Raw genomic sequence first — 56,537 nt, 5'->3', positions numbered from 1 at the left:
GCGTGGCTTCCGCGAGGACCCCGCGGTGCACCTGTCGCCGGGTGGCACCCACACAGCGCAGCAGAGCCAGGTTCCGGGTGCGCTGCGCCACCAGGACGGCGAACGTATTCGAGATGACCATCCCCGCGGCGAACAGCGCGACCGCGCCGAACCCGGCGAGCACGGCACTGAGCAGGTAGGTCCCCGACGTGAACTCCGCGGTCACCTCCCGGGCGTACTCGTCCGCGGTCAGCACCTCGGCGTTCACCTGGTCCAGCGCCGGACGCACCCTCTCGACCAGCTCCGCGTCGGACACGTTCGCGTCGCCGACCACCATCAGCTTTTCGTAGGTCATGCCGTCGTCGCCCGGCGTGGACCAGTCCCGCACGTCCGCGACGTCGGCCAGCACGCCCGGGATGTCCGAGTCGAACGCGGCTCCCGGGTCGACGGATATCCCGGAGACGGTGACCGTCGTGCTCTCCTCGGCCCAACCACCGTCCGGTGTCCACGAGTCGAACCCGACCTGGACTGACGATCCGACGTCGAGATCGAGTCGCTTCGCCGTCGGCTCGGACACCACGATCTCCCCGGGCTGGTCCGGGAACGCGCCGTCGGACAATTCAATCTGAAGCTCGGGCGTTCCGGGTATCGGCGCCGCGGCCTGGTAATCGGAACGCGCGCCGGTGCGCAGCGTCACCGGAGCCATCACCCGACCGTCGGCTCCGGCTACCTCCGGTATCGAGCGGACGTCGTCAAGAGCATCCGCCGGGATGTCCGGACCGTCGACGATGACGTCCGCGCCCCCGTACGCGGTCAGCACCGCATTGTGCACCGTCCGCTCGATCACGCCGGTGCTGAGCAATGTGGCCGTCACGAACGCGCTCGCGATGGTGATCGCCACCCCGGCCGCGATCAGCCGGCCCAGGTGCGCGCGCATCTGCCTTACCGTGGTGCGCAGCATTTACCGCTCCACCTCGCCGTCAGCCGACGTGCGCAATTGATCCAACGCGGTCATCACCCGCTCCGCGGTCGGGTCGATGATCTCGCCGGCCAGCCCCCCGTCGGCGAGCAGCACGACTCGCTGCGCATACGAGGCGGCCACCGGATCATGCGTGACCATCACGACGGTCTGCCCGAGCTCTCGGGCGCTGCGCCGCAGAAAGTCGAGCACTTGCGCGCCTGCGCGCGAGTCGAGGTTCCCGGTGGGCTCGTCGGCGAAGACGACATCCGGCCGGGTGATCAGTGCACGCGCGATCGCCACCCGCTGCTGCTGCCCCCCGGACATCTGCGACGGCAGATGGCCCAGCCGGTCGGCGATGCCCAACGTGTCGGCAAGTTCGTCGAGCCAGGCCCGATCCACCCGCGCCCCGGCCAGCTCCAGCGGCAGCTCGATGTTCTGCCGCGCGGTCAACATCGGCAGCAGGTTGAACGACTGAAAGACGAAGCCGACACGCTCCCGGCGCAGCAGGGTCAGGGCATGGTCACCGAGTTCGGTCAGCTCGGTGCTGCCCAGCCAGATCCGCCCCGACGTCACGGTATCCAGACCTGCGAGACAGTGCATCAGCGTCGACTTCCCCGAGCCTGACGGCCCCATGATGGCGCTGAAGCGGCCGGCCTCGAAGGCGATGTCGACCTCGTGCAGCGCACGGACCGCCGTGTCACCGTCGCCGTAGATTTTGGTCACGCTCATCGCGGTGATGGCGTGCCGCCGATCGCCGGTGGTGTCCTGGTGGACCCCTGTGCCGGACGTCGCCGATATGGACATGAGTTCCTCCTGTTTTCCAAGGTCAAGGAGACAGTAGGCAGGCAGCGGGCGCCCCGGCGTCGGCGTGCGGGCTCAGATCCGGATCAGTCCGTCGCCGTACGCGCGCGCCCTCATGTCACCCCACGGGATGACGCCGGAACGGCAGGGTCGCGCTGACCATTGGGTGGCATGGACGCCATTTCGCCACCTGAACGTGGCGCACCGCGTATGGTCGAACGCTGTGCGCCGACGTGACCGGATCTACCTGTGGCTGCGGGACCATCCGCTGGTCGTCGACTCCGCGTTCGCGCTGACTCTTTTCGTGCTCGTCGGCCTTACCGGCTGGCCGGTCCTCATCGATCCGCAATTCATGTCCGCCGGTTCGTCCGCCCTGTGGGCGGTCAGCACGGGCCTTGATCGCCTGCTTGCGACGGTCGGCGCGCCGGTGGTCACGGCCGGGCTGACACTGCCACTGGCGCTGCGGCGCGTGCGACCGGTGTGGTGCGGCGGCCTGGTCGCAGCCACCGCCATCGTGCAGTGGGCCCTCGCTCTGCCGATCCAGGGTGCCCAGATCGGGGTCCTGGTCGCGTTGCACGGCCTGGCCGCGTACGCGCCCCGCTGGGCCAGCCGCGGCGGGCTGGCGCTCGGGATGGCCGGCGCGCTCATGGTGGGCGTCCGGTACTTCACCTTCGTCGACGACGTCTTGATCGTGTTCGTCGGCATCACTGCTCTGGTGCTGGCCGCATGGGCGCTCGGTGACCTGCAGCGCGTCCGTCGGCAGCAGCTCGAGGCGCTACGCGATCGCGCGCGGCGCCTCGAGGTGGAACGGGAGCAGGAGGCTCGGCTGGCCGCTGCCGACGAGCGGGCGCGGATCGCCCGCGAGATGCACGATGTGGTGGCACATTCGCTGTCGATCGTGATCGCGCAGGCGGACGGTGGGCGGTACGCGAGCGACAGCGACCCGAAGGCCGCGGTCCGGGCCTGCGAAACCATCTCGCAGACCGGCCGCGCCGCCCTGACCGACATGCGCCAGCTGCTCGGTGTGTTGCGTACCGACGACGGCGCCTCCCGTGCGCCGACGCCGGGTCTGGCGGAGATGGAAGAACTCATCGCCGCGGTCCGGGACAGCGGACTGGACGTCGGGTTCACTACCATGGGCGAGCCCCGCGAGGTCTCCTCCGGAGTGGGGCTGACCGCCTACCGCATCGTCCAGGAGGCGCTGACCAACGTCATGAAGCACGCCGGTCCGGATGCGCGCGCCGACGTCCGGCTGGACTGGACGCCGGCCGGGTTGATGATCGCCGTCGTCGACGACGGGCGCGGTGCGGCCGCGGACAGCGCGCTCAAGGACGAGCCGCAGGGCGGATCCGGACACGGCATTCCCGGCATGACCGAGCGCGCCGCCCTGTACGGCGGCAAGCTGCAGGCCGGACCCGTCCCGGGCGGCGGATTCGCGGTTCGCGCCCACCTTCCCTACCCGAGTGGAGAGAGAATGCGACGGTGACGGAAGCCTCGATACCCCCAGCCGGCCACCCCGGCGGCGACGACGACGGCGACGGCTCGGCCGACGCGTCGCCACGCACCGGACCGATCCGGGTGGCCCTCGTCGATGACCAGCAACTCGTCCGCGCCGGTCTGGGCATGGTGATCAACTCGCAGCCCGACCTGGAGCTCGTCGCCGAAGCGGACAACGGTGCCGAGGCGCTGCAGAAGCTGAGCGTGACCGGTTGCGACGTGGTGCTGATGGATGTGCGGATGCCGCGGCTGGACGGCATCGACACCACGCGACATCTGCTGGGCGATGCCCGCTACGCGCCGGCACCCAAGGTGATCGTCCTGACCACGTTCGATCTGGACGAGTACGCGCTGGCCGCCATCAAGGCCGGCGCCAGCGGGTTTCTGCTCAAGGACGCGCCGCCGGAGGAACTGCTCGGCGCGGTCCGCACCGTGTACCGCGGTGATGCCGTCATCGCGCCGAGCACCACCCGGCGGCTGCTCAATCACGTCGCACCGATGCTGCGTGAAGAAGAACCCGAAGCGGGCGCCGAGGTGCTCGACACGCTGACCGAGCGCGAGCGTGAGGTCCTCGTCCAGATGGCGCACGGGCTCTCCAACTCAGAGATCGCCAGACTCTTCGTGGTCTCCGAGGCGACGGTGAAGACGCACGTCGGCCGCATCCTCGCCAAGCTCGGTTCACGGGATCGCGTGCAGGCCGTCGTCGTCGCCTATCAGACCGGCCTGGTGAAGCCGAACGGCTGACAATGGCCTGCGGTGCCGCCGCCAGATCGTCGCCCACCGACGGCGAACGCCACGCCGTTCCGCCCCAGAACCGGTGGGCAGGGAGAATTCCCCGGCCCCGCCCGCGGCCAGATCGTCGCGGAGCTCCTCACAGGCCGACGCCCGAGCCTACCCTGGCCGGGGAATTCTCCCTCCCCACCTCTTTTGGTCTGCGCGCTTCGTCTCGCGCTGCCTCGGTTCGCCTGAATCAGAGGCGGATGCGGTTCATGGCGCGGGTGCCGATTGCGAGGCCGATGGCGGCGACCGCGAGGGCGACGACGAAGCCGAGCACGATCGAGGGGTCGGCGAGGTCGCCGATGAACAGGTGGCGCTGTGCCTCGACGACGTGCGCGAGCGGGTTGATCCGGGATATCGCGAACAGCCAGTCCGGTGCCAGATCCATCGGCAGCAGCGCGCCGGAGGTGACGATGATCGGGGTGTAGAAGATCGCGATCACGCCCCAGAAGGCGTACGCGTTCTTCAACACCAGCCCGGTGACGAGCGAGGCGATGCCGAGCGCGGCGGCGAGCACTGCGAGCTGGACGATCGCCACCAGGATTCCGTCCGGGTGCAGCTTCAGTCCGAACGGCACGGTGGCCGCGATCACGACGACGGCCTGCACGGCGACGATGGTCACCACCCGGAGCACCCGCCCCAGTAGCAACGCTGCCCGGTTGACGGGGGTGACCAACATCCGTTCGAACGAGCCGGCCTGGCGTTCCTCCTGCAGGCCAGAGCCGATGAACGCGCTGGTGGTGAAGGTCATCAGCACCAACATGCCGGGCACGAACCATTGCACGGTATCCGTGCTCGGCAGACCCGGCACGTCGCCGAGCCCGGCCACCAGCGGCGCGAACAGGATGAGCAGGAGCAGGGGGTCGGCCAGGGCTTCGATGTACGGCCACGGCGTACGGAGCTTGGCACGTAGCTCCCGGTCGAGTACCGAGCTGGTCGAGTTGAGTAGTGTCATGGGATTCGTCCTTTCGAATGGATGCGAGTTTGTGGTGCTGGAGGGCCCCAAAGTCGTCTTGACGAAGGGGGGTGCGCGGCGCTAGTCCTCCTCGCGGAGGCTCCGGCCGGTCAGGTTCAGGAAGACGTCGTCGAGCGTGGGCCGCTGCACCTGAACACCGCTCATGGCGAGGCCGGCGCGGTCGAGCGCCCGGACCAGCTCCGGCATCGCGATGTCACCGTGTTCCACGCGGAAGGCCACGCCGTCTGATTGCGGCTGGATCTCGTGCGCGGTGGGGATCCGGTGCGCCACGTCGACCGCCGCCGACGCTTGGCCGGGATCCTGCAGGGTCACGGTGATGAGGTCGCCTGAGACCTTGGACTTGAGCTGGTCCGGTGTGCCGTCGGCGATGATCGTGCCGTGGTCGATGACGATCACCCGCTCCGCGACAGCATCCGCCTCGTCGAGGTAGTGGGTCGTGAGCACGATGGTCACGTCCTCGTCCCGGTGCAGCCGCCGGATGTGATCCAGCAGGTTGGCCCGGCTCTGCGGGTCCAGGCCGGACGACGGCTCGTCCAGGAAGACGAGCCCGGGCCGGTGGATAAGTCCCATCGCGATGTCCAGACGCCTCCGCTGCCCTCCCGAGAGGCGGGCGACGTCGCGCTCGGCCTGCTCGGACAGGTCGAGCTGATCCAGCAGCTCGGCCGCCCGCGCCCGGGCGGTGCCGCGGTCCAGGCCGTAGAACCGGCCCTGCGTGTACAGCTCCTCGCTGACGCGCAGGCCGTCGAAGGAACCGTTGCCCTGCCCGATGTGGCCGATGCGTCGGCGCACCTCGACCGGGTCACGGCGGACATCGAAACCGGCCACGGTGGCGGTGCCGTCGCTGGGCGGCAGCAACGTGGTGAGCATCCGCAACGTCGTACTCTTGCCGGCGCCGTTCGGTCCGAGGAACGCGACGATCTCGCCGGGGGCGATGTCGATATCGATGCCGCGCACCGCCTCGACCGTCTCGTTCTTCAGCTGGAATCGGCGGGTCAGGTTCTGCGCGTGGATCATTCTTTCCTCCAGGTGGTGAGTGAGTTGTGTGGGTGTCGGTGTGGCCGCCCGAGCCGGAACGTCAGGCGGCGTAGGCGTGGGCGGCGCGCGCGGCGCGCAACGCATGCGCCCACCACGCGAGCTGGTCGAGCATCCGGCGCGCGGCCATCTCGGCAGCCTCCGCATCCCGCGGCCGTCCGTCGACGACGCTCCCGTCGAACAGGTCGAAGCTGACCACGTCCGGCACGGTGACCATGTGCAGCGAGGTGAAGACCTGGCGGAGCTGCTCCACGGCGCGCAGACCGCGGCCGCTCATGCCGTATGCGACGAATCCGGCGGGCTTGGCGAACCACTCGTCGCAGCCGTAGTCGATCGCCTGCTTCAATGACGCCGGATAGCCGTGGTTGTACTCCGGGGTCACGACGACGAAGGCGTCGGCACGTTCCACCCGGGACGCGAACTCGGTCATGGCCGGCGCCGGCCGGCGGGGATAGCGGCTCGGGAAGGAGAAGTCGGCGAGATCGACGACATCCACGTCGAGGCGTTCGTCCTCCTCGGCGTGGCCGACGAGCCATCGCGCGATCGACTCGCCGGCCCGTCCCTCCCGGGTGCTTCCGACAATGACCGCCGTGCGTAGCGGCGGTTCGCCGATCCGCGCCGTCCTCCCACCGCCGGTGGTCTCACCGGTGACGATCGTGTCCATCAGTACCTCCGGTAACGTGTTCTCATCCGCATAGGCGCTAGTCCTCGTCTCGCGGCCGCGAGATTCGATCCAGCGCGCCGGATCGCGGGACCGCCGACGCCGGACACACAGGGGATGCGAACGTGACACCTGCGCTCATCGGGCGCGAGCGCCCGGCCCAGCTGCTCCGTGCCGAGGTGCAGCGCACGCTGGGCAGCCATGGCGGCTTCGTGCTGGTCGCGGGAGAGCCGGGCGTCGGAAAGACCACGCTGGTGGCCCAGGTGTTGCATGACGCCGACCGGCAGGGCGCCCTGGTGGTCGGCGGCACCTGCTGGGATCGCGAAGGCGCACCCGGCTACTGGCCCTGGGTTCAGGCGGTGCGCAGCCTGGAGCGCCAGGTCGACCCTGCCGAATGGGCGGCGGCGGTGCGCTCCGCCGGCGACGGACTGACCTTTCTGGTGGGCGACATCTCCGAGCCGCCGCCCATGGGCGATCTGGACGACGCGGCGTTCCGGCTGTGTGATTCGGTCACCACGCTGCTGTCCACCATCGCGCGGCGGCATCCGCTGATCGTGGCGCTGGACGACCTGCACTGGGCCGACTCGTCGTCGCTGCAGATGTTGGACTTCGTGGTCCGGCACACCTGGTTCGAGCGGGTGCTCGTCGTCGGGACCTATCGCGACGTCGAGGTGGAGACGCCGGACCATCCGCTGCGCGAGCTGCTGCGACCGCTGGAGATGAAGGCCACCACCATCACCCTGACCGGCCTGGACGAGCCCGGTGTCGCTGCCCTCGTCACGCAGGTGACGGGGGAGCAGCCGGACGACGAGCTGGCGGCACAGATACACCGCCGCACCGGCGGGAACCCGCTTTTCGTGGAGCAGATGGCGCGGCTGTGGCTGATCGGTGGGACGCTCGAGACCGCCCCGCCCAGCCTGCGTGACGCCGTCGATCGGCACCTCTCCTACCTGCCGAAGGCGGTGGTGGAGATGCTGGCCGATGCCGCGGTCATCGGACCGGAGTTCCACCGGCAAGTGTTGGCCTCCGTCTCCGGCATGCCGGCCGCCGAGGCACACCAGCTTCTGCAGCAGGCGGCGCTGACGCGGCTGGTCGTTCCGCTGGAGTCGGGACGGTTCCGGTTCGCGCACGATCTGGTGAGGGAGATCCTGTACGACGGGCTCGATCCCGAGCGACGCCGGCGGGGACACGCCGACGTGGTCCGCGCGCTGCAGGCGCGGGACGGCGGGAAGACCGAGCCGGCGCACTTGGCTTACCACGCCTACCATGCGGTGCCTGACGTGCCGGTGCGAGAAGCGATGCGGTACCTGCTCGCGGCCGGCCGGGAGGCCGCCTGCCGGCTGGCGTCGGAGGAGGCGAGCACGCACTACCAGCGCGCATTGGAGCTGGTCGCCGACGACGAGCCGCGCAGCCGGGCGTCGGTGTTGCTCGCCCTGGCCGACCAGTACCGCCGGATCGGTGACGCCGACGCGGCGCGGCAGCGGCTGGACGCCGTCGTCGAACTCGCCGACCATCTCGGCGACGAGGAGCTACGCGGGCGCGCCACCGCAACCCTCGGCGAACTGACGGCGGCCACGGAGCCGGTCGAGTCCGATGCCGAGCTCGATTCCAGCCACCCGGCGCAGGCTTCCGACGGTGCTGTGGACCGCCGGAGTGAGGCCATCCACCCCGCGCCCGATCGGGCCGCGGCCGGAGCCGCACCCGGGGACGCCGGCAGCAACGAGTTCCGGTTCGATGGGGCGGTCTGGACGCTGACGTTCGCCGGCCGGACTGTGCATCTGCCGGACGCGAAAGGGCTACGTGACCTGCACGTGCTGTTGAGCAACCCGGGTTCGGAGATCCTCGCCTCCGAGCTGCTGACCGCCGGCGGCGACGCCGAGGCGCTGGCCGGACGCCGGCTCGGCGGTGACCCGGTGCTGGACGACACCGCCAAGGAGCAGTACCGTCGCCGGCTCGCCCAGCTGAACGGCGAGATCGAGCGGGCGGTGGACCGCGGGGATGACGTACGCGCGGACGAGCTGGACCGAGAGCGTGACGCGCTGCTGGAGGAGCTGCGCACCGCGGCGGGGCTGGGCGGGCGCACCCGTCACCTCGGTGATCAGGCGGAGCGTTCGCGGAAGACGGTCACCGCCCGGATACGCGATACGCTGCGCCGATTGGACGATCGGCACCCAGAGCTCGCCGAACACCTGCGCTCCTCGGTGTCCACCGGGATCGCCTGCAGCTACCGGCCGGACACCCAGATCCACTGGTCCCGTTGAGCCGCCCGGCGCGCTGCCGGTGTGGTTCGACGGCACCCGAACCGCCGTGGTCCCGCGCCTGAGCCGATGCGGCCGGCCCGCGCCTGAGCCGATGCGCTGGTCGGCGTCCGAGCTGGTGTGATGATCGTCGCACGCAATTGACCTCAACTTTGGTTGAGTTTCTACGGTTCTTCTCGGGTCGTCGCACCGACGGCTCCCACGTACAGAGAGGACCCTCAGGATGACCACGACCGCGCCACCCCGGGCCGGGGTTCGAGAATGGATCGGGCTGGCCGTCCTCGCACTTCCGGCCATGCTCGTCATCATGGATCTCACGGTGTTGCATCTCGCCGTGCCGCACCTGAGCGCCGACCTGCAGCCCAGCAGCACACAGCTGCTCTGGATCACCGACATCTACGGGTTCCTCATCGCGGGCTTCCTGATCACCATGGGAAGCCTCGGTGACCGGATCGGGCGACGCCGGTTACTGTTCATCGGCTCCGCCGCGTTCGGCATCGCGTCCGTGCTGGCCGCCTATTCCACGAGTCCCGAGATGCTCATCGCGACCCGGGCGCTGCTGGGCGTGGCGGGCGCGACGCTGATGCCGTCGACGCTGTCACTGATCCGCAATATGTTCCTCGACCCGCAACAGCGCACGACGGCGATCTCGGTGTGGGCGATGAGCTTCATGGTCGGCGGGTCGATCGGACCGCTGGTCGGCGGCGCGCTGCTGGACAACTTCTGGTGGGGGTCGGTCTTCCTGCTGGGTGTGCCGGTCATGGTGCTACTGCTCGTGGTCGGCCCCTTCCTGCTGCCCGAGTACCGCAGCGCCGACGCAGGCCGCCTGGACCTGGTCAGCGCGTTGCTGTTGCTCGCGACGACGCTGCCGGTCATTTACGGGATCAAGGAGCTGGCCAAGGACGGCTGGGCGGTCGTGCCCGTCGTCACGATCGCGGCGGGGATCGTCGTCGGCGTCGGGTTCCTCCGTCGCCAGCGACGGCTGGACGACCCGCTGATCGACGTCGAACTGTTCCGCAACCCCTCGTTCAGCGTCTCGCTCGGCGCCATGACGGCGGCCGTGTTCGTGATGATGGGGCTCAACCTCTTCGTCATGCAGTACCTGCAGTTGGTGTACGGGCTCTCGCCGTGGCGGGCCGGGCTGTGGGTACTGCCGTCGACCGTGGCGGGCATGATCGGGATGATGCTGGCTCCCGTCCTGGTCCGGCACATCCGGCCGGCCTTCCTGATCGCGACCGGTCTGGCCCTGGGTGCCGTCGGAGTCGCGTCGTTCCTGCTGGTCGACGCCGAGGGCAGTATCGCTCCGCTCATCACCGGGGCGTCGCTGATGGCCGGCGGTTTCGCACCGGCCGCGGCGCTGGGCACCGATCTGATCATCGGCGCTACGCCGCCGGAGCGTGCGGGTGCGGCGTCGGCGGTGTCGGAGACCAGCCAGGAGTTCGGCGGCGCGCTCGGGCTGGCGATCCTGGGCAGCATCGGCGTCGCCGTCTACCGCAACCAGTTGTCCGGTACGGTCCCGCCCGGAACGCCCGACGCTGCAGCCGACGCGTCACGCGACACCCTGGCCGGGGCCGTGTCCGCGACCGGTGAGCTGCCCACCGGCGTCGCCGAGCCGTTGCTCGATGCCGCCCAGGCCGCCTTCACCGCGGGCTTCCACACCGTTGCGGTGGTGAGTGCGGCACTGATGGTGGTGGTGTCCGGGCTGATGGCCGTCCTGCTGCGCCACCTGCCTCCGCATCAGCGGCCTACGGACGCAGAAGTGGACACCTCGGCCGATGAGCAGGTGCGGGACCCGCAACCCACGTCGGCGTCGTCGTCCGCGTCCGACTCGGTGTCCGCGTCCGAGATCGTGCCGACCGAGGTCATACCCGCACCGAATCCAGTCCCCGATACGGTTGCAGGGACGCGACCGAACTGATCGGCCGAGTCGGCGGGCGCCGTATAGGAGCGCCCGCCGGCTCAGCCCATCGGGTACGACACTGTGAGGCGATCATGACCCAACCCGTCGAATCGGCCGGCGCGGCCGAACTGCTCGTCCGGTGCCTGGAGAACGAAGGCGTCACCATTGTCTTCGGCATCCCCGGCGAGGAGAACATCTACCTCACGCAGGCGCTCGAGCGGTCCGGCATCCGGTACGTGCTCACCCGGCACGAGCAGGCGGCGTCGTTCATGGCCGAGATGTACGGGCGGGTGACCGGCTCCGCCGGGGTCGTCTCCGCGACGCTGGGGCCTGGCGCGATCAACCTCCAGCTAGGCGTCGCCGACGCGATGACGAACAGCACGCCGCTGGTCGCCATCTCCGCCCAGGTGGGGCGCGACCGCAACTACAAGGAGTCGCACCAGTTCGTCGACCTGGTCAGCATGTTCCAGCCGATCACCAAGTGGTCGGCCGCCGTCCCCAGTCCCGAGGCGATTCCCGAGATCGTCCGGAAGGCCTTCAAGACCGCCGAGACCGAACGGCCCGGCGCGGTGTACCTGGCGGTGCCCGAGGACGTCGACGACGCCGCGGCGAGCCCGGATCTCGCGCCGCTGCCGCGCAACGTCGTCCGGCCGGAGGCTCCGTCGTCGAACCAGGTCCAGCGGGCCGCCGAGGTGATCCGAGGCGCGCGGCAGCCGATCGTCCTGGCCGGACACGGCGCGGCGCGGGGTCACGCCGCCCACGCACTGGTCCGCTTCGCGGAGTCGCTTGGAGTTCCCGTCGCCACGACGTTCCACGGCAAGGGCGTCTTCCCGGACGACCACCCCAACTCGGTCGGAACCATCGGCTTCATGACTCGCGACTATGCGAACTTCGGCTTCGAGAAGGCCGACGTAATCATCTCCGTCGGCTACGAACTGCAGGAGTTCGACCCGGAACGTGTCAACCCGGACGGCGACAAGCAGATCATCCACGTGCACCGATTCCCCGCGGAGGTGGACGCGCACTACTCGGTGGACGTCGGGATCATCGCCGACATCAGCGCGTCGCTCGACGCGCTCCTCACCGAGCTGGGAGACCACGGCTGCCCGCCCGCGGAGCCGACCCCGTCCAACACGCTGCTGGCCGAGGAACTGGAGAGCGGGCGGCGCGACGACCGGTACCCGTTGACACCGCAACGCATCGTCGCCGATACGCGAGCGGCACTGGGACGTGAGGACATCGCTCTGGTGGACACCGGTGCGGTGAAGATGTGGATGGCACGGCTCTACCCGACCTACGCACCGAACACCTGCCTGATCTCCAACGGCCTATCCACGATGGGGTTCGCCCTTCCAGGCGCGCTGGCGGTTGCGCTCGCCCGTCCCGAGGCCAAGGTGCTCGCCGTCGTCGGCGACGGTGCGTGGCTGATGCATTCCCAGGAGATCGAGACCGCGGTCCGGGAGGGTATCCCGCTTACGGTGCTGATCTGGGAGGACAACGGCTACGGCCTCATTGAGTGGAAAATGCAGATGGAAATGGGCGAACACAGCAACACGGCGTTCACCAACCCTGACGTCGTGCGTTATGCGGAGAGCTTCGGTGCCAAGGGTTACCAGATCAGCACCGCCGACGAGCTGCTGCCGACGCTGCGTGCCGCGCTGGATGACGACGGCGTCTCGATCATCAACTGCCCCGTCGACTACCGGGAGAACCTCCAGCTCATCCAGCGCCTCGGCCAACTCGACGCCGCCCTATAACCCACCCGCCCTAAATGATCATGTGAAGTGGGCTTTCTCGTGCCTCAACAGGTCTGCAGGCATGGTAGTGCACGAGAAAACCCACTTCACATGATCATTTAGGTGGGGCGCTGGGAGGCGACGGGTCCGAATACCGGTCAGCGGTCCGGCCGGACCGTGAGTACGTAGTCGTCGAGCTTGGGATCCCAGGTCAGTTGGACCGCGCCGCTGGTCTCCGCCGCCTTGCAGAACTGAAGGAAGCTGCGATAGCCGAGCTTCTTCTCGCTGAACGCCGGCCGGACCTTGCGCAGCAGGTTCTTCAGGCCGGACAGCGCAGCCGAGCCGTCGCCGTGATCTGACAGGACAGCGCGCAACAGCTTGAACGCATCCTCGCGATCGCCGTGCTCCGGAAGCGACACCTCCGGATCCCCCTTCGCCGGCCCTTCGGCCAGCTCCACGACGTTCCGCTCCGCCAGATGACGGAGCAACTCCCCGAAGGCGCGGAACCCGTAGTCGAGTTCGTTGAATGTGGGGTCCTTGCGCAGCAGCGTGCGTTTCAGGGTCGAGGCGTTCACCTGGCCGCTCGTGCTCTGTTGCAGCCCGGCCACCGTCTGGGCGACGACGACGGCAAGAGAGTCGACGTCTCCGGCTTCGGTCGCCCCGGCTTCGGCTTCCGCTTCCGCCTCTGCTTCGGCCGCTGCCTTCGCTTCCGCCTCCGTGTCGGCCTCCGTGGCCGCGGGTTCCGGGGCGGGACGGGCCGCTGCCTGCGGAGCGCGGCGCCGCTCGGTGCTCTTCGCCGGGATCTCGATGCCCTCCAGCCGGTCGTAATACAGGAACTCGTCACATGCGGGCGGCAACAGCCTCGCCGTCGACTGCTCCACACCGACCCCGATGACGCGCTTGTTGAGTTCCCGGAGCTTGTGCACCAGCGGCGTGAAGTCGCTGTCACCGGTACAGATGACGAACGTGGAGATGTAGTCGCGTTCGAAGGCCATCTCCACAGCGTCGATGGCCATCTTGATGTCCGCGGCGTTCTTCCGTGACCCGCCCATGCGCTGCGGCATCTCGATCAGTTCCACGTGCGCTCGGGTCAGCATCCGGCGGTCCTCATCGAAGAAGGACCAGTCCGCGTAGGCCCGGCGGAACACCAGCCGGCCTCGCTCGGCGAGCGCGTCGGCGATCGGCCGGAACTCGAACTGCATGCCACCGAGATGTTCGCGGGCGCCAAGGGCCAGGTTCTCGTAGTCGAGAAACACGGCCAGGCGGTCTTCTTGATCCACACCATCAGCCTACGCGCCGCTCTGCAGGCTTGGCTGTCCAGCCGCGCGCATCACCCCTCCTGCGGGGCGTCGATGAACAGTCCAGTTCCGCGACGGATCTCCAGAAGCTTGCCGTGACCGTCAGCCGGCAGTGTCGAGTCTCGCGGCCAGCGTCTTCGGCGCGACGGCGCGGTAGGCATCGTTCACCAACTCCGCGATCTCCTGCCAGTCCACCTCGACATCCAGATACACGCCGAGCCAACCTCGATGACCTACATACGGTGGCCGGAAGAACCGTGCGGCATCCGAGCTGACCAACTCCTCCTGCGCGCCCTGGGGTGCGGCGCACCAGAAGGCGAGCCGGTCGTCGTGGTGGTGATCGGCGTACATGACGAACAGCTTCTTGTCCCGCACGAACCACGCCGGTTCACCGTGGCTCATCCGTTCGTTGGTTTCGGGCAATGCCAGGCAGAGTCGCCGCAGCCGTCCCAATGGGCCGTCGTTCATGCCTTTATTGTGCCCGGTCGGCGCCCGCTAATCGGCTTCGGACGAATTCACTCGCCACGTCCGGCCCGACGTGTTACTCATGTCTGGTGATCAACACCGAGGCCATCGTCGCCAAACCCACGCTCACCGGTGAGCGCGTCGAACTGGTCCCTCTTGGGCCACGCCATGCCGACGCGACCTACCAGTCACTCCAGGACGCAGAGGTCCTCCGGCTCACCGGCACCCACGCTGTTTTCACCCGCGCCCAAATCGAACGCTGGTGTGCGACGCGTGCCGAACAGACGGATCGCATAGATCTGGTGGTCGAAGACCGCCAGACCGGCGAGTACCTGGGTGAGCTCAGCCTGAACGAGATCGACGGCGACAACGAGTCGGCCGGTTTCCGGATCGCGTTGAACTCGGAGCACCTCGGCCGGGGACTCGGCCCGGAAGCCACCCGGCTCATTCTGAAGTACGCATTCGACGCCATAGGCCTGCACCGGGTGAGGCTCGAGGTCTTCTCGTTCAACGAGCGTGCCATCCGGTCCTACGAGAAGTGCGGTTTCGTTCGGGAGGGCCGGATGCGTGACGCGCTGCTGTGGGACGGCGAGCGGTACGACACGCTCATCATGGGTATGCTGCGCGACGAGCTTCGCTGACCGAGCACCGCGGTGACCATGGAGCCTGTCCGTATCTCCGCAGCTAACTGCTGTCTCGCGTCTTGCCGAGCCGGGCCGGCGCCTTGATCCGCCACGACTCCTCGATCAGCTCTGACAACTGGTCGAGGTCGATGCGGTCGAGGTCGACGAGGATGGCTCCGTATCCGTCGTAATGCGGCGTCGTATAGAACGCCGGATTCCCGGATGCCAGCAAGGCTTCCTTCTCCGCCAGATCACACATCAACACTAGGCCACCTTCGGCCTCCGTCCGCAGCCGCACGAAGCCTCTTCCGGCTACCTTGAGCGACGGCGTCCGGTACCACGTGGACTCCTCTACGCCGGGCAGCGCCGACGCAATCGACACGACGTCCTCCCAGGTCGGCATCGTGCTCTCCTCTCACCTCATGGCCAATTCAGCATGACTGCCGCTGCGGCCACCGTCTTGGAGAAATCACGCACGACGCGGTCAGGAAGCCGGATAGGAAGCGTCGATCACCACACGTCGCCCGACCGCCAATCACAGACGATCGCCTCATCGAGGCCGAGTTCCGGGCTGGTGGGTGTCTTGAAGACCATCACACCGCCGTCATCGTCGCGCGTACGCCGGATGCCGTCGGGGGTCAGCGCCCACGTGGGTCCCTGCCAGGTCAGCCAGCCGCGCCGCTGGTAGAAACCGTCGATCCCGGTCCCGTCCGACAGTGCGCCCAGATCGTAGGCGCTCGCCGTGATCTGTTCCGCCGCCTTCATCATCGCGGCCGCGTATCCACGTCGGCGCCGGTCCTTGCGCACAGCCAGACCTTCGACGTAGCCGGTCCGGATCGGCATCTCACGATGGACCAGCCGCCGTTGCACGACGGCCACATGCGCGACGACGTCGTGGCCGTCCCAGCCGATGACGTGAACACCGCCTAGGGTGTGGTCCCAGTCCTCCGCCGAGAAGTCACCCTTGAAGGCACCGTTGAGCAGTCGGCGGATCGCTTCACGTTCACCGGATTCCAGGTCTGCGGTGTGTGACTGTGTGACATCGAGCACGCCGCCCAGGTTGGCATATCCACCGCCCCGATGTGTACGACGGCGACGGCCGGCTGTGCCGCACGTGCCGTCGGCTGTGCCGCACATGCTGTCGGTGCCGCATGCGATGCTGGGCGACGCTTGGACCGGATGGCCGCCGCAGCGGCACACCGAGAGTCCTGCACCCGAGTCCCGAGCAGGTACGAGAGGATGGCCCACGTGAGCACCCCGAGCGTGCGCGGCGACGACACCGCGGAGCAGCGCAAGGCTCGTGGCGCATTCTTCACCCCGTCGGCCCTGTGCGACTACGTGGTCGACTGGGCGATCCGGTCCGCGGACGACCTCGTCTTGGAGCCCTCCTGCGGCGAGGCCGCCTTTCTGGTATCGGCGGCGCAGCGACTGGCGCGTCTACAGGCGGCGTCCGCGTCACCTGCCGCGGGTGAACTCCACGGCGTGGAGCTGCACGAAGACAGCGCCACGCACGCACTCGGCGTGCTCCGCGCGGCAGGGCACGACGCGCGGGTCCGGGTCGATGACTTCTTCACCGTCGAGCCGCATCCCGTCTATGACGCGGTGGTCGGCAACCCGCCGTACGTCCGCTACCAAGGCTTCAGCGGCGACAACCGCACCAGGGCGCGGGCCGCGGCCATGCGTGCCGGGGTGTCACTGACCGGACTGGCGTCGTCCTGGGCGGCGTTCGTGGTCCACTCTGCGCTGTTTCTGCGGCCAGGAGGCCGGCTGGGACTGGTGCTTCCGGCGGAGCTGCTGACGGTCAACTACGCCGCAGAGGTCCGCCGATTCCTGATGGAACGCTTCCGTGTGGTGCGTCTGGTCCTGTTCACCGAGCGGGTCTTTCCAGGCGTGCTGGAGGAGGTCGTCCTGCTGCTGGCCGACGGGTTCGATGAAGGTCCCACCGACCACTGCGAGCTCTACCAGGCCAGGAACGTCGCGGATCTACCGCAGGCGGTGGGGAGGCTGTGGCGGCCGGTGGCGCCGGAGAGCAAGTGGACGGCGTCTTTGCTGTCGACCGACGCGCTCGCGACGGTGGAGCGCCTGACCGAGCATGGGCAGTTCGGTGCTCTGCTCGAGTGGGGCGAGACGACGCTCGGCATGGTGACCGGCAACAACCGCTATTTCACCATGTCGCCGGCCGACGCCGAACGGCACGGCATCGGCGAGGCGGAGCTCCTGCGGATCTCGCCACCGGGCTCCCGGCACCTTCGCAAGCTCACGTTCTCCCGGGCGGCGTGGCAGCGCCTCGGCGCGGCAGACAGCGGGACGTACCTGTTCCGCCCGCCCGGAGCGCCGACGCCGGAGGCGAAACAGTACATCGCATCCGGTGAGGCGGTCGATGTCCACCACGCGTACAAATGCCGGGTGCGCAATCCCTGGTGGCGGGTGCCGCTGGTGCCGCCGGCGGACCTGTTCCTGACGTACATGAACGCCGACACGCCCCGGCTGTCGACCAACCGCGCGCGCGTCCACCATCTGAACTCGGTACACGGCGTCTACCTGCGGCCGGAGCTGAGGACGGCGGGTATGGACCTGCTGCCGATCGGTTCGCTGAACTCGATGACACTGCTGAGCGCCGAGACGGTCGGACGGGCCTACGGTGGCGGCATGCTGAAGATCGAGCCCAAGGAGGCCGACCTGCTGCCCGTGCCATCCAGCGAGCTGCTGCTCAGCGCGCGGTCCGAGTTGATGCGCGCCAAGCCGCACCTCAGTCGCGCTCTGGCGAACGGCCGTGTGACCGATGCCGCGGAGATCGTCGACGAGGTGCTACTCGTGCGACGTCTCGGGCTGAAGGCGACCGAGGTCGCGGCGTTGCGAGAGGCCCACGCGGAGTTGAACGCCCGCCGCGTCGCCCGCGGCGCTGACCCCCGAAGGGTGCGTTGATGGTCAGCAAGGACGACGTCTTCGACTCGTTCGAGGCCGTCATCAGCGAGCGCGGGGCCACGAACCCGTGGGAGGAGAGCGCGTCGGGGCACCGGGTCTACCACCCGGACTATGAACTGCTCGCCGCATTGCTCGCCATCCCGTTGCGGGAGGGCCGCGGATCCGAATCCGGCCGGCTGGCGAAGGGGATCGACGCGTGGGTCGCGCATGAGCTTCGGCGAGCAGGTTTCCCGGCAGACGAGGTCTGGCCCCGGCTGACCAAGCCACGCGTCCTACCGCGGGAGGTGGGGATCTTCCTCGACCGGCTGCCCAAGTCGCTGCGGAACGACGTGCATGCACATCTGCTGAAGAACAAGACCGTGGCACCGTCCGAGGCGCGCGTGCTCGGTCGTGCCTACGTGAAACAGGTGGACGTGCTGGTGTCGCAGTGGGCGCGCGGGCCGGAGCTGCTCGTCTCCACCAAGTCGATGGTCTCGTCGTTCCGGAACAACCTGCCGAACCGGTTTGAGGAGTCCTACGGCGACGCGAAGAATCTCCGCGGCCGGTATCCGCTGGTCTCGATGGGGTTCCTCTTTGTCATGCGATCCACCATCCTGGACGATCCCGGCGCCTTCGAGAAGGCCGTCGACATGCTCCGCAAGCTGCAAGGCGAGGCGGACGCGTACGACGCGACCTGTGTCGTCCTGGCCGAGTGGAGCGACGACGCGTTCGACGGGGTGAGGATCCGCACGGATCAGGTACCCGACGATCTCTCCGCCGACCGTTTCCTGCGCACGCTGATCGAGGCGGTGCTGACCCGGACACCGGTGGAGATGCACGTGGAAGTCCGGGAACGGCGCGAACACCGCGAACTCCCGCTGGAGGAGCCGGACACCGGCGCGCTGATCAAGCTCGATGAACTCGGCGGTTAGGGCACTCCGAGCATCCGGAGCACAGCGGCGGTACCGGCCGCGGCGACCACCACGACGACGAACGGCACCTTGCGCCACGCCAGGACGCCGCCGACCGCGACCCCGGCCGGGCGGGCGAAACCGACGAACTCTTGGTCCTCGACGAGAGCACTGGTGCCGACCAGAGCGGCCAGCAGCACGACGGCGGCGACGGCGAGCAGCTGCTCGACACGTGGCGAGAGCTCGACGCGCTCGCGCAGGATCGGCCCGGCGAACCGGAAGGCGAACGTCCCCGCCGCCAGCACCACGGTGGCGACGATCAACGCCGCGGCGCCGGTCACGGTGCACGCTCCGGTAGACGAGAACCCGCCTGATCCCGGCCCAGGAGCATCACCAGCACTCCGATCAGCGCCATCAGCACGGGCAGCCCGGCGGGCAGGAACGGGGTGCTGAGCAGTGCGATCGCAGTGCCGATGAGCGCGGCACGGCGCGTCGCGGCATCCCGCAGCGACGGCAGGATCAGGGCCAGCAAGACCGCCGGGAACGCGGCGTCGAGCCCCAACGCATCGGTGTCGTTGACCGCCGTACCGGCGAACGCGCCTGCCACCACGCCGATGTTCCAGCACACGAACAGGCCGACGCCGCACGCCCAGTACGCGGAACGTCGTCGTTCGGTACCTTCCTGCGCCAGGGCGAAGGCGACGGATTCGTCGATCATCAGATGACTTCCGACGAGACGACGTGCCCGGCTGCCGCCCAGGACATCGCCGATCGCGAAACCGAACGGCAGGTGCCGCGCGTTGAGCAGCAGACCGGCGACGACGGCGGCGACCGGGTTTCCTCCCGAGGCGACGATTCCGACGAACATGAATTGCGCGGCACCGGCAAAGACCAGCACCGAGAGCAACATCGGCAGCCACAGCGGCAGGCCAGCGCTGACCGTGATGGCTCCGAACGACGCACCGACCACCGCGCCGGCGGCGCATACCAACGCGATATCACGGGCCAGCGCCCGGTCCAGTGTTCGCCATATCGAACGCATAGGATTCCATAGTGGACGCCGCACAGGCGTTCGTCAAGATGAACGATCGTACCGATGGAGCGAACGCATGGCCGACGATGTCAGCCGGAGCAAGGCGCCGCTCGAGGTCATCGCCGCCTCCTTGCAGCGCGAGCGCCGGCGCGCCGGGCTCTCGTTAGCCGAGGTGGCACGCCGCGCCGGTGTGGCGAAGTCGACGCTGTCACAACTGGAGTCCGGCACCGGCAACCCCAGTGTCGAGACACTGTGGGCGTTGGGTGTCGCGCTCGATGTGCCGTTCTCCCAGCTCGTCGAGCCACAACGACCCAGGGTGCAGGTGATACGCGCCGGTGAGGGGCCCGCCGTCGCCTCCGAACGCGCTGACTATGTCGCCACCATCCTCGCGTCCTGCCCGCCGCACGCCCGGCGCGACATCTATCGCATCTCCGCGCAGCCAGGCACCCCACGGGAGTCGGATCCGCACATGCCCGGGGTCGTCGAACACGTCGTCCTGGGCGCCGGCCGAGCGCTCGTCGGTGTCGCCGAGGAGCCCGTGGAACTCAATCCAGGCGACTACCTCGCCTATCCCGGCGACGTCGCGCATGTCTTCCAGGCACTCGAACCGGACACCGCCGCCGTGCTCGTCTCGGAGCACGTCTGAGAGGGCGGCCGGACTAAGCGCCCTGATCGGCGGCGCCGAGACGAGCAGCCTTGAGCGTCAGATAGTGCTGCTCGGGGATGCTGGCGGTCATCTTCGCCGCTTTCTGGTATGCCTCGCGGGCAGCGCGCTCGTCCCCGGCCAGCTCGAGCAAGTGGCCACGGACGGCTTCCAACCGGTGGGTCTGGACCATCCGTTCGTCATCGTCGAGAGTGCCGAGTAGCGCGAGGCCGGCACGCGGGCCATGAACCATCGCGACGGCCGCCGCCCGATTGAGGGTGACCATGGGCCCCGGCGATACCTGCTCCAGTACCTCGTACAGCGCGACGATCTGCGGCCAATCCGTGTCGTCCGTGCTCGGTGCCTCATCGTGCACCGCGGCGATGGCCGCCTGTACCTGGTACAGACCCGTCGGCGCCGTGCCCAGCGTCCGGGTCAGCAAGGTGATGCCCTCCTCGATCTGCGCGTGGTCCCACAGCTCTCGGCGCTGCTCGGACAGCGGCACGAGCCAACCCTCGTCGTCCGTGCGCGCCGCTCTGCGTGCGTCGGTCAGCAGCATGAGTGCCAGCAGGCCTGCCACCTCGGCCTCCTCCGGCGCACGTGAATGGAGCATCCTCGCCAGGCGGATCGCCTCGGCGGTGAGGTCGGCCCGGCTCAGCGACGTGCCGGCCGAGGCCGTGTAGCCCTCGTTGAAGATCAGGTACAGAACGTGCAGCACCGAGTCGAGCCGCTTGGCGTGATCATCCCCGGCCGGCATCTGGAACGGGATATCCGAGGCCTTGATGCGTTGCTTCGCGCGGCTGACCCGCTGTGCCATCGTGCCTTCCGGAATCATGAACGCCCGGGCGATCTCCGCCGTGGTCAGACCACCGACCGCACGCAAGGTCAACGGGATCGCCGACCCCGGCGTCAGTACCGGGTGGCAGCACAGGAACAGCAGCGTCAGCGTGTCGTCGTGGTCGGCCGAGACGTCACCGTCGGCGGCCTGCGCCACCCGGGCGTCGCTGGGCTGCTGCGCGGCGGCCAGCTCTTCTCGCCGGCGACGCGCCTCCTCGCTGCGGTACTGATCGATCATGCGCCTCGACGCGACCCGGATCAGCCAGCCGCGAGGGTCCTGAGGCACGCCGTCATCGGCCCACTGCGTCACGGCCGCCAGCAATGCTTCCTGGACGGCGTCCTCAGCGGAGTCGAAGTCGCCGTAACGGCGCACCACCGCGCCGAGCACCTGCGGCGTCAGCTCACGCAGCAGGTTCTCGACGTCGGCGCGGGCCGGCACTGACCTCACACGTCCACGTCCGGGGCGGACATCACCTGGCGGACCTCGATCGGGAGGTTGAGCGGCTCACCGCCACGTCCGGGCGCGGCCGACATCTTCGCGGCGATGTCGATCGCGCGCTGCTCCGACTCCACGTCCACGATGCGATACCCGGCCAGGAGCTCCTTGGACTCCGGAAACGGACCGTCCGTGACGACCGGCGCACCGTGCCCGGCGAACCGGACGATCTTGGCCTGTTCCGGGCTGGCTAGCCCTTGGGCGTCGGCGAGCTCACCGGAATCGACGAGCTCCTGATTCATATCACGCTGGAACTGGTGGTGCGCCTTGATGTCTTCCGGCGGCCACGTGCTGATCTCACCGTGCTTCTCGTCCACATCCGCTGGCACACCGTAGGTCATCAGCAGCATGTACTTCATGTTCCGGCTCCTCTCGGTACCGCGCCCTCGTCAGCGCTCTTGTGGTTACATCGGAGCACGCGGCGCATTCTCGACATCCCTTGTCCCGAACGCTAGACGAGCCGGCCCGATCCCGGAATGCTACCGCCGGTCGGCGACCATGACTCCTACCTCGTTGGCTGGCGTAACGCTTGGAACGCTCGTGACGACGACATGCGTTACCTGAGACAACGACGTCAGCCGTCGGCGAGCACTGATCGGATGGCGTCCGCGCAGCTGTCCGCGGAGCGGGTGGGCCGGTATGGCAGATCGGGCCACGGCCGACCGTGGTGCAGCCATACGCTGGAGATGCCCGCATTGTGGGCGCCGGCGATGTCCGCCTCCGGGTTGTCGCCGATCATCCACGCGTCGGCGAGCGGTCTTCCGGCGCGTTTCGCCGCGAGCTCGAAGATGAGTGGGTCCGGCTTCCAGACGTCCACCGCTGCGGATACGATCCACCCGTCGACCAATTGGTCGATACCGCTGCTCCGGATCTTGCGTTCTTGGCTCGCGACGCCTCCGTTGGTGACGACGACGGTCGACCAGCCGGCCGCACGGACGGCCTCGAGCGCCTGCCGATCCGCAGGGGTCAACTCGATCCCGTCGAGCACACCGGCCCGGATGTCCTCGGCGATGTCCTCGATCGGTCGACCGAGACCGTAGCGCTCTTGCAGAGTCCGCGCGAACTCGACCGCCAGGCCACGTGCGCCCGCGTCGATGTCGAGCAAGTAGTCGACGTCCGATATCGGAGCGCCGACGTCGCCGATGAACCCTTCCAGCCACGCACGCACGGCAGCCGTCCGGTCGATCAAGGTGTCGTCGAGATCCACGAGGAGCAGACTCACGGGCACGACCATATACGGTGCACCATAGGAGTGCATCGCCCCATTCGGCCTAACTGCACTGTTCGCGTCGCGCACCATCGGCCGTCAACGAAACACCGGCCGCACGGTCAGGGTCCCGGCGCCGGCGTCGATCGTCGCTATCTCGCCCAGCGGCACGGACCACGCTTTGTCACCATGTCCGAGAGGCAGCCCGCCCAGCACGGGGACACCGAGGTGCGACAGGCGTTCGTTCAACACGTCGACGACCGTCCATCCGCCGAGCGTCTCATCCTCGTGCGTAGCCTCGAAGCCGGTGAAATGCCCCACGGCGACGCCACGTACGCCGTCCAGCGCACCCGACTTCAACAGCTGGGTCAGCTCCCGGTCGATCTCGCCCAGGCCGGTGCCCATGAGATCTTCGACGAGCCAGATCGCCCCGTCGAGCGACGGAAGCTCGCATCCCAGCGACGTCCGTACAGTGCCGAGGTTGCCACCCAGCAGGAAACCGGTGGCTGTGCCGGCCGTCGTGGTTGCCGCCGACAAAGCATCGGGATCAGCACAGATCACGATCGGATCAGTTGTCATGAGCGCGTGACGGGTACGCTCCGCGCCGGCATAGCCGTGCACACCTCCGAGACGGCAGAATTTCCACAGCGCCATGTGCATGATGGTGATGTCGCTGAACCCGATCAGAGGCTTCGGGTCGCGTCGCACCGCCGCGAAGTCCATCTGGTGGGAGATCCGGTAGGCGCCCTTGCCGCCACGCGTCGCGAAGACGGCTCGAACGCCGGGGTCGCGGAAGGCATCATCGAGATCGGCCAGCCGCTGCTCGTCCGTGCCGGCCAAGTAGCCGACCTGATCGAAGGCGTGATCACCGATCTCCGGCCGCAGCCCCCAGCCGGTCAGCAGCTCGACCATCTGGTCGACATGCTCCCGGGACGGCGGACTCGCGGGAGAGACGAACCGGACTCGATCCCCCGCCTCGAGACGCGGCCAGGTGAGTACGTCGTCCGACGCTGGCGGAAGCCTGGTGGTGGATTGGCGAAACTCTGTGAGACCGTCCGCGGCGACCATAAGGCGTGAGTCTGCCACCGGGCACCCGAAAGCCCGGGCGCACACGCCCAGCCGCGCGGCCCGTCTCGTCCGTGGGGCGGCAATTGCAGGCCTCGTGCCATCGACGCAGTCGAGAAGCTACCGGTCCGGGGAAGCCGGTGGAAGGATGACGATGTCGTGCCGATCAGCGGGAGCCGCGAACTCGAGAAGTCCAGCGCCCTCGGCGGCGACGGCTTCCTGCTCGGCGGCGGCGAGCGACCGGTACGGCTGGATGGTCAACGTCGTGTTTCCATCCGCCGTGGTGAAACTCCATTCGGCATCGACGAACCCGTCGATGAGGAGCTTGCGGACCGTGCGCGCAGTCGTGATCGATCCGACCCGCCGCACGCGGGGACTGACGATTCGGGCCCGGTCATTGTGGGAGAGGAACACGTTGTCGAACTCCGGCAGAAACCGCGGCGGTGCCTCCACATCGGAGTCGGCATGCGGCGCGTCGGGCACATCGAACAGCTCGCGCCCGTTCTCGTCGCGAAAGGTCCGCAAACGCGGCCGCAGCCGTTCCGTGATCTCCTTGATTCCGGTCAGACCTGACCAGGTCCGGATATCGGCGGTGCCGGCCGGGCCGAAGGCGGCTAGGTAGCGCAGGACGATCTCGTCCGGAGCGGGGTCACTCTCCAACGGGGTTCCCAACCAGACCTCGGCCAGGGTGAGCACGGCCTTGCCGGTCTGGCCCCACAGCCCGCGTGGCGGGAGCTGGACCAGCGGCAGCGGGATGGTCGCCGCGTAGCCAAGAGCCTGCCGGTCTCGCTCCGGCCAGCGCTCCGACAGGTGCGGGATGAGTTCACCCATGGATCGGGGTTCTTCCTCCAGAAGCTTCCGCCCCATCTCGGCGATCTCGTCGAGGTTCAGCCCGTCCAGCTGACGACCGAAGGTGCCACGCAACGCACGTTCCGCAACGGGTCTCGTCAGGGGCAACAGCACACGAGCGTCCCGGGCGGTCACCAGATGGACGGTCCGGCGCATCGGCCAACATCGAACTGTCCGCCGGTCGACGAGTAGCCGGTCGAGGTGATCGTGCGCGAACCCGGTCAACCGAGACCACAGCGCATAGTGCGGGTCCAGCGGATTCTGCGCCTGCAAGCCGACGAGGTGCTCGATGGCGTCTTCGGCCGCACGAGTCTCCCGCGCCAGCAGCAGCTGCCGTTTCAGCAGCGTCCGATTCAGGCCCCGGGTGGTCAACTGAGCCGTCATGGGTAAGGACAGTACAGCGACACGGTGTCAACGACTCGCCGAAGACGGAGGTCGTGTGACGCCGCAGCCGCCATACTGACGGCAGGAGCGGAGCGGATGATGGGAGTAGAGACGTGATCGGATTCCTCGTGGCCGGGTTGATCATCGGAGCGCTCGCCCGGCTCATCAAGCGTGGCAAACAAGACCTCGGCATCCTCGCGACGTTGCTGCTCGGCCTGGTCGGTTCGGTCATCGGCGGCACGGTCGCCAACTTGCTCGGCACAGGCGACATCTTCGAGCTGAATTTCCTCGGCTTCGTCGTGGCTGTCATCGCCGCGGTACTGCTGATCGGCGTGGCCGAAGGTATGTCCAACCGACAAGGCAGTAAGACCGACTGAGCGCCCGCCGGAGACCACGGCACGGTGGTGATTCACGGGCCCGATGAGCCGTCGTGGACGACGTCGTACCGCAACCAGAGAGTACCGTCGGTCTCCACCTGAGCGGTCAGCAGTCGCAACCGAGTGGGCGACTCGCCGTGGGCGAGCTCCGGGCCGTCGAACACCGTCGGTGTTCCTCGCCCGCCAATGGCCGCAGGGCACACAGAAAGGTGAATCTCATCGATGAGTCCGGCTCGGAGCAACGCACCGTTGAGCCCGCCTCCGGCCGTGGACATCACGCAGGTGACACCCAACCGATCCCGCATCCGGCGGAGCGCCGCAGCCAGATCGACCCGTGTCTCACCCGCGACCAGGTAGGAGATGCGTTCCCGGCGAAGGTAGGAAAGGTACTCCGGCGGTGTGGCACGAGCCACGAGCACCAGAGCGTCGTACTCTCCGTTACTCTTCGTATGCCAATGCACTCGCCCGCGGCTGTCGACCACTGTGAACCACATCTCGTGCCCTGGCCGACCGACGACCTCTTCGGGCAGGAAGTCGGTGAAAAGCTCGGCTGCCGGCTCGTCGATCTCCATCGATAGCCCGGTCAGTGGACCAGCCGAATCGTGAACGAGCGAACCGCTCCCCTCGAGCACAGCCTGCGGTCGGTAGAGATCGGCGATCAGCGATGAACGCACGTCCCCGAGCGCGTGGGAGCCAGCGGGCCATAAGGATGCCCAGATCCGCCCGGTGTCCTGGTCCATGAGTAAACGATCGCGGCTGAGTGTGACGCGCGCGTCCACCGACATCCCCACCGAGACCACGACCCGCGGTCTGCCCTGATCAGTGGTTTCAGTCGCCGTGGCCATCTCGAATCCGCCCCTCCAAGGGTGCAGCGCCGTCTACCGTCATGCCTATCAGCGGGTACCGACAGAGTGCGTGGTTGCGCCGCCGAGGAAAGAAGCGTCGACCTCCGGGGGAGAGCGCGCAGCGCTTCTCGATACGTTAGGCGTGTGCCAGGTAAGGCTGACCGCAACGTCGTGGAGATCTATACGGACGGAGCGTGCCGTGGAAACCCCGGCCCTGGAGGCTGGGGTGCGGTCCTGCAGTACGGCAAGCACCGCAAGGAACTCTTCGGCGGCGAACCAGGCGACACCACCAACAACCGCATGGAACTCATGGCGGCGATTCAAGCATTGATGGCGCTCACGCGACCGGCCGTCGTGCGCATCCATACCGACAGCTCATACCTCCGCAACGGCATCACAAGATGGCTGGCCGGGTGGCAACGCAACGGCTGGATGACTGCCGAGAAGAAACCCGTGAGGAACGCCGACCTGTGGCGGCAGCTCGAGGGTGCCGCCAGCAGACATCAAGTCGAGTGGCTCTGGGTCAAAGGCCATGCCGGGAACCCTGGCAACGAGAGGGCCGACGAGTTGGCCAACCGCGGTATCGACAATGCGCTCGGCCGTCAAGGCCGCTGAACCGCCAGGCGCTGGTCGGGGGACCGCTCCCCAGGACTGAACTGGCTGCGGTCTCAGCCCCAGGCGTGGGTTGCGGCGATAATGGGCCGAGACGATCTATTCACGAGAGGCGCGCCGACAATGATCAGGTACCGCATCTCTGAGCACCAGACGTTGACGGTCCGCCAGTCCACTGCCGACACGGGCGGCACGATGCTGGAGGTGGAGTCAACCTGGGTGAGCGCTGCGAAAATGCCACCCACACACCTGCACCCTGCGCAGGACGAGCACTTCGAAGTCGTCGAGGGTGCACTGAGGGTGCTCATTGGCGGCGCGGAACGGCTGATGCGGGCGGGCGACGTTTTCGACATCCCGCGCGGCGTCGAGCACGCGATGGCCGCGGCCGAAGGTCGTACCCGCGCCATCTGGCAGACGGCGCCCGCCCTGCGCACCGAGCAGCTCTTCGCCGGGTTGGCGGACGCCCACAGGCGCGGCGGTTCGCTGCTCGACCTCGCTCCCGTCGTGCGTGCGCACTCTGCAGAGATGCGCCTGACGAAACCGCCACCCATCGTGCAAGGTCCGCTGTTCGCCGTCCTCGGTGTGGCAGCAAAGATCCTCCGCCGCTGACCGAGCGGGAGACACGCGCAGGGCGCCGTGTCCTTGTCGCGTGCCGGGGCGATCACAAAGGTCCCAGCACGAAGTCGGGATCCGCGTCCAGCGCCAAGGTCTCGAGCACCGAGAGGAGTCGGCGTTCTTCGTACCTGAAGTGCGACTCCATGATCGCAGCCACCCCTTCCAGATGCCGGTCCAATTCCGTGGGCGAGGCGGCACGGGCCACGGCGGCCTCCAGCTCGACCAGCAGATGCGCAATCATCGAGTGGTCCTGCTGCAGATTGTGTAGCGTTTCGCGGAGCTCGGGGTGCTGTTCGGCGATCGCGGGGAACAGGGCACGGTCTTCGCCCTCGTGGTGGGCGGTCAGGGCGGTGCAGAACCCGCGACAGAACAGCAGCAGGTCTCGTGTCGACGGCTCCGCCGGCGCGCCTGCGGACACGGCTTGCCGGGTCACTCTCAATGCTTCACGCAGCCTGTCGTGGACAGTGCGCAGCTCTCGGCTCCAGGCAACCAACCTGGTCTTCTCGCCCTCACCCACGGGTGAAAGGCGAAGGGACGACGATCACGATCGTCATGCTCCCTTCAGTCCGGCGCCTCCATGCCTGACACGGTCTGCCACCGACACGCGACGCTACGGCTCAGATTACCGGGAGCTTCCCCGGCTTCCCGCTCCAGATCGACAATGCACAAGCTTCCGCGTCCGAGTAGCGTGCTGAAGACCACCACACGCATCGGTATAGCGTATGGATCATGAACCCGCTTCGGTTCCGATCGGCCAGGGCGGATGACGCCGAACAGATCGCGCTACTCCACGCCGACAGCTGGCGCCGGCACTATCGGGGCGCCTACGCCGATTCGTACCTCGACGGCGACGTCGGTGACGACCTTCGCGCCAGATGGTCGACAAGACTCGCCGCGTCGACCGACACCGACACCGACACCATTCTCGCCGAGCGCGACGGTCAACTGGTCGGCTTCGTGCACGTCGCATTCGACGACGACCCGAAGTGGGGAAGCCTTGTCGACAACCTGCACGTTCTCCACAGTCAGCACCGGACCGGCATCGGTACCCAGCTGCTGGCCCGCGCCGCGCAAGCTGTCCTTGACCGGGCGACCGGAAACGCGATGTACCTGTGGGTCTTGCAGCAGAACACCGCCGCGCAGCAGTTCTACCACGTGTACGGAGCCACGTACGTGGAGTCGGCGCCGGTGCCGCCGCCCGGCGGAGACCCGGCCCGGCTCAACGGCACTCCTCACGGCCTACGCATGGCCTGGCCCGACGCCACGCGGCTGAGTCAGTCCGTCGACAACCAATGACCAACGAAGTCCATCCCGCCAAGGTCACCACTCGGCGCCGGCGCCAGAGATACGGCGCTTTACCAGCACGTGTTTCGGCTCCGCAGGGGGTTGTGGTCACATCCGGCCTCTCGGCCGGGCGAACCGCCACGGATCAGAGCGGCCCGGGCTGAGGAGAGCGGCGGGCGGGCTGCGCCGCCCGAGACTGCGTGGCTGCCGAGATGGCGAGAAGTTTGAGCCGGTCTTCAGACGCGCTGCCGGGCTCGGCGGTGTAGATGATCAGGTCGTGCACGGCTCGGCCGGACAGGGGCAGGTCAAGGGACTGGAAAGTCAGTTCCAGGTGGCCGACGTCGGGGTGCTGAAGCCGCTTGATGCCGTCGAGGCGCATCCGTACGTCCTGCGCGGCCCATTGGCTGCGGAACACGGGGCTGAGCGTAGACAGCTCGCCGACGAGTTCGCGCAGCGCCCGGTCACGGGGTTCGCGCCCGGCCTCGGCGCGCAGTAGGGCGGCGGTAGCGTTGCCGGCGGCTTCCCAGTCAACGAAGAAGTTCTCTGCGCCGGGGTCGAGGAAGATGTAGCGGGCGATGTTGGGGCGGCCACGCTTGTCGACGGTGGCGCTGTCGAACATCGGCGCATACAGGGCTCGGTCCAGGGCGTTGCTGGCGACGACGTCCATGCGGCCGTTGCGGACGAACGCTGCGGACGTCGTGATCGAGTCGAGCAGCCACTGGACCCGAGGCGGGACCTCGACATCCCTGCGGCGCGACGACGGCATGCGACTTTTCGGCCGCGATGACCTGGCAAGGTCGAACAGGTAGGTGCGTTCGTCGTCGTCCAATTGCAGGGCGCGAGCGACCGCATCAAGAACGTCTTCGGACACGCCGCCGATGTGCCCCTTCTCCAGCCGCGTATACCACTCCGTGCTCACCCCGGCAAGGACGGCGACCTCCTCACGCCGCAAGCCTGCGACCCGGCGACGGGCGCTGGTCGGCAGTCCGGCCTGCGCCGGGGTGATTTTGGCGCGTCGGCTGGCAAGGAAGTCCCGGATCTCACCGCGGTTTCCGGGCTGCTGATCCATGTCGTCAACGGTAGTCGCTGATCACGACGCGAGGGGGGTTGAGGTTATGCCCCCGACAAACGGGACCTTCTCCGGTGGCGGTGATCGCGGTCTGCTGGGGATCGAACGCTCCGACACGATCCCACGAACGAGCAATGGAGGTCAGACATGACGAGCAAGGCACTGACTGTGCCGGCGGTGGCGCTGGGCACGTGGGCCTGGGGAGACAGCGGCGAGGCAGGCGACGGCTACTTCGGCAGTCAGCTGAGCGAGTCCGGTCTGCGAGAGGTCGTCGAGAAGGCTCTGTCCAACGGGTTCACCCTGTGGGACACCGCCGTGGTGTACGGCATGGGCCGCGCAGAGACGGTCCTCGCCCAGGCGCTGACGGGCCATGACCGTAGCGAGTACCAGTTGTCGACGAAGTTCACCCCGCAGATAGCGGGCGACGGCGACGATCCGGTCGCGGACATGCTGGAGCAGAGCCTCGACCGAATGGGCACGGACTACGTGGACCTCTACTGGATCCATAATCCTGCCGACGTGAAACGATGGACACCACGTCTGATCCCGCTGCTCAAGAGCGGCAAGATCAAGCATGTCGGCGTCTCGAACCACAACATGGAGGAGATCGCTCTTGCCGATCGGATCCTCGGCGAGGCCGGCTTCCGCGTGGAGGCGGTCCAGAACCACTACAGCCTCCTATACCGCAGCTCGGAGCACGCGGGCATCCTCGACCACTGCCGCGAGCACGACGTGCGGTTCTTCTCCTACATGGTCCTCGAACAAGGAGCGCTGACCGGCAGATACAGTCCTGCCAACCCGTTGCCGGAGGGAAGCAGCCGGGCCGCCGTGTACAACGGCATCCTGCCCCAGCTACAGGCGCTGACGGACAGGATGAGCGCGATCGGCGAGGACCGAGGCGCGTCCGCGGCCGATGTCGCCACCGCCTGGGCCATCGCCAAGGGGACCATCCCGATCATCGGGGTCACGAAAGCGGGCTACATCGACGGGTTGGTCACGGCTCGCGGGATAGCGCTCGCCGAAGAGGAGATCGCGGAGCTGGAGGCGCTGGCGGATGCCGCGGACGTCGACACGCGCGGCTTCTGGGAGCACGAGATGTAGCAGTCGTCGGGACCGAAGCAGGGACCGCTCCGGCAAAGAGGGGACGGGACGGCCGGGGTTCCGGCGACGACCGGCTCATGGCCCACTAATGGCCCGCAGAGAAAGGATGACCTCGGGATCTCGATACGAATCGGCAGAGATATGGCGCTTGATCTGCATGTTTGCTGTGGAGCGGGTGACGGGAATCGAACCCGCGCTGTCAGCTTGGGAAGCTGAAGTTCTACCATTGAACTACACCCGCGCGGCCGTCCAGTGAACGGCACCGCAATGGATGATACCTGCTTTGAGCCGGCGATGACACCTCGCATCTGATCAGTCCGCAACGACTGGGTTGTGCAGCGGCAATGTGATGGTGAAAACCGATCCGACCCCTTCGGTGCTTTCCACTTCGATGCTTCCGCCTTGCGCCTCGACCAGGTGTTTCGTGATGGCTAACCCCAGTCCGCTGCCACCGGTCTCTCGGCTACGCGAACCCTCCACACGGTAGAACCGGTCGAACAGCCGGGGCAGGTGTTCGGCGGGGATCCCGGTTCCGTTGTCGTCCACTGCCAGAACAGCAGCGTCCCCTTCCCGCCGGACGGACACCGTCACCCGGCCACCTTCCGGGGTGAACCGTACCGCGTTGCCCACCAGGTTGCTCAGCGCCTGCCGTACCCGTTCGGGATCGGCCCAGACGGTGACCGGCGACCCGTCGTCATCCGGCTGATCGACGGAGAGTGCCACGCCCGCGTCGTCGGCGCCGGCCCGGTGCGAGCCGACCACCTGCCGAGCCAGGTCCACCAGGTCGCGACTCTCCGGGTCGAAGCGCAACATGCCCGCATCCGCCAGCGCGAGGTCCTGCAGGTCGTCGATCAGTCGACGCAGCAGGGCCGACTCCTCCAGCAAGGACCGCACCAACTCCGGATCGAGCGGTACGACGCCGTCCTCGGCGGCCTCCAGGTAACCCTGGACGTTGGACAGCGGCGTACGCAGTTCGTGCGCGACGTCGCTGATCATCGCCCGCCGCTGGGCCTCGTTGGCTTCGATCGATGCGGCCATCGAGTTGAAGGCTCCGGCCAGCTGCGCCACTTCGTCCTTTCCGGATGTGTGCACCCGGGTACCGAATTCGCCCGCGCCCATCCGTCGCGCCGCATCGGTCAGGGCGCGGATCGGCCGGGTGAGACGACGGCCGCCGAAGACGGTCACCCCCGTCACCACCGCCAGCACAGCCCCACCGGCGACGAGGGTCCGTCCCAGCCCATCACCGACGAACGGGTTGAACCGTTCCTCGCCTCCGGTGTACAGCAACGCCGGCTCGGCGACGAACGCACCCATCGCCTCTTCCCACGCGGTGTTCATGCATTCCATCGCCACGGGATCCGCATCCACCGCCCCGGGGGGCGCCACCGGCGCGCCATCCGTTTCGCCGTCACTGCCGCCGGTCGTCGCCTCAGGTACCACCACTTTCATTCCGTTTCCGTTGCGGACGACCGAGTACGGCACGCCCGCTTCGTCGAGACACTCGGAGGTCCTCCGCACGAGATCATCGTTCAGTTCCTGCGCCGGCTCGCTAGGCTCGTACAAGACCTCCGGGACGCATCGGTCGAGGACATCTCCGGACGCGCCTGGCACGTCCTCGACGCTCTGGAACACGTCCGCCGTGCCGTCGGAGTCTCCGGACGTGTGCACGCTGAACACCTCACCGCCGATGGAGACCACCACGTCATCGTCGGTGCCCAACGCTTTCTGCAGGCATTCCTCGGCGTCCTGGGTCAGCCGTTTCCTCCGCTCCAACTCGGCGTCGCTCATTCGCCAGGTCGGCGACACGTCGTATATGGGCGCAGCACCGACGGCGACGATGCTGGTTGACGCCGTGCCCAGCAGCGGGGACATCAACTCACCGCCGGCCGGCACCGTGCTCTCCATTTCCGTCCCCTGCAGCTCATCGATCGCGACACTCGTCGCGCTCAACCCCGAATCTCCAGCAGCCACGGCATCGATCTCAGCGGTCGGTGCCGACGGCAGCGGTGGCGCCCCATCCCCGGCGGCCCCTGCGGAGTCGGCCACGACGTCCCCGTCCATCGTGGTCAACGCGACCCTCCGGCCGGTCCGCTCGGCCAGTTCGGCCACGGTCTGCTCGACGTCGTCCCACGAGTCATGTGCCGAGGCGTAGGAGGCCAGCTGTAGGTAGAGGAAGGTGTCCGCCTCCAGCGTGCGCTCGAACTCGCCGCGGAAACGTTCGCTCGTCTCCCGCGTGGTCAGCCACGCTGTGGCACCGATCGCGAAGACCGCGACGGCCAGGGACAGGCCGAGCAGCCGCAGAAAGAGACTACGTCGCATCGGATGCCTCCATCCGCCCGGTGGAGCCCGCGCCGTCGCCGGCCGGGTCGGCCATCCGGTAACCCACGCCGTAGACCGTCTGCACGTACATCGGCTCCGCTGGGTCGGGCTCGATCTTGCGACGCAGGTTCATCACATGCACGTCGATCGTGCGGTCGAGCACGTAGTGCTCGAAGCCGAATGCCTGCTCCAGCAGATACTGGCGCGTGAATGCCCGCCCCGGAGACGCCGCCAGACACTCAAGGATCTTGAACTCGGCGGGAGTCAGGTCGATGCGGCGCCCGCCCAGCCGGACCTCGTGCCGGACGGGGTCGACCTGCAGCTCTCCGATCTGATGCGGCTGATCGACCGCCGTCGCGAAACGGGCGGTTCGGCGGAGCACTGTGCGGACCCGGGCCACCAGCTCCCGAGGGCTGTAAGGCTTGGTGATGTAGTCGTCGGCTCCCAGGTCGAGGCCGAGAAGCAGGTCGTCCTCGGTCGAGCGTGCGGTCAGCATGACGATGGGCACGTCGGTCTCCGAGCGGAGAATCCGGCACACATCGAGTCCGTCGACCCGCGGCATCATCACATCCAGCACCAGCAGATCAGGAGCGCGACGTCGCGCCTCGTCCAGCGCCGCCCGCCCGTCGCGGACCACGACGACGGCGTGCCCGTCCCGCTCCAGATACCGACGGACGAGGTCCGCCTGCTTGTGATCATCCTCGGCCACCAGGATGCGTGCTCCCATGCAGGAGAGTGTCCCAGCATTTCGTCAAGAACCTGTGAAGAACATAGCCCTGACCTGTCCTTCATCGGTTCTTAACCGCCGATCCACGACGCTCGACAGCGTGCCGCGGCGGATGCTGCCTGGTCTGCCCCGGTGCGAACCCAGCAGACGATCTCACGGAGGACCCTATGCGTGTCAGGACTGTGATCACGGCGGTCGGAGCCGCCGGTCTCGCCGTCGCAAGCTGTTCCGGCGGCTCGGCCGGCGATGACGGTAGTACCACCGACCAGGGTGAGGGCAGCTCGGCCGGCGATGACGGCAGGTCCGCCGAGGGCAGCGGCAGCGGCGACCAGCCGGAGAGCCCGCTGTCCGAGTACATGCCCGGGATGACGTTCTCGAGCAGCGGAATGATGTCTGTCCATGCCGTGTCATCCGACGGCCCGGAGTTATCCGAGCAGCAGCGGCAGGACTTCCGGCGGATGGAGGAAGCCATCGCGGAGTGCATGCGCGACGAGGGCTTCGAATACGTGCCGGTCTCGCTCGACGATGTCCAGTCCTCGGCACACGAGGACGCGTACGCCCTCGAGCCGGAAGACTTCGCCGAGCAGTACGGCTACGGCGTCAGTACGCTCATGTCCGGTTCCCCCGATGCCGGCGACGAGAGCACCGATCCGAACTCGAAGATCCGCGACGAGTTGTCCGAGGCGGCGCAGGAGGAGTACGACCGCGCTCTGTGGGGCGACCTCGGTGGGATGGCCATATCCGACGGAGAAGGCACCGAGGACGGCGGCACCGGCGCTGACCTGACGACCGAGCCGGGTGATCTGGGTTGCCAGGGGAAGGCGTCGACCGAGGTCTACGGCGACCAGGCCACGCACGTCGAGGCGGGCGAAGGGTTCCAGTCACTGTTCGAGGACATCTTCGCGTTGCAGGAACGCATCCAGAACGACCCCCGCGTCGTCGCGGCCACCGAGGAATGGGCGAGTTGCATGGCCGAGGCCGGCTATCCGGGGTACGAGACGCCGGATGATCCACAGAGCGAGATCTTCGACGAACTTCTCGAGCTGCAGGGCCAGGGACAGGACGGCGCATCCGAAACCGTCATCGCCGGCGGACCCGCCGGCGGCCCCGCCGGAGGCCCTGACCTCGCCGATGTCGACCCGGAGAAGCTGGCCGAGCTGCGGGAGCGTGAGGTGGAGATCGCCACCGCCGATTACGCCTGCCGGCAGGACCATTATGAGGACGTCCACCGAGAGGTGGCTTTCGAGTTGGAGCAGGAGTTCGTCGATGACAATCAAGCGGAACTCGAGCGCTACCGGGACTGGGCCGCTGAGTCCGGTGGTGTCGGTTGATGCACCCCCGCACCAGAACCCTGCTGATGATCGTCGGCATCGCCGCAGGGGCGCTCGCCGCCGGCGTATTCGCTGGTACGCGTATCACCTCACCGGCGGACGCGGCGGCCCGCGCGGAGCCACCGGCCGCGTCTGACGTCACCGTCCCGGTCGAGCTCCGCGAGCTGCAGAGCCAGGTGGTGACCCGCGGAGACGTGTCGTACACCGGCGCGGTCAACGTCGAGCCACAGTTCCCGGGGCTGGAGTCCACGCCCGTGGTCACCGGGAGCGTGCCGGACGTCGGGGACACGGTACGGCGCGGCGATGTGCTGCTGGAGGTCGTCGGACGCCCGGTGATCGCGCTGCCGGGTGAGGTCCCGATGTACCGGACGCTCCGCCCCGGGATGAGCGGCCCGGATATCGAGCAGCTCGAGAAGGCGCTGGACAAGCTCGGCTTCGATCCGGGTGAGGTAGACGACGACTTCACCGGTTCCACGAGCCGCGCGGTTGAGGAGCTGTTCCAGGACAAGGGATACGAACCGCCCGCGGTCGACCCCGACATCCAAGCGGCTCTTGATGCCGCCGACGAGAATCTGGACGCGGCGGAAGACGAGGTTCGCAACGCCGAGTCGGCACTCCAGGCCGCGTCGAAGGGGGCAAGCGAGGCGGAGAAGCTCCAGGCGCAGCACGACGTGGACACTGCCGAGCGTCAGCTTGAGCAGGCGAAGACCGACGGCGACGCCGATGCGATCGCGGACGCCGAGCTCCAGCTCAAGCTGGCACGGACGAATCTGGACGAGGTCGAGGCCGGGCCGGACGTCTCGGCCGAACGGGCGGCTCTCGACGCCGCGCGGAGCCGGCTGACAGAGGCGCAGCAGGAGCGGGACCAGGCGGCTGTTCGCGCCGGAACCCCGCTGCCGGCGTCGGAGGTGGTGTTCGTCCCGTCCCTGCCGCGCCGCGTCGACGAGGTGAACGTGGGCCGCGGCGACGAGGTGGACGGTGCGGTGATGTCAATCAGCGGCACCGACATGGTGGTGACGGTCAACGTGGACGCCGCGAGCCGCGAGCTGCTGGATGAAGGGATGGACACGGTGGTCGATCTCCCGAACGGAGAACAGGTCACCGCGCCGATCACGAGCATCCGCGAGGCGTCCGGCGAGGATGCGTCCGGATACGACGTGCGGATCTCGCCGGATGACCTGAACAACGAGCAGGTCGAGGCGCTGCGGTCGGCGAATGTGCGGGTCACCATCCCGGTGGCGAGCACCGACGGCGAGGTGCTGGCCGTTCCGCTGGCTGCGCTGACCGCCGGCACCGGCGGCGAGGCGAGAGTCGAGGTCCAGCGGCCGTCCGACGGGAATGACGGCGGGAGCGGCGACCACGGGGCGACCACGGAGCTTGTGGAGGTCGAGGTCGGGCTGACGGCCGAGGGCTATGCCGAGATCACGCCGGTGGAGGACGGTGCGGTGGCGGAGGGCGATCTGGTGGTGGTCGGCAGCGAGGGCGCGTCGGCGGCCGCCGACGATACCGAGGAGGCGGACGACAGCCGGTCCGGCGATGAGGAACCCACCGGCGACGACTCCACCCCGGACAGCGAAACCGGCGACGACGAGCCCGGCGACGACGACGGGCTAGATGAGGACGAACCCGACGATGACGGGCCCAGCAAGGACGACGGCTCCGGCGACCGGTCCGAGTCGGACGATGAGGCGACGACCGATGACGCGGAGTGATGCCGGTCGCGGCGGAGCATTCCTCCGCCCGCCCGTCGTGGAGATGGTCGGCGTTGGCCGCTCCTTCACCGGCCCGCCGAAGGTCGACGCGGTACGCGATATCGACCTGACCATCGCCGACGGCGAGTACCTGTCGATCGTCGGACCCTCCGGTTCGGGCAAGTCCACCCTGCTGCACCTGCTGGGGCTGCTCGACCGGCCGAGCGCCGGCACCTACCGGCTGGACGGCGTCGACGTCAGCCGGCTCTCCGAACGGCAACGGTCGCAGTTGCGCGGTGAGCGGATCGGCTTCGTCTTCCAGGCGTTCCACCTGCTTCCACACCGCAGCGTGCTGGAGAACGTGGAGCTCTCGATGCTCTACGGGCGCATCCCGCGCCGCGAACGAGCGGAGCGCGCCCGCCGGACGCTGGAGCGGGTAGGGCTGGCACACCGCGTCGAGTTCAGCCCACAGACCCTGTCCGGCGGGGAGCGGCAGCGAGTGGCGATCGCTCGTGCCCTCGCTCCGGCACCGAGCCTGCTGCTCGCCGACGAACCGACCGGCAACCTGGACTCGGTGAACGCCGACGCCGTACTCGACGTATTCGACAAGCTCCACATGGAGGGTCTCACCTTGGCCGTGATCACCCATGACGACGACGTCAGCAAGCGGGCGGACCGCCGCGTCCGAATCACCGACGGCACCCTGTCCCAGGTCGTAGATCACCCGGACGTTCTGCACGATGTGGTTCAGCGGCCGCACGCGCTAGGACACCGTGATGTGGACGGGGTGGAGCGATGAGGCGGGCATCACTGCGTCGCCGGCTGTCCGTACGTGACCTGCTCCGCGAGGCGCTGGCCGGAGTGGCCGCCCGGCCGTCCCGGTTGGCACTGACCACGCTCGGCACCGTGATGGGGATCGCGGCGCTGGTCGCCACCGTCGGCCTCGGCCAGACGGCATCGGGTCAGATCTCCGGGCGCTTCGACGCCGCCAACGCCACGCGCGTCGTCGTAGAAGCGAGTGAGCGGGACACCGGAGACAGCAGTGTCCGGATCACGGTGCTCCCGTGGGACGCAGACGAACGTGTCGCCCGTCTGGCCGGCGTAGCAGTGGCAGGAGTCTTCGCCCAGGTCGACACCGGTGACGCCGCGATACGCGGCCTTCCGGTCGCTGATCCGGGCGGCACCGTGGACCATGACATCCCGGTCGCGGCCGCGTCTACCGGCTTGTTCAGCGCCGTCAACGCGATCCTGTCCACCGGACGGTTCTTCGACGCCGGCCATGACGGTCGCGCTGATCAGGTCGTCGTTCTCGGTCGATACGCCGCGGACCGGCTCGGCATCACCCGGGTGGACGCGCAACCATCGATCTTCATCGGTGATCGCCCGTTCACGGTCATCGGCGTGCTCGACAGCACATCGCACCGCACGGAGCTGTTGGATGCGGTGATCATGCCGATCGGCACGGCACAGGACCTGTATGAACTCGACGCGCCGTCCGCGCTCGAGATCCGCACCGAACTGGGCGCCGCGCAGCTCATCGGAGCTCAGGCACCGTTGGCGGTAGCACCGAACAACCCCGAGCTGCTGAGTGTCGACGTTCCGCCCGCGCCGGGGACATTGCGAGACGACGTGTCCGGCGACGTGAACCTACTCTTCCTCGCCCTGGGCGGACTCGCCCTGCTAGTCGGAGGTCTCGGTATCGCGAACGTCACATTACTCTCGGTCATGGAGCGAACGTCGGAAATCGGGCTCCGGCGTTCTGTCGGTGCCGCCAGGGCTCACGTCGCCGGCCAGTTCGTCGTGGAGAGCGTCGTCATCGGCTTCCTCGGCGGCCTGATCGGGGCCGCGTCCGGTGTGCTGGCCACCGTCGGCGTCTCTGCACTGCGCGAATGGACGCCGTTGCTGGACTACCGCCTCGCTGTGGTCGCGCCGATCCTCGGAGCCGCCATCGGATTGCTTGCCGGCCTGTATCCGGCCTGGCGCGCATCGACGATCGAGCCTATCGTGGCATTACGGAGCAGTTGACCGCCCCACCGAAGGCAGTCCATGGAGTGAGACGAGTCGTTGCGATCTCGTCTCGATCGCCGCACGTTGTCGGCAACGCAACGGCCCGCCGCGTGCGACCAGGTAAACCGTTCGTATAGCGTTAGGGGTTGGACCAGGACGAGGTGGGGTTCGCCCGACTGGTCAGGTGGAGGCGACGACCATCGTCGCCACCCGGCTGAGTCAACGGCGACACGGCGGTCACCGAGCGCGGCGACACGCCTGAACCCCATCTGAAGTCGACTAGTCGCGTGGCTCACTGGTGCCCCTACGGCACCGAACGGCCCGCCCGGGGCATCCGGTGCGTCGCGTGGCCGACTAGCGAGAGGTGAGGCTTTGGCCGCGGTACGCGCGGAAGGACTCTATAAGGTGTTCGGCCGCAAGGCCGAACAGGCGGTGAGCATGCTCGAAGAGGGCGCCACCGCACAGGACGTCGCCAAGCTCGGCGCCACCGCTGCCGTCATCGACGCCAGCTTCGAGGTCGAGCCTGGAGAGATCTTCGTCGTGATGGGGTTGTCCGGCTCCGGCAAGTCTACGTTGATCCGGATGCTCAACGGCCTCTGGAAACCCACGGCGGGGGACGTCTACATCGGCGACACGAACATCGCCCGTGCCGGTGATGCGGAATTGCGTCAAGTGCGCAAGGAGAAGATCAGCATGGTCTTCCAGCACTTCGCGCTGCTGCCCCACCGCACGGTCGTGCAGAACGCCGCCTACGCGCTGGACATCCAAGGGGTGGACAAGGCCGAGCGGTTCAAGCGCGCGTCCGAGGCGCTCGAATTGGTCGGTCTCGCCGGTTGGGACGACAAATATCCAGCCCAGCTGTCCGGAGGGATGAAGCAGCGCGTCGGCCTGGCGCGTGCACTCGCCGCGGGCAGCGACATCATGCTGATGGACGAGGCGTTCTCCGCACTCGACCCGCTGATCAAGCGGGAGATGCAGGATCAGCTCATCCAGCTTCAGAGTTCGCTGAACAAGACGATCATCTTCATCACGCACGACCTGAACGAGGCGATGCGGCTCGGCGACCGGATCGCGGTCATGCGTGCCGGACGCATCGTGCAGATCGGTACGGCCGAAGAGGTGCTGAACGACCCGGCCAATGATTACGTGGCCCAGTTCGTCGCCGACGTCGACCGGACACGGGTGCTCAGCGCAGCGAGCGTGATGGAGCCCGCGCAGTACATCGTGAACGCCAACGCCGGCCCCCGTGAAGCGCAGCACACCATGCGTGAGAAGCAGGCCAGCGCCGCGTTCGCGGTTGGACGGCGAGACAACCTGCTGCACGGCGTCGTCTATGACAAGGACGTCGTCAAGGCGGTGAAGCGGGGCGATCAGACGCTGCAGTCCATCATCGACACCGATGTGGCTTCGGTCCATCAGGACACGGTGCTGGCCGACCTGTTCGCGCCGTCGGCCGAGTCGCCGCTGCCGCTCGCCGTGGTCGATGACGACAAACACCTGGTCGGCGTGGTTCCACGGGTGACGCTGCTGTCCGCGATGGCCAACGTCGCAGAGGTGGTTCACGCGGGTGAACACCCCGGGGGCGAAGGTCGATCCGACGGACCTCCGGACGAACCGGCAGAGCCGGCGGTGGCCGAGCCGGCCGAGGTCTCCGCACGGTCCACCGACGGAGGTGCGGCATGATCCGGGCGGAATCCGAGTCTTTCGATCCTCTCGATCCTGATCTCGAGGTGGGTCAATGGATCGCCGACGCGTTCGACTGGTTCCTCGACACGTTCGATCCCATCATCGATGTTGTCGAGACCGCACTGCAGACCGGGTACGACGCACTGTTCGACCTGCTGAGTGCGCCGCCCTTCCTGGTGATGATCGTCATCTTCGCCGCGCTCGGGTGGATCGCCCGGTCGTGGCAGTTCGCCGTCTTCACGGTTGTGGCCTTCTATCTCATCGCCGCGATGGGCCAGTGGGACCGCTCGATGGATACGTTGTCGCTGATCTTGCTGGCGGCGGCCATCGCTACCATCCTGGCCATACCCCTGGGCATCTGGGCAGCGAAGTCGTCGACCGTCAGCCAGATGGTCCGCCCGGTCCTCGACTTCATGCAGACCATGCCGGCCATGGTCTATCTGATCCCGACGCTGTTCGCCTTCGGCATCGGTCAGGTTCCCGGGATCGTGTCCACGGTCATCTTCGCCATGCCCCCAGGCGTCCGGTTCACTGAACTCGCCATCCGGCAGGTCGACGCTGAGGTCGTCGAGGCCGGCCAGGCCTTCGGCGCGGCTCCTGGGCGGATCTTGCGGCAGATTCAACTGCCGCTGGCGCTGCCGACCATCATGGCGGGAATCAACCAGGTCATCATGCTGTCGCTGTCGATGGTGGTGCTGGCAGCTCTGGTGGGCGCCGGCGGACTCGGCGGTGAGGTCGTCGGTGGACTGAACGGGTTGAGCATCCCACGCGGATCCGAAGCCGGTCTGGCGGTCGTGGTGCTGGCGATCTATCTCGACCGAATTGTGGCTGCGCTCGCCGACCGCGCACCAGTGGTGCGGGCCAGCCGAGTCCGGGACTGATCTCCCGGAGTGTTCTGTGTAGTCACATCCAAGGAGAGAAAATGCGGAAATCCCGATTTACCGCTGTGACCGCTGGCCTGCTGGCCGGTGGGCTGCTGCTCGCCGCTTGCGGCGACGACGATGACGGCAACGGCGACGACACGACCACTGAGGAGACCGACGACACCGGCGGTGACGAGTCCGGTGACGGTGACGATGAGGGCGACGACGGGGGCGAGGCTGCCGCACTCGAGACGCGGTTGATCGCCGACGCCGATCCGGCCTCGTGTGTTCCGGCGTCGGAGTCGGCCCCGATCCCGGATCCGGAGGGAACCGGGGACGACCCGACCGAGATCTCGGTCGCCAACTTCAGCGGCTGGGATGAGAATTACGTCGTCTACGAGCTCGCCAAGGCGGCCCTCGAGGAGCAGGGCTACACGGTCACCGAGACCGAGCTCGACCCGGCTGCCGCGTACCAGGGCGTCGCCGACGGCGATGCCGAGATTCTCATGGACGCCTGGCTGCCCGGGACGCACGCCCAGTACATCGACCAGCTGGGTGACCAGCTCGAGGACCTGGGCTGCTGGTTCGACGAGGGCTTCCTGACGATCGCGGTGAACAGCGACTCGCCGGCACAGTCGCTTGCCGAGCTCGCCGAGTTCGAGGATGAGTACGGCGGCCGGATCGTCGGTATCGAGGAAGGTGCCGGCCTGACGACCACCACGCGTGAGCAGGCGATTCCCACGTACGGCCTGGATGACTGGGACTTCCCGACCTCGTCCACTCAGGCGATGCTCGCCGAGCTCGAGTCCGCCACGGAGGCCGGTGAAGACATCGTCGTCACCCTGTGGCACCCGCACTGGGCCTACGCGGCGTACGACATCCGCGATCTGGAGGACCCGGAAGGCGCCATGGGCGAGGCCGAGCGGCTGTACAACCTGGGTCGACCCGGATTCACGGAGGAGTACCCGAACGCGGCTCAGCTGCTGAAGAACCTGCACCTGACCAACGAGCAGCTCCTCGAGATCGAGGACATCCTGGTCGTGGAGAACAACCGCGAGGACAACGAGGGTTCGGTCGCACAGTGGCTGGACGAGAACCCGGACTTCCTCGACCAGTGGAGGAACGGCGAGCTCGGCTAAGGCCACTCACCCGCTCCCGACCGATCGGCCCTGGATCGCATATCGTGGTCCAGGGCCGATTCGTATGTGTGACAGCTCGGACTCGGAATCGTCTCATCCGGCTGGTCCGTCTGGATCGAGTGCCGAATAGTGCCGAGACTTCGATATCGTCCGAACATGCTGCTTTCGGATCGAGACATCAGGACGGCCGTCGACAAGGGACGGATCGTCCTGGACCCCTATGACCCGGGCATGGTGCAGCCGTCCAGCATCGACGTCCGGCTGGACCGCTACTTTCGAGTCTTCGAGAATCACCGCTACCCGCACATCGACCCGGCCCAGGAGCAGCCCGACCTGACCCGGATGGTCGAGCCCCACCCCGAGGAGCCGTTCATTCTGCACCCGGGCGAATTCGTGTTGGCTTCCACGTACGAGATCGTCACCCTGGGAGACGACGTCGCCGCTCGGCTCGAAGGAAAGTCCTCACTCGGTCGGCTCGGACTGCTGACACACTCCACCGCCGGTTTCATCGACCCCGGCTTCAACGGACACGTCACGCTCGAGCTGTCCAACGTGGCGACGTTACCGATGAAGCTGTGGCCGGGCATGAAGATCGGCCAGCTCTGTTTCTTCGCGCTGAGCAGCCCAGCCGAGGAGCCGTACGGCTCGGCGCGGTACGGCTCGCGATACCAGGGCCAGCGAGGCCCCACACCGAGCCGTTCGTACTTGAGCTTCCACCGGACGCAGACTTAAGTTACCGGCGGGTAGTCTAGTTTCCGACGGATCGAACACTTCGCTCCGACGGGGTGCAGACAGGAGGAGGGAGCCGGCACCATGCAATACGTCGCCGTCGCCGTATCGCTGGGCGTCACGGCCTTGGCGCTGATCGTGCTCACCGATGCCATCGTCCGGATGGTCCGGACCATCCGGCTCGGCCAGCCAGCCCCCGGACGCACCGACCACCCGGTGCAGCGGACCAAGACACTGATCCGGGAGTTCCTCGGGCACAATCGGATGCTCAAGCGGCCGGTCGTCGCCGTGGCGCACTGGTTCGTCATGATCGGGTTCTTCCTGCTGTTCGCCACCCTCGTCACCGCGTACGGGCAACTGTTCGACGCGGAATACGTGCTGCCGCTGATCGGCGATTGGCGTCCGTTCGAGTGGTTCATCGAGACGATCGCGTGGTTGACCCTGGCCGGGATCGGCACGCTGATTCTGATACGGCAGCGCTCGCACCCCAGGGCTTCCGGACGACGGTCACGCTTCTTCGGGTCGTCGTTCTGGCAGGCGTACTACGTCGAGTTCACCATCGCCACCATCGCGATCAGCATTCTGCTGCTGCGGGGCATGGAGTACCGTCTGCTCGGCGACGCGTCGCACTTCCCGCTCACCTTCTTCATCGGTGAGGCGTTCTCCGGTGTGGCCGCCGCGGACGTGGAGACCCTGGTACACGTCGTCGCCGCGGTGAAGATCAGCGTCTCTTGGCTCTTCTTCATCGTCATCGCGTGGAATCTGACCATGGGGATCGCCTGGCATCGCGGTCTCGCATTCTTCAACATCTTCTTCAAACGCAACGCCGACGGCGGGCCGGCGCTCGGCGCCGCCAAACCGCTGACGGTCAAGGGCGAGCCGGTCGACTTCGAGAACATCGACGACCTCGACGAGGACGCGGCGCTCGGTGTCGGCCGGGTGGAGGATTTCTCCTGGAAGGGCCTGCTGGACTTCTCCACCTGCACCGAGTGCGGGCGCTGCCAGTCGCAGTGTCCGGCCTGGCACACGGACAAGCCGCTGTCTCCGAAGATGCTCGTGATGAACCTCCGCGATCACGCCTATGCCAAGGCCCCGTATCTGCTGGCCGGCGGCAGCAAGGACATGATGGGCGACGAGCAGGCCACGCCCGAGCAGCTGGCGAACGTACCGGCGGACGCCCTGGCCGAGGCTGAGCGCCCGCTCGTGGGTGCCACCGAGGGCGACCCCACCCGGCCCGAGTCGGGTGCCGTGATCGACCCCGACGTCCTGTGGTCCTGCACCACCTGCGGCGCGTGTGTGGAGCAGTGTCCGGTCGACATCGAGCACGTGGACCACATCCTCGACCTGCGCCGCTACCAGACCCTGATCGAGACCGAGTTCCCGAGCGAGCTGAACGGGCTGTTCAAGAACCTGGAGAAGTCGGGGAACCCTTGGGGTATGAGCGCGTCCGCGCGCATGGATTGGGCGAAGGACCTCCCATTCGACGTCAAGCAGGTCGGCGTCGACGTGGAATCGCTCGAGGAGGTCGACTGGCTGTTCTGGATCGGGTGTGCCGGCGCCTTTGAAGATCGCGCCAAGAAGACCACGCAGGCGGTCGCAGAGTTGTTGCACACGGCGGGTGTCTCGTTCGCCGTGCTCGGCGATGGCGAGACCTGCACCGGCGATCCGGCCCGTCGCTCCGGCAACGAGTTCCTCTACCAGCAACTGGCGCTGCAGAACGTCGAGGTCCTCCGGGAGACCAAGGCGATCCGGGTCGTCTCCAGCTGCGCACATTGCTTCAACACGTTGAAGAACGAGTACGCCCAGCTCGGCCTCGAGCTGGAGGTGGTCCACCACACCCAGCTACTCAACCGGCTCGTCCGGGAGGGGAGATTGACCCCGGTCGCGCCGCCCGAGGGAGAGGTCGCCGGGCGGCCTGTCACCTATCACGATCCTTGCTATCTGGGCCGCCACAACCAAGTCTACGAGCCGCCGCGGGAACTGGTCGGCTCCCTACCCGGCGTGCAGTATCGGGAGATGCCTCGCAGTAAGTCCACGTCATTCTGCTGCGGAGCCGGTGGCGCCCGGATGTGGATGGAAGAGCGCATCGGCACCCGCATCAACAGCAATCGCACCGAAGAAGCACTGAACACGCTCGCCGGCCCAGGAGACGGCGACGGTGGCGGCGCCACGGATGACGCCTCGGCAGCCGGCTCCATCGCGGTCGGCTGCCCGTTCTGCCGGGTGATGCTCTCGGATGGTCTCACCCAGGCACAGTCCGCAGGCCAAGGCGAGAATGTCGAGGTCATCGATGTCGCCCAGCTTCTGCTCGCCGGCGTCCGACGGAGTCAGTCGGAGGAGACCAGGACGGCAGCAGGTGTGGCGTCGCATGACGCCACGGGAGCGTCATCATGACGTCGTAGCGAGGCATTTAGACATCACTACTCCTTGACATGGCGTCTGGATGGCGTCATTATGAAGTCATGGAGCTCACGCCTTACGTCTCCGCACTCCGAAACGCACTGGCGGCTGCCGGGCACGCAGCCTCGGACGAGGTTCGTGAGGCTGCCGATCGGCTGTCATACGCGATCGAGCCATCGCTCCGACTCACCCTGATCGAGGCGATGGGCGATGCCGCTGCCGAGGTGACGACCCAGCTCGAGGGCGTCTCGGTAGACGTACGCATGCGCGGCGGCAACCCCGAGTTCGTCGCGAGCGACGAGCGGCCGCCGGCATCGTTCGAGCCACCGGAGCCTCCTGAACCGCCCACACCTCCGCCACCGCCAGAGCCGGAGGAGAACCTCTCCCGTGTCACCCTGCGGCTACCGGAAAGCCTGAAGTCGCGGATCGAGGAGGCGGCCGCGGCTGAGGGGATGTCCGTCAACGCCTGGCTGGTACGCGCGGTCGGCCAACTCCTGGACGGACCGCACACCGACATCCACGTGGGGTCTTCCGGAGTTCAGGTAGGCCCGCGCGGCGTCCAGGTGAATCTGGGCCGACGCATCTCCGGATGGGCTCGCTGACACCACACGGCACCCCACCGCAATCCCGTCCCCGCACGTGGGGCACACCAACACATCGGAGCGATCAGCCATGACCACCTCCAGCTATCGACGTGCCTTTCCGGCACCGACACCGATCAGTCTCACCGTGAAGGCTCGCTCCGGCAGGGTGCGCATCACCGCCGAGGACGTCACCGAAGCCACCGTCGATGCGCAGCCCAGCAGGGCCGGCGATGACGACGCCGCCGAAGTCATCGAACGGTCCCGGGTGGAACAGCACGAGAACGCCCTCTCGATCGATCTGTCCCGCCGGGGCGCCGGATTAGGCGTGCTCCGGGATGCACCCGTCGATCTGAACGTGACCGTCCCGCTCAGCAGTACGGTCTCTGTGCAGGCCGGCTCGGCCGACGTCACCCTGATCGGAGGTCTCGGCGACGTCGTCGCCACGGCCGGGTCGGGCGACGTGGTGGTGGAGCGCTGCGCCGATGTCACGTTGAAGACGGGCAGCGGCGATATCCGGGTCGACGGAGCGACCGGCATCGAGGCCAATGCCGGGTCGGGCGACATCCTGGTGCAGAACTGTTCCGGCCCGATCGACGCCGAGACCGGATCCGGCAGCGTGCACATCGACCACGTCGGTGATCGAGCCGAGATCCGCGCGTCGTCGGGCGATATCGAGATCGCCGAGATGGCGGCCGTCCTGGACGCCCGGACTGCCTCCGGTGACATCCGGATCCGGCGAGCTCTCGAAGGTGAGATCGCAGCCAAGACCGCCTCCGGCGACATCACCGTCGCAATCGAGGCCGGTACCGTCGCCAGGCTGGACTGCTCATCCGCCAGCGGCCGGGTCCGGTCCGAACTGGAGCCGTCCGGCGAACCCGCCGGCGACGAGCGGAAGATCCACGTCGCCTCGCGGGCCGCCAGCGGCTCGGTCACCATCGTCCGCGCTTCATGACCGACCTGGAGTGAACGCCATGCTCGCGCCCGATGAGATATACCGGATACACCGACACGAGGCCGCCGAGCGCGTAGACGACGCGGCGGCCGATCGCGCCACCCGTTCGGCCGGCCGCGCGGCCCGGTCAGCGCGCATCACACGGCGGCGTGCACGCCGCTTCGAACTGGCCGCGCTGGCACTGGCCACGTGCTCGGAGGCGTTCGGCCGATTGTCCCGGGCTGCCCACGCCAAGGCCAGGATGGCACGCCTCCCGACCTCATGAGCCGGTATGCGCCTCTTGACGTTCGCGCAGCTCGCGTGCTCGGCGAACGTCATCGGCGGCCTTCTTCTCGGCCTTCTCGATATTGCGGGTGTCCCGGGGCGGGAGCTGGATGGTCTCCTCGGCGGCGATTCCCGCTTGCAACTCCCGGCCGCGTTCCAGCTCAGCATCGAACTCAGCACCGAACAGCAAAACCAGGTTCGTGATCCACAGCCACAACAGGAACACGATCACACCGGCCAGTGATCCGTACGTGCGGTCGTAATTCGCGAAGTTCGCGATGTAGATGGCGAAACCGACCGACGCGATGGCCCAGACCAGGAAAGCGACGATCGCACCGGGGCTGATCCAGCGGAACTTCGGCTGCCGCACATTGGGCGTCCAGTTGTACAGCAGCGCGACGATGATCAGCACGATGACGACCAAGAACGGCCACTTGGCGATGTCCCACACCGTCACGGCCGTACTGCCCAGGCCGATCGAGTTGCCGATAGCCTCTGCCAACGGCCCGGTCACCACCAGCAGGACCACACCCAGGGCGGCCAATAGGATCAGCATGATCGTGAGAGCGAGCATGGCCGGCCGGAGCTTCCAGAACGGTCGACCCTCTTCGATGCCATACACGCGGTTCATCGCGCGCGCGAAGGCACCCACGTACCCGGAGGCCGCCCACAAGGCACCGGCGAGTCCGAAAACGAGTCCAAGTCCGGCTCCCGGAACCTGTGTCACCTGCTCGATCGGACCCCGCAGGTCGGAGGCAAGAGACGCTGGGGCGAAGTCGTCGACGATGTCGAACAGCGTCTGCCGCGCCTGGTCCTCCTGCCCGATCAGAGCCGGCAGCGACACCAGCGCAACCAAGGCCGGAAAGAACGCGAGTACGGCGTAGTAGGTCAGGCCCGCCGCAAGATCCGTGCACCGATCGGCGGAGAATTCGCGGACGGTCCGCTTCCCGATATATGCCATCGAGGGTTTGGTGAGCTCTCGGGGGTGGTCCGGCTTGTCTTGATGCTCGGGGGTGGGCGCCTGACTCCTGGTGTCGCCTTTTCTGTCTGTCATGGCCAACTCCTCAGCGGCGCCGCCGCCAGAGCACCACGCAGACCACCACTGCCACCGCTGTCGCAACGGTCGCGGCTGCTGCGTACGCAAGCGGACGCGACTTCTCCGCCAGTCGATCGGTCAACTGCTCGAATGTTTCGCCCAAGTGTTCGCGCGTATACGCGAGGTCACGCTGGATTTCGTCGATGTCCGCGCCTTCGGCAGGCTCGGACCGTTGCGCTGTTCTACCTGTCATGGTCTCTCCGCCCCGTCATCTCATCCACGTCCCGCTTGATGTTCTCCACGGTCCGTTCTGGCGGCGGTTTGGCCTTGCCGACCTCTCGTCTGCCCATCAACGCAGCCAGCGCCGCCAGGACGAACAGCGCGCCGGCGACGATCAGCGCCGCTGCCCACGCCGGCAGAACCAGTTCCAGGGCCAGAATCGCCGCCGCAATGAGCGCCGCTGCCCCGAAGAACGAGAGCAGCCCAGCACCGCTGAACATACCCACGCCGACACCGGCATGTTTACCCTTCTCCTTGACCTCTGCGACAGCCAGTCGCATCTCGTCTCGTACCAGACGAGATGTCTGCTCGGAGAACTGCGCGATGAGTTCCCTGGTGGACGGCTCATCGTGCCGCGTGCTGTCAGTCATGCGCACATTCCCCCGTTCACATGTGACGGTTCACCACGTCATGAGCTGAGTTACCCGGATGAGAATTCGTCACACCTGGTACGGAGATCGCCGCCGACAGCGAAGTTTGTGGCGCTCTTCCCTGGCCGGAGATGAAACAGCCCCCGAGGGCGAGGCTCGCTCGCTCCCCGGGGGCGTCGAACAGATCAGCGCAGCGGATTCTGTGGGTCTTCGTCCTCGGTCGACCAGGCGCGCTCCGATGCGGGCGGCTGCTGACCGTGACCCTGCGGTTGCTGGTATCCCTGTTGGGGGTATCCCTGCTGGTACGGCTGCTCGTATCCCTCCTGCGGGGCGTTCGGGTACGGCTGCGGCGGCTGCTGCGGATACTCCTGGCCCTGCGGGTAACCCGGCTGCTGGTGCGGCTGCTGGCCGTGCGGTTGCGCGGGCGGCTGCTGCGGATACTGCTGCCCGTATCCCTCCTGCGGCGCGTTCGGGTACGGCTGCGGCGGCTGCTGCGGATACTGCTGCCCGTAACCCTCCTGCGGCGCGTTCGGGTACGGCTGGGGCGGCTGCTGCGGATATCCCGGCTGCGGCTGGGGCGGCTGCGGATACTGCCGTGGCTGCTGGCCGTAGCCCTGCGCAGGCGGCTGCTGATAGCCCTGCTGCCCGTAGCCTCCCTGCGGCGCGTTCGGATACTGCGGCGGGTATGGCTGGCCAGGATACGGCTGGGGAGCCTGCGGACGGTTCACGTTGGCCTGGTGCTGTTTCAGGGCATCCGGACCTCCGGCCCCTTGGAACGCGAGAAAGGCCGCAAAGCCTAGCAGCCCTGAGCAGATCAGAATCAGGAACGCTCCGAAGTGCGGGCCGGTGCTGACCCCGGGAGGCGCGCCGCCACCGTAAGTGAGCGACCGGATGAACTGAATAACGCCGAACAAGGCTGTCAGCGCCGCAAGACCGGCCGTGATCACATCATGGTTGAAGTTGATCTGGGCTGCGGCACCGAAGACGCGGAGCAGCTCCCAGACAATGAGCAACAGCGCCAGAATGCCGATCAGCACACCGATGCCGTTCCAGCCGCTTTCGCTCGCGCTGCCTCCGCCGAAGCTGCCCGCGTCGACACTCACTCGCCACCATGGAAAGAACAGCGATATGACGAGGACAGCTCCGCCGATCAGGGCGATCTGCCGATAGAGCGGCACGGACTTGATATCGAAGCCGTTGGACGACACGGAGGATCCCCGTTCCTGTTGCCTGACTATGACCGATCTGTGCCTAGAACATCATTCCGGAGATTCATGTGCACGCAAGTCGGCATCGGGGAATTATGATGAATTGTCCGGTTTTCGCTATACAGCTGCTTCACGTCGTTTGACCGCCGGCACCGAGTCGATGACGAAAGCCAGCGTGAACGCCTCTTCCCGCCACGCGTCGTATCGGCCGGAAGGCCCGCGATGGCCGGCACCCATCTCCGTCTTGAGCAGCAATGAGCGATCGCCGGTTGCGGTAGCGCGAAGCTTGGCGACCCACTTGGCCGGCTCGTGGTATCCGACCCGTGGATCGTTCAGACCGGCGGTCGCGAGGATCGCCGGATACGCGACCGGCTGAACATTCTCATACGGCGAGTAGGACTTCATATACCGATATACCTCGGCAGACTCCACCGGATTGCCCCATTCCTCCCATTCGATCACCGTCAGCGGCAGCGACGGATCGAGAATGGTGTTCAGCGCATCCACAAACGGGACCTCACCCACGAGCGCGGCGAAGTCCGACGGCGCCAGGTTCGCCACCGCGCCGATCAGTAACCCGCCCGCGCTCCCGCCACGGCCGACCAGCCGGTCGTGTGACGTCCAGCCCGCGGCCACCAACCGCTGCGCGCACGCGACGAAGTCGGTGAAAGTGTTCCGCTTGGCCAGCATCTTGCCCTGTTCGTACCAGGCCCGCCCCATCTCGCCGCCGCCGCGCACATGCGCGATCGCGAACACGAACCCTCGATCCAGCAACGAGAGCCTGGCGATGGAGAACCACGGATCCATCGACGCCTCGTACGAACCGTATCCGTAAAGCACGCAAGGGGCTGTGCCGTCGGCAGGCGTATCGCGGTGCCGGACCAGGGATATGGGGATCTCGGTCCCGTCCTCGGCGGTGGCCCACTCGCGCACGGTTTGATAGTGCTCCGGATCGAAGTCGCCGAGAACCGGCTGCCGCTTGCGCAGCCGGAGCTCTCGGGTCTGGATGTTGTGGTCGTAGATGGAGCTCGGCGTGGCGAGCGACGTATAACCGAGACGGAACGTATCCGTGTCGAACTCGGGATTGCCGCCCGGCCGGACCGTCCGTACCTCCTCGGCGAACCCGATGTCGTGGCCCGGCTGCGGCTCACCATCGCGTAGCGGAATCACGTGCAGACCGGTGCCGCCATCGCGCCGCAACGCCACCACCAGGTGACCCGCGAATGCGTGCACGTCGACCACGCGCCGGCCCGGTTCGTGCGGCAGCACCGGCGACCAATGCTCCCGCCCGGGGGACGCGACGGGCGCCTTGGCGAGCTCGAAGTCCATCGCCCCGTCGTTGTGGACGATGAAGAAGTACCCGCCGGAGTGATCTATGGTGTACTCCACGCCCTGTCGCCGCGGTTCCAGCACCTGAAACTCACCGCCCGGGGCGTCCGCCGGCAGAACGCGGACCTCGCTGGTGATCGAACTTCCCAGCGAGATGACGATGTAGGCCTCGCTCCGCGTCAGGTCCACATCGGCGAAGAACCGCTCGTCGTCCTCCTGGTGCACGATCTGATCCTCGCTCGCCTGGGTACCGAGCCGGTGCCTCCACACCCGATACGGACGCATCGCCTCGTCGACCGTGGTGTAGAAGACCGTCGACCCGTCTGCCGACCAGGCGGTGCTGTAGTACGTGTCCGGCACCGAGTCCGGCAGCAGCTGATCGCGCTCCAGGTCCTTGACCCGCAGCGTGTACTTCTCCGAACCGTCGAAGTCCGTGGAGAACACCAACAGCCGGCCGTCCGGACTGACGTCGAACGCACCGAGCGCGAAGTATGGCGAATCGCCGGCCAGCTCGTTCTCGTCGAGGAGCACCTGCTCGTCGTCCGGCGAGACGATCGGCTGCGTCGCGTCGTCCGGCAGTTCCGGCTCGGAGCGGGAGCGACAGTGGATCGCATACTGCTGTCCCTGCACGGTCCGGGTGTAGTACCACCACCCCCCGCGGTGCGCGGGCACGGAGAGGTCGGTCTCCAGCGTGCGCGCCTTGATCTCGGAGAAGATCTCGTCCTGCAACGCCTTGGTATGCGCGGTCACGGCCTCGGTGTAGGCGTTCTCCGCCTCGAGATACGCGATGGTGTCCGGATCGTCGCGGTCCAGCAGCCAGAAGTACTCGTCGACGACCTCGTCGCCATGGAACGTACGCGTGCGCGGAACCCGCTTGGCCACCGGCGCGGACAGGTGATCGGCATCGGACATGACCCGACCGTACCGCAGGTGCGATGACCGGCCTCACCCCGCTACGGCGGGCCGCCCTGGTACGGATTCGCGGGGAGCTTCACCACATGAACTTGTTCTAGTAGAGCTAGAACAATATACTCAAATTCATGCTCATCCGGATTGACCCGAGCTCCTCGGAGCCGCTGTTCGCTCAGCTCGCCGCCGCCGTGCGCGGTGCGGCGGCACGGGGCGAGCTACGGGCGGGCGAGCGGCTGCCCGGTGCACGGGAGCTCGCCGACTCGCTGGGCGTCAACCTCCATACGGTTCTCCGTGGCTACCAGCAACTACGCGACGAGGGTCTCGTCGAACTCCGGCGCGGCCGCGGAGCCGTGCTCACCGAGCAGGCGACCAACGGCCTGGCCGGTCTGCGGCAGGCCGTCGCCGACGTCGTCACGCAGGCCCGAAGACTCGGCATGACCGACAACGATCTGATCGACCTGATACGAACGGAGTTCCGATGACCCGGCTCACACCACCGACGCCGGAGCCCGCAGGGCTCTTCCGCCCGATCCTCGCCGCCGCCGGCATCCCCGCCGTCGTCGCCGCGATCGGTGCCACCCTGGTCCAGAGCTGGCGCGACGAGCTACCGGCGCGGGTGGCGATCCACTGGGGCACCGATGGGCCGGATGGGTACGCCTCGGTCACCGGCGTGGTGACGACCATCGCCGCTTTCGGCGTCGCATTCGCCGCCATCGGTCTGGTCCTATGCCTCGCCGTGCGTCACGAATCCATCGTGACGCGCGTGATCGCCGGCATGACCTCCGGCGCCACGACATTCGTCACCGCCCTGGTCGCCGGCCTGGCGGCCGACCAGCGCGGTGTCGCCGACGCCCGGGACGCGGAGTTGAGCGCGGTGATCGTGCTGACCGCCTTCATCCTCGCCGCAGGTGTGACGGCGTCCGCGGTGTACACCGTCCCGCGCCACCCGGCCCCGTCCACGCGGATGCCGGCGGACGCGCCACAGATTCCGCTGGGCGAGTCCGAGCGAGTGATGTGGACACGGTCGGCAGGTGCGGGTGGCTCCGTGATGATCATGATGGCCGTGATCACCGTCGTCACGGCGGTGATCGCCGTGGTCTCCGGACTCTGGTTCACCTTGGCGTTCACCGCCATCGTCGTCGCCTTCATCGCCCTGATGTGCTCGATCCGGGTCATCGTGGACGAGCGCGGCGTCACGGTGCGGGGGACACTGGGGTGGCCCCGCATCCACACGCCGCTCGACGAGATCGCGCACGCGCGCACCGTACGCGTCCATCCGATCCGCCATTTCGGCGGTTACGGTCTCCGGGTCGCCGTCTTCGGTCCCTACCGTGGCGCCACCGGCTTCATCCTGCACGGCGGAACCGGGGTGCTCGTCGAGAAGACCGACGGCCACCGCACCATCGTGGTGGTGGACGACGCCGAGACGGCGGCCGGACTGATCAACTCGATGGCCATGCGCCGGACCCGGAACGGCTGACCGGCCACCGACGGCTTGCCTTCGATGTGCGCGAGTGTCAACATTCACAGGATGACCTCTACCGCTCGTCACCGTGGGTCCTACCACCATGGCGACCTCCGCAATGCGCTCGTCGCGGCCGGCGCGGAACTCGCCGCACAGGGTGGGCCGGATGCGGTCGGGATCCGCCCGGCCGCCCGGATCGTCGGGGTCACCCCCACAGCCGCCTACCGGCACTTCGCCGATGCCGATCAGCTGCTCGACGCGGTCAAGGACCAGGCGTTCACCGTGCTGGTCGGGGCGATGCGCGACCACGTCGCCGACGTCGACACCACCGGTTCCACGGCGGAACAGGCCAAGCTCAGGCTGGCAGCGATCGGGCGGGCCTACATCGAGGTAGCGCTGGCCGAGCCCGGCCTGTTCCGTGTCGCCTTCAGCGAGCGGGGTTCGCTTCCGGACGACTCCATGCCGGAAGCCTTCCAGATACTCGTCGACTCACTGGATGCGCTCGTGGAATCGGGAGCATTGGCACCGCAGCGGCGGCCGATGGCCGAGATCGCGGCGTGGTCCGCCGTTCACGGCTTCGCACGGCTGGTGCTCGACGGGCCGCTCGGCCGGCTCACGGCAGACGAGCGCCATTCCGCCGCCGAGCGCGTGATCGAGATGGTTCTCGCCGCCTTCACACCATCCGATGATCATCACGATCGGCCACACCAGAATGAGGCCATCGGTTGATGACCGTCATCAGATGAGGTCACGTACCGCGATGATGGACTCCCGCCCGGGGCCCACCCCGACTGCCGAGATCGGCGCGCCGCACAGCTCCTCGACCGCCTCCACGTAGCGTCGAGCCGGGGCCGGCAGGTCGTCGAGCGTGCGAGCGCCGGAGATGTCCTCGTTCCATCCCTCGAAGTATTCGTAGATGGGCGTGGCGTGGTGGAACTCCGTCTGCGTCATCGGCATCTCGTCGTGCCGGACGCCGTCAACGTCGTAGCCGACACACACCGGGATCCGCTCCCAGCCGGTCAGCACGTCGAGCTTGGTCAGGACGAAGTCGGTGGTTCCGTTGATGCGGACCGCGTACCTCCCGACCACCGCGTCCAGCCAACCGCATCGGCGGGGCCGGCCGGTGGTGGTGCCGAACTCGCCGCCGTCCTTGCGCAGCCGGACACCGTCCTCGTTGGTGAGTTCGGTGGGGAACGGCCCCTCGCCCACCCGGGTGGTGTACGCCTTCATCACCGTGACCACACGATCGATCCGCGCCGGCGGGATACCCGAACCCGTGCAGGCGCCGCCCGCGGTCGGGTTGGAGGAGGTGACGAACGGGTACGTGCCGTGGTCGACATCCAGCAGCGTGGCCTGGCCGCCTTCCAGCACCACGTTCGCACCGTCGTCGAGCGCCTTCGCGAGCAGCAGGCTGGTGTCGGCGACCATGGGACGCAGCCGGTCGGCGTAGCCCATCAGCTCGTCGACGATCTCGTCCACGGTCACCGCGCGCCGGTTGTAGACCTTCACCAGCAGCTGGTTCTTCTGGACCAGCGCACCCTCGACCTTCTGCCGCAAGATCTTCTCGTCGAACAGATCCTGCACGCGCAGACCCACGCGAGACATCTTGTCCGCGTACGTCGGTCCGACACCCCGGCCGGTGGTCCCGATACGGCGGCTGCCGAGGAAGCGCTCCACCACCTTGTCGAGGCTGCGGTTGTACGGCGGAAGCAGGTGCGCGTTCGCGCTCACCACGAGCTTCGACGTATCCATGCCACGGGCCTCGAGCGCGTCGATCTCCTCGAACAAGACACCCAGGTCGACGACGACGCCGTTGCCGATCACCGGCACGACACCGGGACTGAGGATCCCGGACGGCAGCAGATGCAGGGCGTAGGTCTCCCCGCCGATGACGACCGTGTGCCCGGCGTTGTTGCCGCCGTTGAACTTGACGACGTAGTCGACCGAGCTGCCGAGCAGGTCGGTCGCTTTCCCCTTGCCTTCGTCACCCCATTGGGCTCCGACCAGAACTAGCGCGGGCATGCTGGGGTGCTCCCCCTTCGTACCTGA

55 protein-coding genes and 1 tRNA gene (1 of these 56 running past the window's edge) are annotated in these 56,537 nt (G+C 67.6%); 28 read left to right on the top strand and 28 right to left on the bottom strand.

The features are described 5' to 3' along the window. Both G1H10_RS01305 and G1H10_RS01300 read right to left on the bottom strand, forming a co-directional pair. Positions 1-940: the 5' end (the start) of an ABC transporter permease gene (locus G1H10_RS01305; protein WP_163731513.1), read on the bottom strand. 1,700 nt of this gene lie to the left of the window's left edge; the window shows 940 of its 2,640 coding nt (coding positions 1-940); the start codon lies at positions 938-940; its stop codon lies off the left edge, out of view. Further along, positions 941-1,744, bottom strand: a complete 804-nt coding sequence (locus G1H10_RS01300) for an ABC transporter ATP-binding protein (protein WP_163731511.1) — start codon at positions 1,742-1,744, stop codon at positions 941-943. A gap of 220 nt (positions 1,745-1,964) precedes the next feature. On the opposite strand from G1H10_RS01300, the gene G1H10_RS32665 reads away from it, so the two are divergent. Together G1H10_RS32665 and G1H10_RS34350 are read left to right on the top strand one after the other, a co-directional pair. Beyond that, positions 1,965-3,227 (top strand): sensor histidine kinase, encoded by a 1,263-nt coding sequence (locus G1H10_RS32665; protein ID WP_216852769.1) that lies wholly within the window; start codon positions 1,965-1,967, stop codon positions 3,225-3,227. A gap of 92 nt (positions 3,228-3,319) precedes the next feature. After that, entirely contained in the window at positions 3,320-3,982 is a 663-nt protein-coding gene (locus G1H10_RS34350) for a response regulator (RefSeq protein WP_163732060.1), read from the top strand. Positions 3,983-4,208: 226 nt separating this feature from the next. On the opposite strand, the gene G1H10_RS01285 is transcribed toward G1H10_RS34350, so the two are convergent. From G1H10_RS01285 to G1H10_RS01275, 3 genes are all read right to left on the bottom strand, one after another. Beyond that, positions 4,209-4,970 carry an ABC transporter permease gene (locus tag G1H10_RS01285; RefSeq protein WP_163731508.1) on the bottom strand — a complete coding sequence of 254 codons (762 nt, stop codon included), beginning with the start codon at positions 4,968-4,970 and terminating at the stop codon, positions 4,209-4,211. Positions 4,971-5,051: 81 nt separating this feature from the next. After that, positions 5,052-6,005 (bottom strand): ATP-binding cassette domain-containing protein, encoded by a 954-nt coding sequence (locus G1H10_RS01280; protein ID WP_163731506.1) that lies wholly within the window; start codon positions 6,003-6,005, stop codon positions 5,052-5,054. Positions 6,006-6,066: 61 nt separating this feature from the next. Next, entirely contained in the window at positions 6,067-6,687 is a 621-nt protein-coding gene (locus G1H10_RS01275) for an NADPH-dependent FMN reductase (protein WP_163731503.1), read from the bottom strand. A 122-nt stretch (positions 6,688-6,809) separates the two neighbouring features. On the opposite strand from G1H10_RS01275, the gene G1H10_RS01270 reads away from it, so the two are divergent. The 3 genes from G1H10_RS01270 to G1H10_RS01260 all read left to right on the top strand — a co-directional run bounded on the left by G1H10_RS01270 (position 6,810) and on the right by G1H10_RS01260 (position 12,599). Then, positions 6,810-8,945, top strand: coding sequence for an ATP-binding protein (locus tag G1H10_RS01270; protein WP_163731498.1), 2,136 nt, complete (start codon positions 6,810-6,812; stop codon positions 8,943-8,945). A gap of 220 nt (positions 8,946-9,165) precedes the next feature. Continuing rightward, positions 9,166-10,860 carry an MFS transporter gene (locus G1H10_RS01265; protein ID WP_163731495.1) on the top strand — a complete coding sequence of 565 codons (1,695 nt, stop codon included), beginning with the start codon at positions 9,166-9,168 and terminating at the stop codon, positions 10,858-10,860. 74 nt (positions 10,861-10,934) lie between these two features. Further along, entirely contained in the window at positions 10,935-12,599 is a 1,665-nt protein-coding gene (locus tag G1H10_RS01260; RefSeq protein WP_163731492.1) for an acetolactate synthase large subunit, read from the top strand. A 137-nt stretch (positions 12,600-12,736) separates the two neighbouring features. On the opposite strand, the gene G1H10_RS01255 is transcribed toward G1H10_RS01260, so the two are convergent. Continuing rightward, positions 12,737-13,858, bottom strand: a complete 1,122-nt coding sequence (locus G1H10_RS01255; protein WP_163731489.1) for an NYN domain-containing protein — start codon at positions 13,856-13,858, stop codon at positions 12,737-12,739. A gap of 120 nt (positions 13,859-13,978) precedes the next feature. Next, positions 13,979-14,344, bottom strand: a complete 366-nt coding sequence (locus G1H10_RS01250; protein ID WP_163731487.1) for an MmcQ/YjbR family DNA-binding protein — start codon at positions 14,342-14,344, stop codon at positions 13,979-13,981. A gap of 86 nt (positions 14,345-14,430) precedes the next feature. On the opposite strand from G1H10_RS01250, the gene G1H10_RS01245 reads away from it, so the two are divergent. Beyond that, a complete protein-coding gene (locus G1H10_RS01245; protein ID WP_163731483.1) occupies positions 14,431-14,982 on the top strand; it encodes a GNAT family N-acetyltransferase in 552 nt (183 codons plus the stop codon). A 43-nt stretch (positions 14,983-15,025) separates the two neighbouring features. On the opposite strand, the gene G1H10_RS01240 is transcribed toward G1H10_RS01245, so the two are convergent. Together G1H10_RS01240 and G1H10_RS01235 are read right to left on the bottom strand one after the other, a co-directional pair. Further along, complete coding sequence (locus G1H10_RS01240; protein WP_163731480.1) at positions 15,026-15,367, bottom strand: MmcQ/YjbR family DNA-binding protein; 342 nt, start codon at positions 15,365-15,367, stop codon at positions 15,026-15,028. Between the two features lie 107 nt (positions 15,368-15,474). Then, a complete protein-coding gene (locus G1H10_RS01235; RefSeq protein WP_216852768.1) occupies positions 15,475-16,014 on the bottom strand; it encodes a GNAT family N-acetyltransferase in 540 nt (179 codons plus the stop codon). A gap of 189 nt (positions 16,015-16,203) precedes the next feature. On the opposite strand from G1H10_RS01235, the gene G1H10_RS01230 reads away from it, so the two are divergent. Then, positions 16,204-17,889 (top strand): HsdM family class I SAM-dependent methyltransferase, encoded by a 1,686-nt coding sequence (locus G1H10_RS01230; RefSeq protein WP_163731473.1) that lies wholly within the window; start codon positions 16,204-16,206, stop codon positions 17,887-17,889. Then, positions 17,889-18,800, top strand: coding sequence for a hypothetical protein (locus G1H10_RS01225; RefSeq protein ID WP_163731470.1), 912 nt, complete (start codon positions 17,889-17,891; stop codon positions 18,798-18,800). Before G1H10_RS01230 ends, G1H10_RS01225 begins: the two co-directional genes overlap by 1 nt. Here G1H10_RS01225 and G1H10_RS01220 read toward each other — a convergent pair. Beyond that, positions 18,797-19,120, bottom strand: coding sequence for an AzlD domain-containing protein (locus G1H10_RS01220; protein ID WP_163731467.1), 324 nt, complete (start codon positions 19,118-19,120; stop codon positions 18,797-18,799). The two genes, G1H10_RS01225 and G1H10_RS01220, sit on opposite strands and share 4 nt — an antisense overlap. Continuing rightward, positions 19,117-19,821 (bottom strand): AzlC family ABC transporter permease, encoded by a 705-nt coding sequence (locus G1H10_RS01215; protein ID WP_163731464.1) that lies wholly within the window; start codon positions 19,819-19,821, stop codon positions 19,117-19,119. The genes G1H10_RS01220 and G1H10_RS01215 overlap by 4 nt, the downstream gene beginning before the upstream one ends. A 67-nt stretch (positions 19,822-19,888) precedes the next feature. Here G1H10_RS01215 and G1H10_RS01210 point away from each other — a divergent pair, with 67 nt between their 5' ends. After that, positions 19,889-20,458, top strand: a complete 570-nt coding sequence (locus G1H10_RS01210; protein ID WP_163731461.1) for a helix-turn-helix domain-containing protein — start codon at positions 19,889-19,891, stop codon at positions 20,456-20,458. A 13-nt stretch (positions 20,459-20,471) separates the two neighbouring features. Here the strand turns inward: G1H10_RS01210 and G1H10_RS01205 are convergent, their stop codons facing one another. The 5 genes from G1H10_RS01205 to G1H10_RS01185 all read right to left on the bottom strand — a co-directional run bounded on the left by G1H10_RS01205 (position 20,472) and on the right by G1H10_RS01185 (position 25,293). Beyond that, entirely contained in the window at positions 20,472-21,731 is a 1,260-nt protein-coding gene (locus tag G1H10_RS01205) for an RNA polymerase sigma factor (protein ID WP_163732057.1), read from the bottom strand. A gap of 5 nt (positions 21,732-21,736) precedes the next feature. Next, the gene (locus tag G1H10_RS01200) at positions 21,737-22,147 is read right to left on the bottom strand and encodes a YciI family protein (RefSeq protein ID WP_163731458.1); all 411 of its coding nucleotides are present in this window, start codon (positions 22,145-22,147) and stop codon (positions 21,737-21,739) included. Positions 22,148-22,362: 215 nt separating this feature from the next. Beyond that, on the bottom strand, positions 22,363-23,010 hold the full coding sequence (locus tag G1H10_RS01195; RefSeq protein WP_163731457.1) for an HAD family hydrolase: 648 nt from the start codon (positions 23,008-23,010) through the stop codon (positions 22,363-22,365). A gap of 84 nt (positions 23,011-23,094) precedes the next feature. Continuing rightward, positions 23,095-24,063, bottom strand: coding sequence for a S66 peptidase family protein (locus G1H10_RS01190; RefSeq protein ID WP_163731454.1), 969 nt, complete (start codon positions 24,061-24,063; stop codon positions 23,095-23,097). 117 nt (positions 24,064-24,180) lie between these two features. Next, a complete protein-coding gene (locus G1H10_RS01185; RefSeq protein ID WP_163731451.1) occupies positions 24,181-25,293 on the bottom strand; it encodes a winged helix DNA-binding domain-containing protein in 1,113 nt (370 codons plus the stop codon). A 113-nt stretch (positions 25,294-25,406) separates the two neighbouring features. On the opposite strand from G1H10_RS01185, the gene G1H10_RS01180 reads away from it, so the two are divergent. Further along, complete coding sequence (locus G1H10_RS01180) at positions 25,407-25,670, top strand: GlsB/YeaQ/YmgE family stress response membrane protein (protein ID WP_163731448.1); 264 nt, start codon at positions 25,407-25,409, stop codon at positions 25,668-25,670. Between the two features lie 32 nt (positions 25,671-25,702). On the opposite strand, the gene G1H10_RS01175 is transcribed toward G1H10_RS01180, so the two are convergent. After that, positions 25,703-26,410 (bottom strand): RibD family protein, encoded by a 708-nt coding sequence (locus G1H10_RS01175; RefSeq protein ID WP_216852765.1) that lies wholly within the window; start codon positions 26,408-26,410, stop codon positions 25,703-25,705. Positions 26,411-26,659: 249 nt separating this feature from the next. Here G1H10_RS01175 and rnhA point away from each other — a divergent pair, with 249 nt between their 5' ends. Together rnhA and G1H10_RS01165 are read left to right on the top strand one after the other, a co-directional pair. Beyond that, the gene (rnhA, locus tag G1H10_RS01170; RefSeq protein WP_163731442.1) at positions 26,660-27,130 is read left to right on the top strand and encodes a ribonuclease HI; all 471 of its coding nucleotides are present in this window, start codon (positions 26,660-26,662) and stop codon (positions 27,128-27,130) included. A 153-nt stretch (positions 27,131-27,283) separates the two neighbouring features. Next, positions 27,284-27,736 (top strand): cupin domain-containing protein, encoded by a 453-nt coding sequence (locus G1H10_RS01165; RefSeq protein ID WP_163731439.1) that lies wholly within the window; start codon positions 27,284-27,286, stop codon positions 27,734-27,736. Positions 27,737-27,788: 52 nt separating this feature from the next. Here G1H10_RS01165 and G1H10_RS01160 read toward each other — a convergent pair whose 3' ends face one another. Beyond that, positions 27,789-28,259 (bottom strand): hemerythrin domain-containing protein, encoded by a 471-nt coding sequence (locus G1H10_RS01160; RefSeq protein ID WP_163731437.1) that lies wholly within the window; start codon positions 28,257-28,259, stop codon positions 27,789-27,791. A 212-nt stretch (positions 28,260-28,471) separates the two neighbouring features. Here G1H10_RS01160 and G1H10_RS01155 point away from each other — a divergent pair, with 212 nt between their 5' ends. After that, entirely contained in the window at positions 28,472-29,038 is a 567-nt protein-coding gene (locus G1H10_RS01155; protein WP_163731434.1) for a GNAT family N-acetyltransferase, read from the top strand. A gap of 133 nt (positions 29,039-29,171) precedes the next feature. On the opposite strand, the gene G1H10_RS01150 is transcribed toward G1H10_RS01155, so the two are convergent. After that, positions 29,172-30,095: a helix-turn-helix transcriptional regulator gene (locus G1H10_RS01150; RefSeq protein ID WP_163731431.1), complete on the bottom strand. Its 924-nt coding sequence runs from the start codon at positions 30,093-30,095 to the stop codon at positions 29,172-29,174. 147 nt (positions 30,096-30,242) lie between these two features. Between G1H10_RS01150 and G1H10_RS01145 the strand changes: the two genes are divergently transcribed. Next, a complete protein-coding gene (locus tag G1H10_RS01145; protein WP_163731428.1) occupies positions 30,243-31,196 on the top strand; it encodes an aldo/keto reductase in 954 nt (317 codons plus the stop codon). A 167-nt stretch (positions 31,197-31,363) separates the two neighbouring features. Here the strand turns inward: G1H10_RS01145 and G1H10_RS01140 are convergent. The 3 genes from G1H10_RS01140 to G1H10_RS01130 form a co-directional block, all read right to left on the bottom strand. Continuing rightward, positions 31,364-31,437 (bottom strand) — tRNA-Gly (locus tag G1H10_RS01140). A gap of 71 nt (positions 31,438-31,508) precedes the next feature. After that, positions 31,509-33,515, bottom strand: a complete 2,007-nt coding sequence (locus G1H10_RS01135) for a sensor histidine kinase (protein ID WP_163731425.1) — start codon at positions 33,513-33,515, stop codon at positions 31,509-31,511. Next, the gene (locus G1H10_RS01130) at positions 33,505-34,242 is read right to left on the bottom strand and encodes a response regulator transcription factor (protein WP_163731422.1); all 738 of its coding nucleotides are present in this window, start codon (positions 34,240-34,242) and stop codon (positions 33,505-33,507) included. The genes G1H10_RS01135 and G1H10_RS01130 overlap by 11 nt, the downstream gene beginning before the upstream one ends. A 167-nt stretch (positions 34,243-34,409) precedes the next feature. On the opposite strand from G1H10_RS01130, the gene G1H10_RS01125 reads away from it, so the two are divergent. From G1H10_RS01125 to G1H10_RS01075, 11 genes are all read left to right on the top strand, one after another. Continuing rightward, a complete protein-coding gene (locus G1H10_RS01125) occupies positions 34,410-35,573 on the top strand; it encodes a hypothetical protein (protein ID WP_163731419.1) in 1,164 nt (387 codons plus the stop codon). Further along, complete coding sequence (locus G1H10_RS01120; RefSeq protein WP_216852764.1) at positions 35,573-37,285, top strand: peptidoglycan-binding protein; 1,713 nt, start codon at positions 35,573-35,575, stop codon at positions 37,283-37,285. Before G1H10_RS01125 ends, G1H10_RS01120 begins: the two co-directional genes overlap by 1 nt. Beyond that, positions 37,272-38,063 (top strand): ABC transporter ATP-binding protein, encoded by a 792-nt coding sequence (locus G1H10_RS01115; RefSeq protein WP_163731416.1) that lies wholly within the window; start codon positions 37,272-37,274, stop codon positions 38,061-38,063. The genes G1H10_RS01120 and G1H10_RS01115 overlap by 14 nt, the downstream gene beginning before the upstream one ends. Next, on the top strand, positions 38,060-39,289 hold the full coding sequence (locus tag G1H10_RS01110; RefSeq protein ID WP_163731413.1) for an ABC transporter permease: 1,230 nt from the start codon (positions 38,060-38,062) through the stop codon (positions 39,287-39,289). The genes G1H10_RS01115 and G1H10_RS01110 overlap by 4 nt, the downstream gene beginning before the upstream one ends. Before the next feature lie 354 nt (positions 39,290-39,643). Then, positions 39,644-40,954, top strand: a complete 1,311-nt coding sequence (locus G1H10_RS01105; RefSeq protein WP_281354047.1) for a quaternary amine ABC transporter ATP-binding protein — start codon at positions 39,644-39,646, stop codon at positions 40,952-40,954. Beyond that, on the top strand, positions 40,951-41,838 hold the full coding sequence (locus tag G1H10_RS01100; RefSeq protein WP_163731410.1) for an ABC transporter permease: 888 nt from the start codon (positions 40,951-40,953) through the stop codon (positions 41,836-41,838). Before G1H10_RS01105 ends, G1H10_RS01100 begins: the two co-directional genes overlap by 4 nt. 41 nt (positions 41,839-41,879) lie before the next feature. Continuing rightward, positions 41,880-42,959, top strand: a complete 1,080-nt coding sequence (locus G1H10_RS01095) for a glycine betaine ABC transporter substrate-binding protein (RefSeq protein ID WP_163731407.1) — start codon at positions 41,880-41,882, stop codon at positions 42,957-42,959. Between the two features lie 156 nt (positions 42,960-43,115). Next, entirely contained in the window at positions 43,116-43,691 is a 576-nt protein-coding gene (gene dcd, locus G1H10_RS01090) for a dCTP deaminase (protein WP_163731404.1), read from the top strand. An 81-nt stretch (positions 43,692-43,772) separates the two neighbouring features. Continuing rightward, positions 43,773-46,082, top strand: coding sequence for a (Fe-S)-binding protein (locus G1H10_RS01085; RefSeq protein WP_163731401.1), 2,310 nt, complete (start codon positions 43,773-43,775; stop codon positions 46,080-46,082). A 68-nt stretch (positions 46,083-46,150) separates the two neighbouring features. Beyond that, the gene (locus G1H10_RS01080; RefSeq protein ID WP_163731398.1) at positions 46,151-46,690 is read left to right on the top strand and encodes a toxin-antitoxin system HicB family antitoxin; all 540 of its coding nucleotides are present in this window, start codon (positions 46,151-46,153) and stop codon (positions 46,688-46,690) included. 70 nt (positions 46,691-46,760) lie between these two features. After that, positions 46,761-47,624, top strand: a complete 864-nt coding sequence (locus G1H10_RS01075; RefSeq protein WP_163731395.1) for a DUF4097 family beta strand repeat-containing protein — start codon at positions 46,761-46,763, stop codon at positions 47,622-47,624. A gap of 259 nt (positions 47,625-47,883) precedes the next feature. Here the strand turns inward: G1H10_RS01075 and G1H10_RS01070 are convergent, their stop codons facing one another. From G1H10_RS01070 to G1H10_RS01050, 5 genes are all read right to left on the bottom strand, one after another. Continuing rightward, complete coding sequence (locus tag G1H10_RS01070; RefSeq protein ID WP_163731393.1) at positions 47,884-48,942, bottom strand: YihY/virulence factor BrkB family protein; 1,059 nt, start codon at positions 48,940-48,942, stop codon at positions 47,884-47,886. Between the two features lie 10 nt (positions 48,943-48,952). After that, positions 48,953-49,177, bottom strand: coding sequence for a DUF3618 domain-containing protein (locus G1H10_RS01065; protein ID WP_163731390.1), 225 nt, complete (start codon positions 49,175-49,177; stop codon positions 48,953-48,955). Then, positions 49,167-49,574, bottom strand: a complete 408-nt coding sequence (locus G1H10_RS01060) for a phage holin family protein (RefSeq protein WP_163731389.1) — start codon at positions 49,572-49,574, stop codon at positions 49,167-49,169. The genes G1H10_RS01065 and G1H10_RS01060 overlap by 11 nt, the downstream gene beginning before the upstream one ends. A gap of 185 nt (positions 49,575-49,759) precedes the next feature. Beyond that, entirely contained in the window at positions 49,760-50,782 is a 1,023-nt protein-coding gene (locus G1H10_RS33700) for a hypothetical protein (RefSeq protein WP_163731383.1), read from the bottom strand. A 117-nt stretch (positions 50,783-50,899) separates the two neighbouring features. Next, on the bottom strand, positions 50,900-53,023 hold the full coding sequence (locus tag G1H10_RS01050) for a S9 family peptidase (RefSeq protein WP_163731381.1): 2,124 nt from the start codon (positions 53,021-53,023) through the stop codon (positions 50,900-50,902). A gap of 128 nt (positions 53,024-53,151) precedes the next feature. On the opposite strand from G1H10_RS01050, the gene G1H10_RS01045 reads away from it, so the two are divergent. Genes G1H10_RS01045 through G1H10_RS01035 form a run of 3 tightly spaced genes read left to right on the top strand, consistent with a single transcriptional unit; the run spans position 53,152 to position 55,217 of the window. After that, positions 53,152-53,505, top strand: a complete 354-nt coding sequence (locus tag G1H10_RS01045) for a GntR family transcriptional regulator (protein WP_163731378.1) — start codon at positions 53,152-53,154, stop codon at positions 53,503-53,505. Then, positions 53,502-54,503 (top strand): DUF1648 domain-containing protein, encoded by a 1,002-nt coding sequence (locus G1H10_RS01040; RefSeq protein WP_163731375.1) that lies wholly within the window; start codon positions 53,502-53,504, stop codon positions 54,501-54,503. The genes G1H10_RS01045 and G1H10_RS01040 overlap by 4 nt, the downstream gene beginning before the upstream one ends. Before the next feature lie 51 nt (positions 54,504-54,554). Beyond that, positions 54,555-55,217 (top strand): TetR/AcrR family transcriptional regulator, encoded by a 663-nt coding sequence (locus tag G1H10_RS01035; RefSeq protein WP_163731372.1) that lies wholly within the window; start codon positions 54,555-54,557, stop codon positions 55,215-55,217. Positions 55,218-55,226: 9 nt separating this feature from the next. On the opposite strand, the gene G1H10_RS01030 is transcribed toward G1H10_RS01035, so the two are convergent. Next, positions 55,227-56,510, bottom strand: a complete 1,284-nt coding sequence (locus G1H10_RS01030) for an adenylosuccinate synthase (RefSeq protein ID WP_163731368.1) — start codon at positions 56,508-56,510, stop codon at positions 55,227-55,229. Positions 56,511-56,537 lie beyond the last annotated feature (27 nt).

This window comes from Phytoactinopolyspora halotolerans, from assembly GCF_010550675.1.
GTDB classification, from domain to species: domain Bacteria; phylum Actinomycetota; class Actinomycetes; order Jiangellales; family Jiangellaceae; genus Phytoactinopolyspora; species Phytoactinopolyspora halotolerans.
Note: the sequence above shows the minus strand (reverse complement) of the source record. Positions and strands in the feature narration are given on the sequence as shown.

What these genes read in the sequence shown, in the direction of transcription:
- G1H10_RS01285 (WP_163731508.1), bottom strand. Translation starts at nt 4,970, where the DNA reads ATGACACTACTCAACTCGACCAGCTCGGTACTCGACCGGGAGCTACGT.
- G1H10_RS01065 (WP_163731390.1), bottom strand. Translation starts at nt 49,177, where the DNA reads ATGACAGGTAGAACAGCGCAACGGTCCGAGCCTGCCGAAGGCGCGGAC.
- G1H10_RS01155 (WP_163731434.1), top strand. Translation starts at nt 28,472, where the DNA reads ATGAACCCGCTTCGGTTCCGATCGGCCAGGGCGGATGACGCCGAACAG.
- G1H10_RS01075 (WP_163731395.1), top strand. Translation starts at nt 46,761, where the DNA reads ATGACCACCTCCAGCTATCGACGTGCCTTTCCGGCACCGACACCGATC.
- G1H10_RS01045 (WP_163731378.1), top strand. Translation starts at nt 53,152, where the DNA reads ATGCTCATCCGGATTGACCCGAGCTCCTCGGAGCCGCTGTTCGCTCAG.
- G1H10_RS01030 (WP_163731368.1), bottom strand. Translation starts at nt 56,510, where the DNA reads ATGCCCGCGCTAGTTCTGGTCGGAGCCCAATGGGGTGACGAAGGCAAG.
- G1H10_RS01120 (WP_216852764.1), top strand. Translation starts at nt 35,573, where the DNA reads ATGCACCCCCGCACCAGAACCCTGCTGATGATCGTCGGCATCGCCGCA.
- G1H10_RS01185 (WP_163731451.1), bottom strand. Translation starts at nt 25,293, where the DNA reads ATGACGGCTCAGTTGACCACCCGGGGCCTGAATCGGACGCTGCTGAAA.
- G1H10_RS01300 (WP_163731511.1), bottom strand. Translation starts at nt 1,744, where the DNA reads ATGTCCATATCGGCGACGTCCGGCACAGGGGTCCACCAGGACACCACC.
- G1H10_RS01145 (WP_163731428.1), top strand. Translation starts at nt 30,243, where the DNA reads ATGACGAGCAAGGCACTGACTGTGCCGGCGGTGGCGCTGGGCACGTGG.
- G1H10_RS01150 (WP_163731431.1), bottom strand. Translation starts at nt 30,095, where the DNA reads ATGGATCAGCAGCCCGGAAACCGCGGTGAGATCCGGGACTTCCTTGCC.
- G1H10_RS01135 (WP_163731425.1), bottom strand. Translation starts at nt 33,515, where the DNA reads ATGCGACGTAGTCTCTTTCTGCGGCTGCTCGGCCTGTCCCTGGCCGTC.
- G1H10_RS01095 (WP_163731407.1), top strand. Translation starts at nt 41,880, where the DNA reads ATGCGGAAATCCCGATTTACCGCTGTGACCGCTGGCCTGCTGGCCGGT.
- G1H10_RS01175 (WP_216852765.1), bottom strand. Translation starts at nt 26,410, where the DNA reads ATGGACCAGGACACCGGGCGGATCTGGGCATCCTTATGGCCCGCTGGC.
- G1H10_RS01050 (WP_163731381.1), bottom strand. Translation starts at nt 53,023, where the DNA reads ATGTCCGATGCCGATCACCTGTCCGCGCCGGTGGCCAAGCGGGTTCCG.
- G1H10_RS01040 (WP_163731375.1), top strand. Translation starts at nt 53,502, where the DNA reads ATGACCCGGCTCACACCACCGACGCCGGAGCCCGCAGGGCTCTTCCGC.
- G1H10_RS01060 (WP_163731389.1), bottom strand. Translation starts at nt 49,574, where the DNA reads ATGACTGACAGCACGCGGCACGATGAGCCGTCCACCAGGGAACTCATC.
- G1H10_RS01085 (WP_163731401.1), top strand. Translation starts at nt 43,773, where the DNA reads ATGCAATACGTCGCCGTCGCCGTATCGCTGGGCGTCACGGCCTTGGCG.
- G1H10_RS01265 (WP_163731495.1), top strand. Translation starts at nt 9,166, where the DNA reads ATGACCACGACCGCGCCACCCCGGGCCGGGGTTCGAGAATGGATCGGG.
- G1H10_RS01190 (WP_163731454.1), bottom strand. Translation starts at nt 24,063, where the DNA reads ATGGTCGCCGCGGACGGTCTCACAGAGTTTCGCCAATCCACCACCAGG.
- G1H10_RS01070 (WP_163731393.1), bottom strand. Translation starts at nt 48,942, where the DNA reads ATGACAGACAGAAAAGGCGACACCAGGAGTCAGGCGCCCACCCCCGAG.
- G1H10_RS01260 (WP_163731492.1), top strand. Translation starts at nt 10,935, where the DNA reads ATGACCCAACCCGTCGAATCGGCCGGCGCGGCCGAACTGCTCGTCCGG.
- G1H10_RS01080 (WP_163731398.1), top strand. Translation starts at nt 46,151, where the DNA reads ATGGAGCTCACGCCTTACGTCTCCGCACTCCGAAACGCACTGGCGGCT.
- G1H10_RS01240 (WP_163731480.1), bottom strand. Translation starts at nt 15,367, where the DNA reads ATGCCGACCTGGGAGGACGTCGTGTCGATTGCGTCGGCGCTGCCCGGC.
- G1H10_RS01100 (WP_163731410.1), top strand. Translation starts at nt 40,951, where the DNA reads ATGATCCGGGCGGAATCCGAGTCTTTCGATCCTCTCGATCCTGATCTC.
- G1H10_RS01280 (WP_163731506.1), bottom strand. Translation starts at nt 6,005, where the DNA reads ATGATCCACGCGCAGAACCTGACCCGCCGATTCCAGCTGAAGAACGAG.
- G1H10_RS01035 (WP_163731372.1), top strand. Translation starts at nt 54,555, where the DNA reads ATGACCTCTACCGCTCGTCACCGTGGGTCCTACCACCATGGCGACCTC.
- G1H10_RS01110 (WP_163731413.1), top strand. Translation starts at nt 38,060, where the DNA reads ATGAGGCGGGCATCACTGCGTCGCCGGCTGTCCGTACGTGACCTGCTC.
- G1H10_RS01230 (WP_163731473.1), top strand. Translation starts at nt 16,204, where the DNA reads ATGGCCCACGTGAGCACCCCGAGCGTGCGCGGCGACGACACCGCGGAG.
- G1H10_RS01215 (WP_163731464.1), bottom strand. Translation starts at nt 19,821, where the DNA reads ATGCGTTCGATATGGCGAACACTGGACCGGGCGCTGGCCCGTGATATC.
- G1H10_RS01115 (WP_163731416.1), top strand. Translation starts at nt 37,272, where the DNA reads ATGACGCGGAGTGATGCCGGTCGCGGCGGAGCATTCCTCCGCCCGCCC.
- G1H10_RS01210 (WP_163731461.1), top strand. Translation starts at nt 19,889, where the DNA reads ATGGCCGACGATGTCAGCCGGAGCAAGGCGCCGCTCGAGGTCATCGCC.
- G1H10_RS01275 (WP_163731503.1), bottom strand. Translation starts at nt 6,687, where the DNA reads ATGGACACGATCGTCACCGGTGAGACCACCGGCGGTGGGAGGACGGCG.
- G1H10_RS01250 (WP_163731487.1), bottom strand. Translation starts at nt 14,344, where the DNA reads ATGAACGACGGCCCATTGGGACGGCTGCGGCGACTCTGCCTGGCATTG.
- G1H10_RS01130 (WP_163731422.1), bottom strand. Translation starts at nt 34,242, where the DNA reads ATGGGAGCACGCATCCTGGTGGCCGAGGATGATCACAAGCAGGCGGAC.
- G1H10_RS01125 (WP_163731419.1), top strand. Translation starts at nt 34,410, where the DNA reads ATGCGTGTCAGGACTGTGATCACGGCGGTCGGAGCCGCCGGTCTCGCC.
- dcd (WP_163731404.1), top strand. Translation starts at nt 43,116, where the DNA reads ATGCTGCTTTCGGATCGAGACATCAGGACGGCCGTCGACAAGGGACGG.
- G1H10_RS01225 (WP_163731470.1), top strand. Translation starts at nt 17,889, where the DNA reads ATGGTCAGCAAGGACGACGTCTTCGACTCGTTCGAGGCCGTCATCAGC.
- G1H10_RS01200 (WP_163731458.1), bottom strand. Translation starts at nt 22,147, where the DNA reads ATGAAGTACATGCTGCTGATGACCTACGGTGTGCCAGCGGATGTGGAC.